The organism is Paenarthrobacter sp. (assembly GCF_031180005.1).
Lineage (GTDB): Bacteria > Actinomycetota > Actinomycetes > Actinomycetales > Micrococcaceae > Arthrobacter.
The window spans coordinates 1-50,740 of sequence record NZ_JAPSHI010000027.1; the positions used below are offsets into that span (position 1 = coordinate 1).

Genomic DNA, 50,740 nt, shown 5'->3' on the forward strand with positions numbered 1-50,740 from the left:
CGGCGGCTACGAGACGGGCTGCTGGAACACGTGCCGGCGGACCCAGGCGTGCATGGCGATGGCCGCCGCGGAGGCTGCATTCATGGAGCGAGTGGAGCCGAACTGCTCAATGGAAAGCGTTGCGACGGCGGCATCGTGAACCTCAGGCGTCAGGCCTGGTCCTTCCTGCCCGAACACCAGCACGCAGTTTTTGGGGAGGTCGTAGGTCTCCAAAGGCACAGAATCCGGGAAGATATCGATCCCGATCACCGCCAGCCCTTCCTCCTCAGCCCATTGGACGAAATCTTCAACGGTGGGGTGGTGGCGAACATGCTGGTAGCGGTCGGTGACCATGGCCCCGCGACGGTTCCACCGCCGTCGTCCAATGATGTGGACCTCTTTGGCGAGGAAGGCGTTGGCGGTCCGCACCACGGTTCCGATGTTGAGGTCGTGCTGCCAGTTCTCAATGGCGATGTGGAAGTCGTGCCGCTTTGAATCAAGGTCGGCCACGATCGCCTCGTGCTTCCAGTAGCGATACTGGTCCACCACGTTGCGGCGGTCACCATCCCTCAACAGGTCCGGATCCCAGTGCTCGCCAACCGGCAACTCACCCTCCCAAGGCCCGACGCCGACCTCGGGTTTCGCTTCCGCCTCGCCTTCCGCGGTGGCTACCCCGGGGGAATCGGCAGGAGTGGGCAGGGCTGCATTGGGGGGAAGGTCAGTCACCCCTCAACTTTAGCCCTGCGGCTTAGGGGCTGAGCGACCTTGAGCATGTCAACGTCATCGGGGGGTCGATGCCTGGAACGCTCAAGCATGGAGAGACTGCTAGCTTTCGGCAATGTGGTCCATGGAGCCGAGATGGACGCCCCAAACGGCCGTTTCTACAGCGGGCAGTTCAATGATCTCGAAGCCTTCGCGTGCGGGACCCGTGTAGGCATAGCCGGCGATGTTCTGCAGGCCACCTTCAACGGTCTCGTACTGCGCGACCGGCGTCGCCAGGGCCCCACACTCATCGCCGATGATCTCGGCAGCAGCGTCAAAGGAGGGACCCCCGCGTTTGCGACCGTCGCAGTGGCAGGAAACTCGGCACATGCGAGGTCGTGCACGTCGCAGAGCTCCGTCACCATGATTCTCAGCCTGCGATATGCTCCGGCGCGGTTCATTGAGGGAAACCCGATTCCACTAAATGGTCGATGGGATGCTCAAACAGGTTGACGTCGTACAGGATTTCGTCGGGAATGTTCCTGTCATCCGCGCGCTGTGCTGCATCGACACAGACTGGCCGCTGCTCGGCGGAGCGCTTTCCACCCGTGGCATTCATGAAGGCAGCGGGTAGTTGCTGGCCACTTCGGGCCACACGGCCTTTGAGGTGTTGCTAGTCAGAATTATTGAATTTGCAATTGAGCCTTCCGGGCCATCTGGCTCAGCACTGCCTCGACCTGACCCTTGTAAATCTCGAAAAGATTGATTGTCCGGAAATCCTCGCGCGCGGCCACGACGTAGGGGTAATCCTCCGGGTGTGCCGGGTAGTACTCCTGGTTCCACTCGACGTTACCGTTCGCCTCAGACTCCTGGCGTACGGCGACGCGCGCGGCGTGGGTTCCGCTGGTGGAAAGGACCAAATTACTGAACACGTGGTACTGGAACACGGCTTCGGTGCCCGTCCAGCCAGCACGGTGGATGGCCTCGAGGATGGCATTGACGGCACGCAATTCGTTCGGGCCACGGGTCACGCGGAAAAACGTTTGCGTCGCGGCCGCAGGGTGGGCAGCGAACGTGTGCCAAGCACGGTAAGCGAGGTCGCGCAGTGAGTCCATCCAAGACTCAGAGGGTTCGTAGCCATCGATCGACATGCCGATCAACTCGTCGGCGACTGCGAGGAGGATTTCGTCCCGGCTGGGGAAGTGTCGATACATCGCTGTGGGGGCGGCGCCAAGTTCTTTGCCAAGCCGGGCGAATGTCAGCCCGGGATTGCCGTGGTCATCGAGGATTCCGAGCGCGGCCGCCACGATGGTCTGCTTCGTGAGTGAACCGCGATGGAGCCGAGGTGATGCTGCGCCGGCCTGCGTAACAGACTCTCTCGTGGTGGTCATCCGTACCCTCCTATCTTGCACCCCGGCCCGGGACCCAGGGGTGCATGTCCAATACGGGATCGTAGTGTCTTTCAATCGTAACAGTAGTGAATGCCATTGACTAAGCTGCTCACTATCTCCATACTGAGTGTGTCACCGCTCACAGAAAGTTGGAGCGACTCTGTGGCCCCAAGCCAAGTCAAGGAGGAAAATGGACGCCTTAGGCACTCAGATCCGGCCCGGCGTCGCTGGCCCCGCCCCTGCCCTGCGGTACGCCTTCACCATTGTGGCCAAGGTGGCCCCGTACGTTCCGCTCATAGGCCGACCCGCCGAACAGATCGAATTGATTCCCATCACCGGTGGAGAGGTGAACGGTGAACTTGCTGGGGAGGTCATGCCTGGCGGCGCAGACTGGTGCACCGCTCGATCTGACGAGGCGTTTCAGGTCGAGGCTCGTTACGGCATCCGCACCCATGATGGACACTACGTCGACGTGGTCAACAGCGGCATCCTGCGCCACCTTGACGCTGAGACCGGCGATCCGGCGCAGATGCGCTACTTCATGACGTCACCCGTGTTCCGCACGGCTGCGCCGGAACTCCAATGGCTCACCCGTTCCGCATTCATTGGCCGAGCAGCCATCTTCGACGGCAACACAAGCATCGATGTCTACGAAATCACCGCCTGACCCCCATCACCCACCCGAGGAAGACCCCAATATGCGTACCAAGATCCTCTTGCCAATCGCGTGCCTTGCCACCGGTGCCCTAGCCCTCGCTGGATGCACCACCGGTTCGACTAGTAGCGATCCCGTCAAAAGCGGCGAGATGTCCACCGATACCATCCGCACCACACTCGAAGTGCCCACCTCGTTCGATCCGACCCAGACCCTCGGCCTGCCTGATTTCTGGATGACCCGTTTGGGCTTCGACACCCTTGTACGCCAAGACGACAACGGCCACTTCGCATCCGGCCTCGCCGAATCTTGGGACGTCAACCCGAACGGCGCCACCTTCACGCTTCGGGAGGGACTCACCTGCTCGGACGGGACTCCGATCACAGCCAGCGTCGTCAAAGACTCCCTCGAGTACCTGGCGAATCCGGCCACAGCCTCCCCGGTTATCGGTCAAGTCTTCGGTCCCGGCAACTCCGCCACCTTTGCGGCCGACGACGCCCGCACCGTCAAGGTCTCCCTCGGGGAGCCTTGGCCCGACTTGCTTTCCGGGCTGGCGATTTCCAGTGCGGGCGTCATCTGCCCCGCTGGCCTTAAAGATCCGAAGGCCCTCGCCGACGGCACCGCCAAGGGCGCACAATCCGGCCCTTACGTCCTCAGCGATCGTCAGCACGGCGTCTCCTACACTTTCACCCTCCGTGACGACTACCACGCGTGGCCCAAATACAGCTCTGAAGTGCCGGGAGTACCGGCCAAAACTCTAGTGTTCAATGTCGTGGGAGACCGCAACACCCAGGCCAACTTGTTGCTGAGTAAGCAACTCGACATCATCCAGATCGACGGCGCTCTCATGGAGAGGTTCAAGAACGAACCCGACTACACAGTCTCCACCCAGCCCTTTAGCGACTTCTACGTAATCTTCAACCAGCGCGAAGGCAGCCCCTTCCGCAATCCGGAAACCCGCAAGGCCGTCGCCCAGGTGCTGGACGCCAAAACTTTTGAGGGCATCACATCGAACGGACACGGACAAGCGAGCCGGTCCCTCGTGGCCGAAGGTACGACTTGCGCCGCACCCGACAAGGCGCCGGTGATTCAGAGCGATCCCGAGGCCGCCAAGAAGGTGCTCCAGGGCGTCGACATCCGGCTCGTCGGCCCCACCATCGCCGGCCCGCAGGGCTCAGGCAACGTGTACATCCAAGAACAGCTGCGCGCCGCCGGGGCCAACGTAACTCTCAAAAACTCCGACCTCGGCACCTGGGTTGGACAGGTCTACGGCGAGCCTAGCTCCTGGGATATGACCATGTTTGCCGATCTGAATTTCCCAGGCACCATGGCGAATCCGCTCACCGCCTTCATCGGACCCACCATCCAGGAGGGTGGCGGCAACGTCGGCGCCACGAATAACACCGAGACGGAGAAGGCCTTTGCGGCCTTCCGGGCATCGACCAACGCCGACGACACCTGCGCCGCACTGCAGGAGAGCATGCATAGTCTCATCGCCAACGCAGACGCCATCCCGCTGAGTAACAGCCCGCGCCTGACTGTCGCCGGGAAAGGCTTCGAAATCGCCCACCGGGGCAGCACGATTGACGACCCCATCCTGCGCATCACCCAATAGCCTGACCGACTCCCGGTCCGGCGCCCAAAGCTGGGGCGCCGGACCAGTAACCCAAGAAAAACATGGAGAACACCGTGGACCCTTTTAGTTCGGCCGTCGCTCTGGCCACCCAAATCAGGACTCGGCAGGTCAGTCCCTTGGAGGTCGCTAACCTTTACATGGACCGGATCGACGCATACAACCCGGAGATTAACGCCATTGTCTGGCGCAATGACGAAGAAGTGCGCCTCGTGGCAAAGCGCGCCGAACAGGCCGTGATGGATGGTGAAGACCTGCCGCCTTTCCATGGCGTCCCGCTGCCCATCAAGGACCTGACCAACGTTGCCGGGCATCCGAATACCCACTCCTCCTTGGCCATGTCGGACGCGCCCCAGGCGGAGAGCGACTTGAGCGCTGAGAAGTTGGCCGCAGGGGGCTTCCTGTTCATGGGCCGCACTAATAGCCCAGAGTTCGGGCCCCTCACGGTCACAGAAAACGCACGCCACGGCGCGACCCGCAATCCATGGAACCTGAGCCGCACTCCTGGCGGCTCCAGCGGCGGTGCCGCCGCCGCGGTGGCCGCCGGCTTCGCCCCCGCTGCTCATGCTTCTGACGGCGGGGGGTCGATCCGTGTGCCCTCATCTGCGTGCGGCTTGGTCGGGCTAAAACCCAGCCGCGGACGCGTACCCCAGCGCGTTTTCGGCTGGGAGCACTCGACCACGGAGGGAACGGTCGTCCGCCACATCGAGGACGCTGCCGCCATTCTTGACGTCATGGCCGGGCCAGATTCGCTGGCTTGGTACTCGGCGCCGGCCCCCGAGCGGCCCTTCGCCCGCGAGGTTGGGGCGGATGCCGGGAGGCTCCGCGTCGGGCTGCTGCTGGCCGCACCCACCGGAGTCTCCGTGGACCCGGAGTGCGAGGCCGCGGCAACCCGGCTCGCGTCGATCTTGGAGGGAATGGGCCACATAGTTTACCCTGTCTCGCCGACGTTTTTCTCTCGAGAGGCCATCGATGGGTTCCAGATGATCATCGGCGCCTCGCTCGCTGCAATGGACTACGATAACCGGACCCGCGTCGATCGGTACATCGCCCACCGCCTCGCCACCGCGGACGCGCACAGCGCCGGGGATTACGCAAGGGCATCGACCAGGCTCCAGCTGGAGTCACGGGTGATCACAGGCCAGTGGGGCCGCGAATTTGACGTCCTCGTTACACCGACCATGGCCTGTGAGACACCGCTCGTCGGGTCCGTATACGACGAGGCGAACAACGACCCCGCCGGACCCCGGTTGACCGAGCTGCAGATGATTTCTTTCACCTCGTTCTGCAATATCACGGGCCTGCCCGCAATCAGCCTGCCCATTCACACCTCCACAATGGGGATGCCCGTCGGAGCCCAGATCGTGGGAGGACCATATCAGGAGGCGACCTTGATCCGTCTAGGCAGCGCCGTCGAACGCCACGTCGGCTGGACCGGCGCGATTGCTCCGGTCTACGCCTGACCAGCCGCCCCAATAAGGAAGCACCAACATGGCCCTAACAATCAAGCCCCCCAGTACCGCGCCCGTCCGCGCAACCGGCAGCCCGCTGCGCCGCCGTCTTGCGTCCTCGCCGTGGCTGGACTTCGCCATGCGCCGGACCGGCGGGCTCCTGCTGTCCCTTTTCGTGCTGGTCGTCCTGACGTTCATGGTGGTCCCTCTCATCCCTGGCGACCCTGCCCTGGCCATCGCAGGACCTGACGCCAGCGCCGCCACCATTGAAAGATTGCGCCAGGAGCTCGGTTTGAACGACCCGCTGCTGGTCCGGTTCGCCGACTACGCGGGAGGGTTGCTTCAGCTTGATTTCGGCAATTCGTTCCGCTTTGGTGATCCGGTGTCCGGCATCATCCTCAGCAAGCTGCCCTACACGGCACAGCTCGCCGTCTCGGCAATTGTGATCGTACTGCTCGTCGCGGTGCCGGTCGGAATGACCGTCGGGGTCCTAACTCGCGGCGGCCGCCGACGGTGGCTGGACCTGGGCTTCAGCAACGTCGCCGGCTTCCTCGCCTCGCTACCCCCTTACGTCACCGCCACCCTTTTGATCATCCTTTTCGCCATCGTTTGGCGGGTCCTACCCGCTGGCGGAGCGAACAGCATGGAAGCGCTGATCCTCCCGATCGCTGCACTCGCCGTCGGTCCAACCTGCGCCGTCGCACGCGTCGTGCGGCAGGAGACCGCCGTGGTCTTGGAGCAGGACTTCATGAGGACAGCCCGGGGCCGCCGGCTGCCAGCGCTGCGCCTGTACCTTGTTCACGCGCTGCCCAATCTGCTGACGAGCACCCTGACCCTGACCGGCCTGATTCTGGCAAGTCTCTTAGGCGGCGCCATCATCATTGAGACCGTCTTCAATTACCCAGGCCTAGGCAACGAGATAATCCAAGCCATCATTTACCGCGACTATCCGCTGGTGCAGGGAATCATTATCGTCGTCGGCATCATCGCCACCCTACTTAACCTCTTGGTAGACATCATCCTCGGCATCATCGACCCGCGAACCCTAGGGGCGAAAACCCATGGCTAAGACCTTAAATACCAGCAATCGGCGACGCTCCCGTTTTAATCCGGCGCTAGTGGCTGGACTCGCGTTGATGGGGTCCATGGTGCTTGTCGCCGTGCTGGCACCACTGTTCCTCACACCCGCCGCCGAAAGCCTCACTGCAGACTCCCGACTCGGCCCCAGCACCGCGCATTGGTTTGGCACGGACGAGTTCGGCCGGGACATCCTGGCACGCTCGCTCGTGGCTACCAGGCTGACCCTGCTGATGTCGCTGGGCGCAACTGTTATCTCGGTGGTTGGCGGAATCGTCATCGGTTCCTCGGTGTGGCTGGCTCCTCGATGGATACGCGAGCCGGCGTTGCGGCTCATTGAGGCCGCCGTCGCCTACCCTTCGCTGATCTTTGCCCTGCTGGTAGCTGCCATCATGAGTCCCGGGAGTACGACGGCGGTCATCGCTATCGGCATCGCCGGCATCCCTTCGTTCGCTCGAATAACTGCAAACCTGGCCGCTTCGATCGCTCACAGGAACTACATCGCGACGGCCAGGCTACTCGGCGTCCCGGGCTACCGAATTGTCACGCGCCACCTGCTGCCGAACATGTCCGAGCCGCTGTTCGTCATGTCGGCGTCGGCGTTCGCACTGTCGTTGCTGGAGATTTCGAGCCTGTCCTTCGTCGGGCTCGGCGTCCAAAGCCCCCAATACGATTTCGGCCGGCTGCTAAACGAGGGGCTCATCGCGATCTTCGTTCAGCCTCTGCAAGTCGTTGCACCCTCAATCATGCTCGTGATAACCGGGCTCGCCGCGGTCCTCATCGGCGACGGGATGGCGTCCGCAGCCAACCCCCGGCGTGCTGCCCGCCGTCTGCTCCCGACCCGCCGCAACATGTCAACACCCGAGTCTGTCGCGCCCGCCTCACAGGCTCTACTCGAGGTGGACAACCTCAAGGTTCTTGGTCCGACAGGCGAGGAGATCGTCAAAGGCGTTTCATTCAACATGAAGCCCGGGGAGGTCCTGGGTCTTGTAGGCGAGTCCGGCTCCGGCAAGTCTCTGACCGCCATGTCCATAGCGGGACTACTCGCTGAGGGGCTTACGGCCACCGCGCACACTCTGCGGCTCGGAGACCTCGACCTGCTCACGACCCGAGACTCCCGTGCCATGGCACTGAACATCGGGCTGGTCTACCAAGACCCCGGATCAACGTTCAACCCCGCACTGCGGATGGGCCCGCAGCTGACGGAGGTCTCCAGGGTGCACTTAAACCAGTCGCGCCAGGAGGCCAACGCCACAATGATCGCCGCGCTTGACGAAATCAGCATCCAGCGGCCCGAGCTTCGGATGACCCAGCACCCGCACGAGCTCTCCGGCGGCATGCTTCAGCGCTCCATGATTGCAGCGTCCACAGTCACCGAACCGCGGCTGATCATCGCCGACGAGCCCACGACGGCACTGGATGTCACCGTCCAGGCCGATGTGCTGCGCAAGTTCCGCCGCTACAACCAAGAACACGGTACCGCCATCCTGTTCATCTCGCATGACATCGGCGTCGTACAGGAGCTCTGCGACACAGTCCTCGTCATGCACCGCGGCCGGATCCTGGAACGGCTCACGGGAGCGGAGCTAAAGGATGGCCGAGCTGAGCACCCCTACACCCGTGCGCTTCTGTCCGCGTCCCCCAGCATGACCGGCGAGAAGGGCAGGCTTCGCGCCGCCCAATGGAAGCCCGACGAGGAATTGGAGGTTACGCCATGACAACGAGAAGCCAGAGGGCCGACGAGGACAGCCCCACCGAACAGACAGGAACACCACCCATGCTCTCCATCGAGAAGCTCGCCGTCGGGGTGGGGATCGGGGCCCGCTACCTGCAGATCCTTGACAATGTGGATCTGGAGGTCCGTCAGGGCCAGACGGTAGGCCTTGTGGGCGAATCCGGCTCCGGCAAGTCCACGCTCGCCAAAACCTTAGTGGGCGAAATGCCCATTACTAGCGGACGAATCCGAATCGGCGGCACGGACGTCGGCTCCATGTCCCGCGCAGCGCGCGGCGGCATGCGCCGACGCGTCCAACTCATCCCGCAAGACCCCTACTCCTCGCTGAGCCCCCGCCGAACCATCGGGCAGACGCTGGCAGAGGCGATCGACCCACGGCGGGCCGATGCCCGGAGACACCGCGAGGACATCCACCATTGGCTTGGAAAGGTTTCCTTGGAGACCGACGCAGCCGAGCGGTACCCCCACGAGTTCTCCGGCGGGCAGCGGCAGCGCATCGCGATCGCCAGGGCGCTGGCAGTCAAGCCTGAGCTGGTCATCGCAGACGAGGTCACCTCAGCCCTGGACCTGACGACGCAGGCCGAGATCCTCAACCTCTTGGCCGACCTGCGCGAGGAGTTGGGGTTGACAATGCTGTTCATCTCACACAACCTCGCCGTAGTTCGCCACGTAAGCGACCAAGTCACCGTTCTATTCCGCGGCTCCGTTGTCGAGTCGGGTGACGTTGACCGCATCTACGACGCTCCAGGGCACCCCTATACCCAGCAATTGATTGCCTCCGTCCCGGGCGGGCCGGCATTCAACCTAGATGCGTAGGCGAAAGGCCCCCACGTCGACGACCGATTGTGTAGGCCTCAACACCGACCACCCCAACGATGCCGTGACTTTACCACCGGCTCGCCACCGAGGGACCGCTCAGCGCGAGAGCCATCCCTGGCCGGACATGCCGTCTGAAAGGAAAAATGAGCGATAGCGGAGCCCACATGACCAAGGGACGAGGGGCCTTCCTGGGGCGAATTTCGGAGCGTGCTTCGGACTCGATTCCCGCATGGCCTCACCGGCCCCGGCCCCGCGCCGGCGCGCCGAACATTGTCGTAGTTCTCGTGGATGATCTGGGTTTTAGCGACATCGCCCCTTTCGGCGCGGAGGTTGACACGCCTGCGCTCACGGAGCTCGCGGCCTCTGGGTACCGGCTGGCTAACTACCAGACGCCCCCGATGTGCGCGCCAGCGCGCGCGGCGCTCATGACCGGGATGAACCCGCACCGGGCCGGTTTCTCCTTCGTGCCGCATATCGACCCGGGGTACCCGCACGCCCGCATGGAGCTGCCGCACGACGCACCTACCTTGGCCGAGACGCTGCGGGCCGCGGGCTATGCCACTTTTATGGTCGGCAAGTGGCACCTCACGCCGGAGGCCCAAATGCACGACGGCGCGGACCGTTCGTCGTGGCCCTGCCAACGAGGTTTCGACCGGTTTTACGGGTGCCTTGACGGGTTCACGTCCCTGTTTCACCCGCACCGTCTTCTGCAGGACAACACACCGGTGGACCGTGATGAGTACCGCGCGGGGTACTACCTGACGGACGACCTGACCGACAAGGCGTTGAGCATGATCGGCGGGTTGCGCGCCAGCAACCCTGCAAAGCCGTTCCTGCTTTACTTCTCGCACGTCGCCGTCCACGCTCCGCTGCAGGCCAAGCCGGAGGATATTGAGAAATATCGGGGCATGTACGACAGAGGGTGGGATCACATACGCTCTGAGCGGTTTGCACGCCAGATAGGCGAGGGGCTGTTTTCCGAGCACACCCGCCCGGCCGGGCGAAACCATGAGACAGGCCTCGATGTCGTCCCTTGGGACTCGCTCGAGGACAGGCAGCGTGCCCTGTTCGCCCGGTACATGGAGGTTTACGCAGCGTCTGTCGATAACGTGGATCAAAGTGTGCGGCGTCTGGTTGACCAGCTCAAAGAGCTCGGCGAATACGAGAACACAATCATTTTGTTCACCTCTGACAACGGCGGAAGCGGGGAGGGCGGCGACGCCGGCACACGCAGCTATTTCAGTCGGTTTGTAACGGTCGGGCAACCCCTGCCTTCCGGTTGGCAGGAGGATGTCCCGCGTGATCCCAGCCTCATTGGCGGCCCGCGCTCCTTCGTGCATTACCCGCGCGGGTGGACTTACGCCTCCAATACACCGTTTCGCCTTTACAAGACCCATGCCTACGGCGGAGGGGTCCGGGTACCCATGGTCCTGTCGTGGCCTACCGGCTTGCCCCGAATGGCTGACGATACTGGTGTGCGCCACCAATTCGCTTACGCTACGGACATCGCGCCGACACTGCTTGACCTCGCGGGCGTGGAACCGCTCCGGCAGCTAGCGGGCGAACAAACCCAACCGCCAGACGGTCACTCCTTTGTTGCGTGGCTGCTCGACCGGACAGCACCTTCCGAACGCACGGGCCAGTACGTAGAGCTAAACGGGCGCCGGTCCTTCCAACAGGGCGATTGGAAGGCAATCGCCCCGATGGCCAACGGCCCGACGTGGTCGCCCGACGGATGGGAGCTTTATAACATCGAGGAGGATCCAGCCGAGACCCAGAACCTAGCAGCTGAGCACCCGGAGCGTGTCAGGGAGCTTGCGGACCTTTGGACGGCAAGCGCTTGGGAAAACGAGGTGTTTCCCCTCAATGACGACGGCTCGCACTTCCGGCGGCGCCCAGCAACTGAGCTCGTCCTCGAGCAACCGGTGACCATATACCCGGGTACCCCGACGCTGGAACGTTACCGCTCGGCAAAGCTCGTGGCGCTGCGCTCGATCGCAATCGACGTCTCGCTCGACTACCAACCGGGGGACGAAGGTGTCCTCGTCGCTCACGGCGACCAGGGCGGCGGCTACGTCCTTTTCGTCGAAGATGGTGTTCTTCACTGCGCGTACAACGAATACGGGTGCATGCGAAGAGTGTCGGCCGCCCTACCAACCGGAACCTCTCACATCACGCTGCGGTTGGACGTGCTACCTCAGCTACGTTGGCGCCTCGCACTCGACATCAACAGCCGGGAAGCAGCCTCCTTGGACGCAGTACTTCAGCTGGTCGGGCTGTGCCCCCTGACCGGTATTAGCGTCGGAGTGGACCGCGGCGGACCAGTCGATTGGGACCTAAACCAGCGTCACGGGGCATTCCGGTACCGAGGGCGCCTACACCACGTCCGATACACGCCCGGGCCCAAGGCCGACTATCACGACGAGGAGCTAGTCGACATCGAGCAACAGTCCGCCGTGAAGTTTGACTAGTACTGACATCTGCGTCGCGTATCACGTAGCCCGAAACGGTATACGTGGCTAATAAGGACTGGGTACCGTCCTGGCAGTAATGACCGCGGTGCTGCTAATTCCGATTCCGCCGATCTCTGTCCGTGTAAAGGCCGCATCAACACGGTCGCCCTACCGAGCTAATGTGGCCGCGATTTCCAAACCGTCTACCCTTCGCCCCATCGATCCGAAGGCTCGCCGTGAACACCCGCACCGTATATACAAATGTCATTATCTTCACCGCCGACGGCCCTGAAGCCGCAGCCTTTCTCGTGAAGGACGATCGCTTCGGATACGTGGGCAGCGAAGCTTAGGCCCTGCGGGCCGCAGGACCTGCCGCTGCCGTCGTTGATCTAGGCGGCGCATTTGCCCTGCCAAGCTTCATTGACGCCCACACTCATCTGCTGATGATGATGGGACAGGCCGTGCAAAAAGTTGCGCTGCGTGACGCATCAGACCTCCTTGAAATCCAGCGCCGCTTCCGGCAAGCCGCAGGTGATCAACCTGAAGCGCCACGCATTCTCGGTGCAGGCTGGCTCTATTCCGCACTGGGCGGCGCCGCCCTCATCCGTCAAATGCTCGGCGAGGCCGTCCCTGATCGTCCGGTCTACCTGGACGCGAACGACCTGCACTCTGTCTGGGTCAACAGCGCGGCCCGGGCCGAGCTGGGCATCGACCACACCACGTTCGACCCCGCCGGCGGCAGCATAAGCCGCGACCCGGCCACCGGCAAAGCGGACGGAATGCTGTACGAGACCGCCGCCCACCAAATCATCCGGCCCGCCCTGGCGAACACAGGCACCGATGAAGACCACGACTCGAGTCTCGAGGCCGCCTTTGAGTACTATCTCAGCTCCGGGTGACCAGCGCGGTGGACATGGCAGTCCAAGAAGACGACCTTGACGCTTTCAAGCGTGCCCTCCACCTCCACGGTGGCTCACTGACTTTTCCGAGCATTGGTCCTCACGCCCGGGGGTGAACACTGCGTCGTGCGTCCATCCCCGCCACGATTGCCTCCAACCCCAGTTCAAACGCTTGATCTGCGGCAGGCGCACAGCTATTTGTCCGACCCCGGGCCCGCAGCGCGGCGTTGAAAACCGGTACTTTGTCGGCGAAGTCGCCAGGTTCAAGCATGTCCGCGGGGGCTACCGCGTCGAGGGCGGAGCCGAGGATGAAGTTCTCCAGCGCCACAATATTGTTTACGACCAGTTGTTCCGGCCATCCGCCGTCCCGAAAGCCTGCGGCTACTGCCTCGTACATCGTAAGGGTGCGGTGCGCTCCAGCGACTGGGAGCGTCGCCAGCAATGCGATGGCATAGGGATGGGCGGCGAACGCTGCCCGGTAGGAGCGGGCCCAGCGGGAGACCGCTTCGGGCCAGGGCCGGGTGCCAAAAGCCGAAGTGTCGATCCGGTCCGAAATGACTTCCCGCATCCCCGCCAGGACTTCTTTCTTGCCACCGACGTGGTGGTACAGGGCCGGAGTCTTAACACCCAGGTCAGCGGCCAGCGCGGCCATGGTGAAGTCTTCCGGGCCCGTCCGTTCGAGGACATCGAGAGCGGCCGCCAGTATCAGTTCCCGGCTCAGGACGCTCTTGTTCGGCCTCCCGGCCTTGCGCTGCAGCGTGTTTGACATTTGCCCCTTACCCCTTGCAGGTTGCCTACATCACATCATAGTGTTGGATTCAGTTAATTTAATCACGTTAAATTTTTCGATGGAGTCTCTATGGTGCTGACCGTCTTCCATTCCGGAACTATTGCCATTTCCGATGCTTTTGAGCCACCTGGGGAGGCACGTCCGACGGCCCTCGCTGTGCGGGACGGTGTCATCGAGGCCATCGGCGACGCGGCCCTGGACCTGCTGGGAGAGGCCACCGAGACTGTGGATCTGGCAGGACTTCACCTGTCACCCTCATTCGCCGACGGCCATGCCCATCCGCTCTTCGGCGGCCTTGAGGACCTAGGTCCGCAGATCCGATCGTGCGTCTCCGTGGAGGAAATCGCGGACTCTGTCCGCGAATGGGCCAAGGCCAATCCGGGCAGTGGCTGGATTGTCGGCGCCAGCTACGATGCCACACTGGCTCCCGACGGAATCTTCGACGCCGAGTGGCTCGACGCCACGGTCGCTGACCGACCGGTACTGCTGAGGTCCTGGGATTATCACACGATCTGGGTCAATTCGGCCGCCCTACTGGCGGCCGGAATCGACAGGACCACACCGGACCCGGCGCGCGGCCGGATCGTGCGCCGCCCGGATGGATCGCCAGTGGGAACGCTCATGGAGGCCGGCGCTATCGAGCTGATCGCACGGGTGCTGCCGGAATACACCTTGGAGCAGCGCATGGCCGCACTTCAGGCAGCCACGGCTAAGTTCGCGGCTGCCGGCGTCACCTGGATCCAGGACGCCTGGGTCGAGCTCAAAGACCTACCCGCCTATGAATCCGCGGCGGTGTCCGGGCGCCTCGACGCCCGCATCAATCTTGCCTTCAAGGCCGAACCCGCGGACTGGAACGTCCAGACCGAGACCTTCATGGGGGCACGCGAACGCATCGAGGAGCTCGCCAGCCCCATGCTGACGGCCAACACGGTGAAGTTCTTCATCGACGGCATCATCGAAAGCCGGACCGCCTGCATGCTCGCCCCCTACGCCGATGCTCCAGCAGAAACGGGACTGCCAAACTGGGAGCGTGACCAACTCCACGACGCCATGGCAGCCTTCGACGCCCTGGGGTTCCAGTTACACCTCCACGCGATCGGTGACGCCGCAGTCCGGTTCGCCCTGGACGGGCTCGAGGACGTACAAAAACGCAATGGCCGGCGTGACCGGCGCCCGGTCATTGCCCATCTTCAGGTAGTGGATCCCACCGACATCGGGCGCTTCGCGGACCTCGGGGCCGTGGCCAATTTTGAACCACTTTGGGCCTGCGAGGACGAGGTCATGCGGTTGCTAACGATTCCCCGTCTGGGTTCCCCACGGGCGGACTCGCAGTATCCTATTGCCTCTCTGGCGCGGGCCGGCGTCCACATATCCTTTGGCAGCGACTGGCCTGTCACCGGACATCAGCCGGTGCCAGGGCTGGCCACGGCAGTAACGCGCCAAGGGGCCCACTATCTCCCCGACGGCGGCTGGATCCCGAACGAACGGGTCGACGTCGACACCGCGCTGACCGCATACACCTCCGGCGTTGCCCACCAAGCCTTCGCGGAGCGGAGTTGGGGTGCTCTGCGTCCCGGCATGAGTGCTGATCTCGTCCTGCTCTCGGAAGACCCGAGGCGCGTCCCTGACGATGGGCTAGCCGCCATCGCCGTCGTCGGCACCTGGCTCGCAGGCCGCCCCACCTACGCCACCAACCTCCCAAGATCCGGCTCGCTCACGCGAACGCAATCATGACAGCTGGAAGGACAGCCAAGTAGCAGAGCCGTACCCTCAACGATGCCGCCCCGCAGCGATACGCGGCCGGGCCGCGGTTAAGCTTCCCGATTTCCGGAGTGCTCCGGAACACCGCACCATAAACTTATCCGGAGGCCGCGATGGGAAAAGATTCCGCAGTTATTAACACCACACGGCCCACCGAAACAGCCGGATCCAGCCAGACCGCCCACGGCACTCCTCGCCTTGGACAACATCAGCCAATCAGTCTCCCCCGGCATCGTGTTGCTGGCCTGGGTGTGGAGAGGCCGGGGATTCCTATCATTGAGTAGGCTGTGGCCCCTCGACGGCGTCCGTCTTCAGATGCCGTCGGCCAGCAACGTCACCACCCTTCCGTGAGTACTTTGTCCAGCATTCGCAGGAAGAATCGGGCGCTCTCGGCGGTGAAGCACAATGGTGGTTTGATTTTGAGAATGTTCTGGCGGTCCCCGGTGGGCAGCACAATAATTCCAAGCTCGAGCATTCTGTCGCAGATCGCGCGTGTTTCTTCCGCGGCCGGTTCCAGCGTGACGCGGTTACGCACGAATTCAAGTCCTTGGTACAGGCCTTTGCCGTGGACAGTTCCAATGATGTCGTGCTTGGTCATGAGTTCGCTAAAACCGTCAGTGAGGATCTGCCCTACTGCAGCCGCGTTCGCCTGCAGATTGTCGGATTCGATAACGTCCAGGACGGTCAGACCGATACGGCTGCTCAGCGTGCTACCGCCGGATGAGGAGAAAAAGTCACCTTGGGCTGCCAGGGCATCGGCTATCTCGCGGCGAGTAATGACAGCCCCGAGAGGATGGCCATTGCCCATGGCTTTTGCCATCGTAATGATGTCCGGTTCAGCGCCGTGCTCTTCGAAACCCCAGAAATGGGAGCCCAGCCGCCCGTAACCAACCTGGACTTCATCAGCGATGCATACGCCGCCCTGGTTTCTGATAATGGCGTACATGGCGTCCAGATAACCTGGTGGCGTTCCGATGGCTCCGGCATTGCCATTTCGTGGCTCTGCGATGAAGGCGCCGATGGGTTTGCCGGATCGTTCAAGCTTGTGCAGTAGCCGTGCCGCATCCTCTGCATATCGTGCCCCTGCACCTTCACCGCGGTGAGTGCCTCGATAGTCGTTGGGGGCATCCACCACATGGACCCAAGTCGGCCGACTTTGCGCTGCCTGGGGGTTGTCCGAGGTCGAGGTGGAAACAGCATCGGCTGCAAGCGACCACCCATGGTAGGACTCTTCACAGCAAAGTACGTTCTCTCGATTGGTGAAAGCCTTGGACAGGCGAAGTGCCAGGTCCACGGCCTCTGTGCCGCTGTTGACCAGGAAGACGGTGTCAAGCGTCGTGGGAACCTTGGTCAACAATCTCTCTGAGAAATCGGCCACAGCGTTGTAATTGAACCGCGAATTAGTGTTCAGCCTGCTCCACTGTCGGTACGCCGTTGCAGCAATGACCGGGTTTCCGTGGCCCAGGACTGAGACATTGTTGACCATGTCCAGGTAGTGGCGACCGTTCGTGTCTATGAGATGTTCTTTCCATCCTCTCTCTATCCGAGGCGGCGCGTTGTAGTAGTAGCCCTGCAAAGGGTTGTAAGCACCTCGACGGCGCTCCAACACTGACTGGGCGTCACCCGTCTTCGACATTTCGGACGCCGCGATTACCGGAGCTCCGACGAGCAGCTGTACTGGATCCTTGTACAGGGCCGCGTAGCCGCAGAATTCTGAAGCCCTGACGAATCGGGGAGAGTGCAAGTTGGCGTGCTCCCGCCCGCCGTGAGTGCGCCAGACTGTTGTTCCTGCGGCACCAATGAGACCCAGCAAATCTCCTGCGTTTACCGTTGTTACCTTGCCTGGGGAATGAGCGACCTCTACAAGTCCTTGGAGGATGACTGTGTCCTGGGAGCCGCTAAGTGTCACGACTGCAGTTTGGGGGTCGACGGTTGCTGAACCCGCGAAGGGGGCGTAGATGCCCAGTCGGTTCCGTGCGTGGACCTCGACGGCAACAGCGACGTTGGCTGCTTCAAATTCGCTGTGGGAAGTTGCCCGAGTAAGCCGGGCTTCACCAAATCGGGTCAGTACAACTTCGGCGTCCAAGAGATGCCGGTCCAGGATGTACCGTTCCTGCCTTGGCCCATCCAACCAGGACCCTTCACTGAAGGAGTCGCTGTCCCACCCTAGATTTACTGTCACAGATTGAGTGCGCAGCATGGGTTGCGCACTTCGGGTCCCCAAGGGGGTTCCGGCTGAAGTTTTGGGTTTACCAACGGCTGCCCTGATACTGGCTTCGGCGACATCCCAGTCGAAGCTTGCCGGAACGTTAAAACACTCCCATTCGCGATCGATGGCTGAGGAAGCGTACCCGTTCTCTGGATCGACGGCGATTTGCTGTTCACCGCTGACCGCAAGCACCGCTCCGCGTAGAACGATCAGGGGCCACAAAGCTGTAATCTCAGCTTCGGTCAGAGGAAGTACTTCATTGAAAGCCTCGATGAGGGGAAGAATCGACAGCGGCTCCCCAGGGGCGTGGTGAAATACCGATGCGCAAGCAACCGCGAGCTCGCTGATTCGCCAGCTGTACATCGCGTCGCCGAAATCGATGATACCCACGATCCGCGTGAGGCCTTCTTCATCTATGCAGAAAACGACATTGTCGTCGGTAATGTCACCGTGGATTGCTTGAACAGGCAACTCGTCTCTGAGCGGCCGGAGTCCTTTCGTGAGACGGGACAAGGCACTCTCAAGCAAGTTGCGCTTGTGAGGATCCCGCACGAAGTGCAGCAAGTCGGCAACTACTTCTTCGCCTACTCTAAGGTCCCACTGGAGGGCCCGATCCAGCCCTGGGTGCTCCAACCCGGCCAGGACAATAGAGGTCTCTGCAAGTGTTCGTCCCAAAGCGCCCAAGACCGTGGGGGATAAGTACTGCCTGTCAATGAGCGGCGTCCCGTCAACGAAGGTGAGGAGTCGAACGCAGTGACCCCTGCCTGCAATTGAGGTCGTGTGTACTGGAAAACCTGCAGATGAGGACGTCGGGACCGGTGCATTGAGGCCAGCGGCGACCAACCTTTCCATCGCTGCGTTCTGGGCCGCAATTTCATCAGATGAAAACGCCGGATTGCTGACCTTCAACAACCATTGCTGACGGTCATCGGACACTAGGAAGTTGCGGTCCTGCTGACTACCCAACTCTCTGATGGACAATACATCCACACCGAAGAGGTCCCGCGCCAGGTCAGACGCTTCCTGCAGGGAAACATCAGGGCGGGGAAGGCCTTCTTGGTCATTAACGGAAATAGGCATAGTTACTCACTCTGGCATATGGATGACGGATAGTTACTGACAGCGTACTAAAAATCATTATTCGTCATTGTATATGCTTGCTCTATGGATGAACCAGCTATCCCTCAAGAATCGTTGCCCGATCCTGCTGCGGCCCAGAACCAAGGACTAGAGCATGTGGACGCTGTAGACCGGGTGCTGATCACTCACCTGCAGAAAGATGGCCGCGCGCCGTACTCGGATCTAGCATCCGCGACAGGATTGTCTGCAGGTGGGGCCCGCCTGAGAGTCAGGCGGCTCAAAGAACGTGGAATTTTGGACGTGGTAGGCGTGACCGACCCCCTCAAACTGGGGTACCGGAGCATGGCAATGCTCGGCATACGAGTTGGGGGTGACGTCGAAGAAGTCGCCGACGCCCTTGGGGACATGGAAGAGGTTATCTATGTGGTCCTCGCCGCGGGTTCCATCGACATTCTCGCCGAAGTCATCGCGCCCGATAACGAAGGCCTCTTCGACGTCATAAACCGACGGATCCGCTTCGTGCCCGGCATAGCCTCCGTCGAAACCTACACCTACTACCGGACACACACCCACAGATTCAGCTGGGGGGTTCACTAGCATTCCACGCTGTCCAGATGTTTAGCCAAAGCGCTTGTAGCGCAGACAGCCGGCGGCGTTGATATGGTGCGAATGACCGGGTTTCCGAGCGTGAAGCGTCAGCAGACTGACACTCTAGGGCCCTAGCCCATCTTCCACTTGTTGATGCGGTACGAGTTGCCCAATTGCTCGACGAGCCCCGGGCGTGCATCCCAATACGTTTTGTGGCCACTCACACCCAGCATCTGCGGGGTGCCCCACGGTGTGACGGAGAACAGGTTCACGGCTTGAATCTCTTCACCGCGGGCGTTGGTGCAGGTGAAGCCGATAACCACAGCCTCGCCTCTGCGGAATTCACGGATTTCCGGCATGGTGGTCTTGAAGTCGGCCGTGCACTTGTGGCCCACCAGGTTCTGGGGCAATTCGGTAGCAGTCATCCCCTTGTAGCGGGTTTCGATGTCCTCGATGGCCTTCTTGATCTCCGCCGGGTCCTTGCCGAACTTGCCTTCCTCAGACTCCGCAAAGAACGCGTAGGCGAGCGCAATTCCGTCTCCGTCGGCCTCCACAGTTCCTTGGGCCTTCTTCTGGATTTCTACACCGGTGGTGGGGTCCTTGGTGATGCCGAACGACTCGTCGTGGGTCCACTCGGCCAGGTACTGGAAGGAGGACTCACCCGAGACCCACTTGCTGAACAGCGGATCGCCATCAGCCGGTACGTTGCCGGGTCCGGCCAATTCGTCCCACCCTGCGGGCAGGGGAATGGCATCAGCGGGGATCTCGGAGGATGCCGAGGCGTCCCCGGAAGGTTCAGCCGACGGCTCGGCTGCGGCCTCTGATGCTTCTTCGGAGGACGTCACCGATGGCAGCGGAGTGTCAACTGCAGTCGGCTTGGTCATGGACGGGATCAGCCACGTGAACGTCACCACCAGCGCAATAATCACGACGACGGCCACACCACCCAGGATGAGGAACAGCGACTTCTTGTTGTGGTCGCCCGGGTTCTGGCCGGGTCCGCCCGGCTGGCCCGGCTGGCCCGGGTAACCGCCACCCGGCGGAGGAAAGCCGGGCTGCCCCTGCTGGGCCTGCGGGTAGCGGTGGACGGTTTCGGCGTACGCACCGTCGGGATGCCCTGGCTGGTTTCCTTGCTGCTGCGCAGGGAACGCCTGGGTCGGGTCGGGCTGTGATGGGAAAGCCTCAGTCTGGGCTTCCGGCTGATACATGGGCTGACTTTGCCCGGGCTGGTACTTGCTGTACTGGTCCTTGCCGGTGTCGTATCGCGGCTGCGGGACGCCATCCGGGTTGTAGGGAGGCTGAGGCACTCCGTTGTTGTTGCTCATGACAGGCCCTTTCACATGCGGTGGTCACCGGGATGTCTCTGGGGACACCTGGTGACGATCCGGAACGAGGGGACCTGCTAACAATGCGGCGGCACCTAAAAATTCACCATGTCGATCCCCCGACCCACGGTGGTGGCACGCCGGCGCCAACAAGCCCAGCGCCGCAACAAGCGTAGTCGAGCATGTCGCGCCCAACACAAGTCAAAGCAGCTATCCATATGGGCAGAACTATCCACATAAGGGGAACTCAGGATGTCCCGCCGCCCGAATGATGAAAGACTGGGTTGCAGTGCATGTACAACCCCAGCCGGAGGCAAATATGGCAGATGAAACCACGTCCACATCGGTTTACCGGAACGGCCACGAAATCGAATGCTGGCTCACGGACATGGACGGCGTCCTGGTTCACGAAAACCAGGCAATCCCTGGCGCGGCTGAGCTGATCCAGCGCTGGGTGGACACATCCAAGCGCTTCCTGGTCCTGACCAACAACTCCATCTTCACTCCCCGTGACCTCGCAGCCCGCCTGCGCGCGTCCGGCCTGGAAGTCCCGGAAGAGAACATCTGGACGTCCGCGCTGGCTACCGCCCAGTTCCTCAAGGACCAGGTCCAGTCCTCGGATTCGGGCAACCGTGCCTACACCATCGGCGAAGCGGGACTCACAACGGCCCTGCACGAGGCCGGGTTCATCCTCACCGACACCGACCCGGACTTTGTGGTGCTCGGCGAAACCCGCACCTACTCTTTCGAAGCGATCACCATGGCCGTCCGCCACATCCTGGCCGGCGCCCGCTTCATCGCCACCAACCCGGACGCCACCGGTCCCTCAAAGGATGGCCCTATGCCGGCAACCGGAGCCATCGCGGCCATGATCACCAAGGCCACGGGCCGGGAACCTTACATTGTTGGCAAGCCGAACCCCATGATGTTCCGCTCCGCCATGAACCAGATCGACGCCCACTCTGAGACCACGGCAATGATCGGCGACCGCATGGACACGGACATCGTGGCCGGCATGGAAGCAGGCCTCCACACAGTCCTGGTACTTAGCGGCATCACGCAGCGCGAAGAAATTGTGTCCTTCCCGTTCCGGCCCAACCAGATCCTGAACTCCGTGGCCGACCTCAAGAGCCAGATCTAAAGAGGACAAAACCGTGGCTGTGCTCAATCTGCGTCCCTTGGCCGGCGGCCGGATACTCAGGGGAAGCCAGCCGTTCGGTTTGGATGCCGCTGCAACATCGGGTTTCCTGGCGCAGCACGGCATCCAGGCAATTGTGGACCTGCGGAGTGAGCTTGAGCGCTCGTTGGTTCCGTGGCTGGTTCAGGACGACGGCGACGGCGGGCCTGCCGCCGTCGTCCCGTCCGCCGTCGAACTCATCCATAACCCGCTGGACCCGAACGCCATCGCCGGGTCGCTACAGGCCGTGGAAACGGCCGAAGACCTCGGGGATCTGTATCTGGGATGGATCCGGCTGCGGCCCGAATGGGTGGGCGATGCCCTGCGACCGGTCGCCCGCGGTAAACGTACGCTGGTTCACTGTTCGCTGGGCAAGGACCGGACAGGTGTGGTTTCGGCGATCGGGCTTCTGGCAGCAGGAGTGGCAGAGGACCAGGTGGTAGCAGACTATGCGGCCACCACAGCCAACCTGCCGGACGTCCTGGAAGTCATGGCAGAAACGTGGCGGCTGAGCGTCCCCTCAACACCGGCGGAGTATTTCAGCCCAGACCTCATGATCCTGCAGAGCCCCGAAGCTGCCATGCGGCATTTCCTGGCCCGCTTCGCACAGGAGTTCGGCGGCGTGCGAAACTTTCTGCGTGAGGCAGGCCTCACCGCCGTCGAGGTTGAATCGCTGCGGGAAGCTACCTGACAGGGCCTGGCTGGAGAACTCCTAGGCCGGCCGGATCACCCTGCCGTTCGGCTCCCGGTACGACGGTTCCTCAGGCTCAGGCGGGAGCGGCTGGAGCTCATCCTGGATACGTTCCAGCAGCGGCCGGTAGATGCTGCCGTTCCATTGCGGACTGGCGTGGGCGGGCCGCGCGCCTTCCGTACTGAGAGTGGGCATCGCCATGTTGGCCCCGAAGACTTTGCTCCACCCCGCACGCGCCGACACATAGTCCACAGTGGCGTCCTTGGCGTTGCCGATGAAAGCCATGTTGGCGCCACCGATCTTTCCAGCCAGGCGGAGGCCGTCAAAGTGGTAAATGTACGCCGACTCGGTCTGTATCAGCACGCTGGAAGGGGCGATCGGCGATAGTTGTTCCAAGGTTTGGTCGAGGATTTGCCGCCACGTGCGCTCGTCCTTATGTGCCACACGCTCCCCCAGCTCATAGCCGCCGCGCAGGACCGACGGGATGCGGAAGCCGTTCTCGTAGAGGAACACCACACCGTCGAACCAGCTCTTGTCCAGGACATCGGCACGGCTGAAGGGACTGGAGTCCAGGACGATCAATTGAGCTTCGACGCCGTGCAGCTCCAGCAGGCGGGCAGCGACTTGGGTGGCGAGCATTCCGCCGAAGCTGTGGCCGTAAAAATATAGCTTCTCCAGTTTTAGCTCACGGACGTGCAGGATGATTTCGCGGACTATTTCGTCCACGTCCAGGCCCAGGTTTGAATATCCGACGGCGGCAAGGCGGCCTCGCTGATGCAGGGCAGGACGCAGCGAGTTGAGGATCCACTGGGCCTCTTCCCAACTGGTTTTATAGCCGGGAAAGAGGATCCAACTGGCCTTGGGGAAGTACAGGTCCGAGTACGGATCGGGGACGCGGAGGATCTTGGTGGTCCGCCGCTCGGCCTGTACCCGCCGAGTGAAGATCATGTCCGCGGACAGCGCTGCCGAGGCTCCGGCGGTGATGAGGAAGTTACGGCGGGACGTCTTCTTCAGCCGGGCAGCGTAGGGCAGGATCCGGGCCCATGAGTCCGGATCCCCGGCCTTTTCCGGTTCCGGGGCCACCGGCTTGGGGAGGTTCTCGTTCACCTCCGGCGGTGCCGTGAGCTTCCCTACTTGAACGTCCACGCAGCAAGCATAAGCTTCCCGGGCGCTGCCTTACAGCCCCGCAGTTCCTAGTCGAGGCCCAGTTCGTCCTTGCCGAACGCGAAGAGGTACGGCACGCCGGTTTCGGCTTCGATCTTTTCTTTGGCGCCGGTGTTACGGTCCACGATCACAGCCACGGCCACAACGTTGCCGCCCGCCTTGCGGACACCTTCGACGGCGGTCAGTGCGGACCCGCCGGTGGTGGACGTGTCCTCCAGGACCACAACGTTGCGGCCCTCAACCGAGGGACCTTCCACTTGACGGCCCATGCCGTAGGACTTCTGGGCCTTGCGGACAACGAAGGCATCCACGGCACGGCCAGCGTCGGCTGCAGCGTGCATCACAGCGGTACCTACGGGGTCGGCACCCATGGTGAGTCCGCCCGCGCACTCAACTGACACGCCGACGTCGTCGATCATTGCCAACATGACCTGGCCAACCAGCTTGGAGGCCTCGTGGTGCAAAGTGATGCGGCGGAGGTCGATGTAATAGTCCGCTTCCTTGCCGCTGGAGAGGATCACCTTGCCGCGGACCACCGCGAGTTCTTTGATGAGTTCAAGAAGGCGGGCGCGGGCAGCAGCAGTATCAGGCGTGGAAGTCATGGCTCCTAGTTTAGTGGGGCCGCCGTGGTGGCGCGGATCACCAAGCGGGGATTGACGATCTGGTCGCCGATCCCACCGTCGCCATCCAGCTGCTGCAGCACCGCTTCCATGCAACGGCGGCCGAGTTCCTCGAAGTCCTGCTTGATGGTGGTCAGGGGTGGCATGAAGAATTCGGCCTCTGGTTGGTCGTCGTAACCCACCACGCTGATGTCGCCCGGCACGTGCAGGCCGGCTTCCTGGACGGCGCGTAATACGCCCACCGCCATCTGGTCGTTGGCGACGAATACGGCCGTAACAGTGTGTTGCTGGATGAGGTTCAGTCCGGCACGGTACCCCGATGCCGCGTCCCAGCCGCCTTGGAGCAGGACGTCCGCGTCCAATCCAGCATTAGCCAGCGATTCCTGCCATCCCTTGATGCGCTCGGCCGCGTCTATCCAGTGCGGCGGTCCGGAGATGTGTGCGATACGCCGGTGCCCCAAGCCGATCAGATGGTCAACTGCAAGGCGGGCGCCGAGCCGCTGGTTCAGGGAGGCGCCCGTCAGCTGGTTGCCCGCGCCTGCCCCGACAGCCACGATCGGAACTGGAAAGGAAACATCGCGCAGGGCCGCGAGGACGTCGGGGTGCGGAACCAGGATGACGATCCCGTCCACGGACTGGTTACGGAAGTGCGCAATGGCATCGTTGACGCTGTGGTCGGTCACTTCCCGGAGGTTCGCAATGCTGACGAAGTAGCCTGCTTCACGCCCCGCTTGCTCGACTCCCAGGAGGGTGTTCGCGGGGCCGAACTGACCTGTTTCGCAGGCGAGCACGCCGATGGTCCGGGAGCGCCGGGTCACCAAACTGCGGGCCGCAGTGTTGCGGCGGTACCCAAGCTGTGCGATGGCTGATTCCACGCGTTCCTTGGTCTTGCCACTGACGTTCGGATGGTTGTTCAGGACGCGGGAAACGGTTTGGTGCGAGACTCCCGCCATTCTTGCCACGTCACCCATGACAGGAGGCCTCGCTGCTCCCCCTCTGGACATCAGCCGCTATTTCGCGTCGACGACGACAGGCTCAGCCTTGGCGGGGGTGGATGTTTCGGTTGCCGGAGGCGTGGTCTTCCACTTGAAACGGCGGCCAATGGACGAGCCTCCACCGGATCCGGTGCGGTTCTTGTTGAAGATGTCGAACGCGACGGCGAGCAGCAGCACCAAGCCCTTGATGAGCTGCTGGTAGTCCGTGCCGAGGCCAAGGATGGACATGCCGTTGTTGAGGACGCCCATGATGAGGCCGCCGATCATGGCGCCGGCGACTGTTCCTATGCCGCCCTGGACTGCAGCGCCGCCGATGAACGCGGCAGCGATGGAGTCCAGTTCGAAGCCGGTACCGCCTGCGGGTTGTGCCGAGTTCAGGCGAGCTGTGAAGACCAGCCCGGCCAGGGCAGCGAGGACACCCATGTTAACGAAGAGACGGAAGGTGACCTTTTTGGTTTTGATGCCCGAAAGCTCTGCCGCGTGCAGATTGCCGCCGATCGCGTACGTGTGCCGGCCGAAGATGCTGTTGTTCATCAGGGCCGAGTAGACGATCACCAGGACAGCCAGGACGATCAGGACAATCGGGGTGCCACGGTAGCTGGCCAAGAGGAAGGTGATGATGAGCATCAGCACTGCGATGAACCCGTTCTTGACGGCAAACCACGCCCTCGGTTCATTCTCCAGGTTGAACTTGCGGCGCACCCGGCGTTCCTTGATGGCCTGGAACAGAATGGCAGCTGTACCGCCGACACCGAGGATGACCGTCAACCATTCAAGCACGGACGTGCCGCCGGAAATGTCTGGGAGGAAACCGCCACCGAGGGCGCGCAATTCGTTCGGGAACGGGGTGATCTGCTGGTTCTTGAGCGTAATAAGGGTCAGGCCACGGAAGATCAACATTCCTGCCAGGGTGACGATGAACGCCGGGATGCCCACATAGGCGATCCAGTAGCCTTGCCACGCACCCACCAGGGCGCCCACCAGGAGGCAGGCCGGGATGGCAATCCACCACGCCCAGCCCCAATGGACGATCATCACGCCTGCCACGGCGCCGATGAAGCCGGCAATGGACCCAACGGAGAGGTCGATGTGCCCGGCGATGATGACCATCACCATACCTATGGCGAGAATCAGGATGTAGCTGTTCTGGACCACCAGGTTGGTGACGTTCTGAGGCTGGAGCAGGATGCCATCTGTCAGGACCTGGAAGAGGATGACGATCAGGATCAAGGCGACGAAGATGCCAACCTGGCGAAGGCGGCTTGTGAGGAAGCCAAGGGATTCTCGTAGGGCGGACATGTTCGCTATTCCTTTTCTTGAGTCATGAAGTGCATGAGGGATTCCTGGGTGGCTTCGGCGATGGGGACTTCGCCGGTGATATGGCCCGCGGACAGCGTGTAGATCCTGTCGCAGATGCCCAGGAGCTCCGGAAGCTCAGAGGAGATCACAATGACGGCTTTCCCAGCCGCTGCGAGCTCCGCAATGATCGTGTAAATCTCAAACTTGGCGCCGACGTCGATCCCTCGGGTCGGCTCGTCCAGGATCAGGACGTCGGGGTCCGAAAACAACCATTTGCTCAGCACCACCTTTTGTTGGTTTCCACCCGAGAGCTTGCCGGTGATGGCAGCAACGGAAGGAGCCTTGATGTTCATGCTCTTCCGGTAGTGGTTGGCAACGGTGGTCTCCTTGTTGCCATCCACCCAGCCTCGCTTGGCCAGCTTGTTCAGTGCTGCCATGGAGATGTTCCGCTTGATGTCTTCAATCAGGTTCAGGCCGTAGTGCTTGCGGTCTTCGGTGGCGTACGCAATCCCGTGGTCGATTGCGTCGGAAACCGTGGAGGTGTCGATTTCCTTGCCGTACTTGTAGACCTTGCCCGATACCGCCCGTCCGTAGGTCCGGCCGAACACACTCATGGCCAGCTCGGTCCGGCCGGCACCCATGAGGCCGGCAAGGCCTACGACTTCGCCCTTGCGTACATTCAAACTGGCGTTGTTCACCACGGTCCGGGAATGATCCTGCGGATGCTGGACCGTCCAGTCTTCAATGCGGAGGACTTCCTCGCCGATGTTGGGGGTCCGGTCCGGATAGAGGCTTTCAAGGTCGCGTCCAACCATGCCCCGGATGATGCGTTCCTGGGTGATCTGGCCTTGGTCCAGGCGCAGGGTCTCAATGGACTTGCCATCGCGGATGATGGTGACGGCGTCGGCCACTTTGCGGATCTCGTTGAGCTTATGGCTGATGATGATGCTGGTAACGCCCTGGCCCTTGAGGTGCAGGATGAGGTCCAGCAAATGGTCCGAGTCTTCATCGTTCAACGCCGCCGTGGGCTCATCAAGGATGAGTAGCTTCACCTCTTTGGACAGCGCTTTGGCGATCTCCACCAACTGCTGCTTGCCAACACTGATGTGCTGAATGGGGGTGACCGGGTTCTCGCTGAGGCCTACGCGAGCCAGCAGCTTGGCGGCTTCCAGGTTGGTCTTCCGCCAGTCCACCCAGCCCTTATTGGCAAGTTCGTTGCCGAGGTAGATGTTCTCGGCGATTGACAGGTACGGGCTCAGGGCCAGTTCCTGGTGGATGATCACGATGCCACGTTTCTCGCTGTCCGTGATGCTCGAAAACTCGCAGGGTTCGTTCTCGAAGAGGATGTCGCCGTCGAAAGTGTTGTGCGCGTAGACGCCGGACAACACTTTCATGAGGGTGGACTTCCCTGCTCCGTTCTCGCCACAGATGGCGTGAACTTCACCTCGGTTGACGTCCAGGGTGACGTCCTGAAGGGCTTTTACCCCGGGGAAGGTCTTGGTGATTCCTCGCATTTGAAGAATGGGTACGTTCATCGTCAATTCCCGCTGACTGGTTGGAACTTGGCCAGGCCGAGGACTCGGAGGCTCTGAAGGAGGCTGTGGCCCCGCCGCACTGCGCACTGCAGCACAGAGGCGGGGGGCCACCGCCCGGGGACGTGATTACTTGACGTCGGCTTCGGTGTAGTAGCCGGAGTCGATCAGTTCCTTCTGGAAGTTGTCCTTGGTGATGATGACGGACTTCAGGAGGAAGGCCGGGACAACCTTGACCTTGTTGTCGTAGGTCTCGGTGTCGTTGGTTTCCGGCTCCGTTCCCTTCAGGACAGCGTCAACCATCTTCACTGCCTGCGATCCGAGCTGACGGGTGTCCTTGAAGATCGTGGAGTACTGTTCGCCGGCGATGATGGACTTCACGGAGCCCTTCTCGGCATCCTGACCGGTAACAACGGGCAGGTTGCCGGTGGAGTAACCGCCGGTGCTGCTCAGTGCGGAAATGATGCCGATGGACAGGCCGTCATACGGGGACAGCACGCCATCCAGCTTGGTTCCCGAGCTGTAGGCCGAGGTGAGGATGTCTTCCATGCGCTTCTGGGCTACGGGTGCCTGCCAGCGCAGGATGGCTGCCTGTTCGAAGTTGGTCTGGCCGCTGGGAACCTTCAGGGTGCCTGCATCCAGGTACGGCTTAAGGGTGTCCATGGCGCCGGTCCAGAAGAAGTTGGCGTTGTTATCGTCCGGGCTGCCCGCAAACAGCTCGACATTGAACGGGCCCTTGCCCTCAACCTTGTTGCCGCTCGCGTCCAGCAAACCCAAGCCGGTCAGCAAGGACGTGGCCTGCTGGACACCCACGGTGTAGTTGTCGAATGTGGTGTAGTAGTCGACGTTCGGAGTGCCGTTGATGAGGCGGTCGTAGGCGATGACCTTGACGTTCTGTTCCTTGGCCTTGGCCAGGACGTCCGTCAGGGTGGTGCCATCAATGGCTGCGATGATGAGCGCCTTGGCACCCTTCGTCAGCATGTTCTCAATCTGGGAAACCTGTGTGGGAATGTCATCGTTGGCGAACTGCAGGTCCGTCTTGTACCCAAGGTCCTTCAGGGACTTCTCAACGTTGGCGCCGTCAGCGATCCAACGCTCGGACGTCTGGGTCGGCATCGAGATGCCAACCAGTGAATCGCTGGGATTTGCACTGCTGGTGGACTCGGCAGTGCCCCCGCGACTACCGCAACCTGTGGCTCCGACGGTCAAGGTCAGGACGACCGCTACGGCGCCCAGGAGTTTCTTCAATCTCACGATGCTCTCCTTCCGCGGCAGCATTGCCGCGAACTCTGATGCAGCCGGAGCATCTGCGCGTCCGGCGGTGAAGCGTTTTGTGATCTGCGGCCAGCTGGGTGCCACATGCCACGAAAGGTGGTGCGAATGCCATTGTGAACGCTAACAATACCGTCGGTCAAGTGCCGCCGATCACAAAGTGATTGCAGCGTCGAACCGCCCCTAAACCCCTTGACTTGAAACGTTGTTAGCGTTCACAATTGGCTCGCTCATCCGTAAAAAGGCAGAAGAAAGCCCGGCACTGCTTTGTGGGCAGTACCGGGCTCCAGCGCTCCTCCGTGATGGCGAGGAGGAACTCTCCCTGCTGGGAACAGGGAATCAGAGGCGGGTGTCGAACGAATCGCAGAAGACGTTCTGGTTGAACGTCCCTTGGAATTCGGACTTCCCCTGGATCTTTTGAATGGTTGCGCGGATGGCTTCGCGCGTTGCTGCGTGTGCGTGGATGGCGGTCTTGACCATGGGCACATCAATCAAGTGGTTGGGCTGGTTCAGCGAGACGAAGACGGTGGGAACTTCCTTGGCGTACCAGGGAATCTCGGCTGCCATCGGGGACGACCACTTAATGCGGATGGCCGCCTCTTGGGCGAAACCCTTCACGTTGGCGAAGACGAACGCGGCGTCGTAGCGCTCCGAATAATCTCCGGTGGCTTCCTCAGACAAGACCCGCATAAAGTTCATGCCGGACTCCCCTGCTGCTTCGCGCTGCTCGGCGGTCTTGAACACCTCCACGTCGAAGCCAGCCGCTTCCAGTTCTTCCCGCACAATGTCCAAGTACGCCAGTGGGTCAGCCCGCGTGAAGTCGGCCCCACCCGAAATCCCGTAAAGGCGGATAGGCCTATGGGTTTCCGGCGTGATCGGCAGATGATGGGCCGTATCCTTCACCAGGGTGACCGTCTTGTCGGCGATATCAGCGGCAATGGCACGGTGCGCCTTACTCCCGATGACGGTCAAGGCATCGGCCGCCGGAACCAGGGATTCCCGCGAAGCAAGGTGCAACCCCAGGCTCGCCTTGAGGCCGAGAATCCGCCGCAGGGCATCCTGCAGGCGCCCCTCGGTGATGACGCCGGACTTGTAGCCGTCCAACATGTACCCGAAGTCCTCGTCGGGGTTTCGGAAGAACAGGAACATGTCGCAACCCGCTGCGATCGTCGCTGGCACTAGGTCGCGCCGCTTCATGGCCTGCGTCAGGCCAACCATGAGCGAAGCGTCAGTGAGGACCAAACCGTTGAAGCCCAGCTCACCCCGCAGCAGATCCTGCAACAGTTCCGGAGCCAGCGTCGCCGGCAGGATTTCAGCGTCGGACAAACCGGGCCTGAAGTGCCGCGACACCTCAGGGGCTCCTATGTGGCCCACCATGATCGATTGCACTCCGTGACCGATCATTTCGCGGTAGACGCGCCCGTAACTGGCGCCCCACTCGTCATACCCAAGGGTGTTGTAGGACGTGACCACATGCTGGTCGCGCTCATCAATGCCATCTCCGGGGAAGTGCTTCATGGCGCAAACAGTGGGTGATTCACTGATGCCGTCGAAGTACTCCTTGGCGCGTTCCACCACAATGTCCGGGCCATTTCCGAAGGCCCTTGTGGAGATGACAGTGTTCCGCCAGTTGTAGTGGATGTCTACGATCGGCGCGAAGGCCCAGTTGCAGCCCAGCGCTGCAGTTTCGACGCCGGCCACTTGGCCCATCTGCCGGGCGATGTTCTTGTCAGGATGAGAACCAGCCTGCAGATGGGTGGAGACGAACGTGCCGTCGTCGCAACTGCCTGCGCCACCCATCTCGGGGTTGGACGCAATGAGCAAGGGGATCCGCGTCTTGGACTGCGCGTAGCGGATGTGTTCCTGCACGGCCTTGGACGGTCCTGGCCTATAGCGCATGCCACCTACGTGGAAGTTCTCCAGCACGCCGTCGAGGTACTCCGGGGAGTAATCATTGTTGTGGTTGATGAACAGCTGGCCGATCTTCTCTTCCAGGGTCATGGAGCCGATGGTGCTCTCCACCCATTCCACCCCGGCGTCGTCAAGGTTGAACGGGGCCGCTTTCAGGTCCACCAGGAACGGCCCGGACGACGCCGCGGATTGGCCTTTCAGCGCAGCAAGTACGTCCTTCACGATCTCCTCAACGGGCAGTGCGATGTCCACAACGATTCCGGCTTCATCGTCCTGCAATGGCTCCAGCGCGGCCAGTTGCGAGTCCAGCAGCGAGGCCGGCATGAAGTGTCCGGGCCGGGACGTCATTCGCGCGTTCAGCAACTCGCGGGTGCCGTGCAGGTGCACGAACACCACGGACGAATCAGCGCTGCGGATGATGTCCCGATACGAGCGCTTGAGCGCGCTGCACGCGATGACAAGAGCAGAGTTCGACGCCGGGAATCGCCCGCCGATTTCGGCCAGCCACGGTGCGCGGTCGTCGTCGTTCAGCGGAGTACCCGAGGCCATCTTGTCGATGTTCGCCTGGGGGTGCAGCGAATCGCCGTCGAGAAATTCAGCGCCGAGACGCTCGGCCAAGGCGGCACCAATGGTGCTCTTTCCGCAGCCGGCCACGCCCATGACCACGATGTGGTGACGGCCGCCTGCCAGGGACAGAGTCTCACCAGTCATGAACTGTGCCGTCCACGAGGCGGTTGTACGGCAGGTAGGCCTGCTGGTACGGGAAGGCGGCAGCGGCTTCTTCGTTGAATTCGACGCCAATGCCGGGCTCATCGCCGGGATGCAGGTAGCCGTCCTTGAAGGTCATGGACTGCTGGAAGACCTCGTTGGTCTTGTTCGAGTGCTGCATGTACTCCTGGATGCCGTAATTGTGAATGGCCAGGCCAACGTGGAGCTGGGCGGCGAAGCCCACCGGGGAGATGTCCGTGGGGCCGTGGAAACCGGACTTGATCTGATACTGGGCCGCGAAGTCCATGACCTTCTTCAACGGTGAGATACCGCCGAAGTGGGTGGACGCTGCACGGACGTAGTCGATCAGCTGTTCCTTGATGAGCGTCTGGTAGTCCCACACGGTGTTGAAGATTTCGCCGATGGCCAGCGGGGTGGTGGTGTGTTGGCGGACCAGCCGCAGACCTTCCTGGTTTTCGGCGGGGGTGCAGTCTTCCAGCCAGAAGAGGTCGTACGGTTCCAGGGCCTTGCCGAGCTTTGCGGCCTGAATCGGGGTCATTCGGTGGTGACCGTCGTGCAGCAGCGGGATTTCCGGGCCGAACTCGTTGCGCACGGCCTCGAAAACTGTGGGCAGGTGGCGTAGGTAGGCGCGAGTGTCCCAGTCCTCTTCCAAGGGGAAGTTGCCACGGCCGGCGGGCTCGTAGTCATACCGCTCTCCCGAGGCTTGGGCCTGCGCGGCGACACCATAGACGGCCTTGATACCGGGGACGGCGGTCTGGATGCGGATGGACTTGTAGCCCAGCTCCAGATGCTCGCGAACGGAGTCGAACAGCGACGGAATGTCGGCACCGGATGCGTGGCCGTAGGCGCGCAGCCCGTTGCGGGAAGCACCACCGAGCAGCTGGTAGACCGGCATCCCGGCAACCTTGCCCTTGATGTCCCACAGCGCCATGTCGACGGCGGCAATCGCGGCCATGGTGACCGGACCGCGCCGCCAGTAGGAGCTGCGATACAGGAACTGCCAGGTGTCCTCAATGCGGTGCGGATCCTTCCCGATCAGCAGCTGCGCCACGTGCTCCTTGAGGTACGCAGCCACGGCGAGTTCACGGCCGTTGAGCGTCGCGTCACCGATGCCCGTCACACCATCCTCCGTGGTGATACGCAGGGTGACGAAGTTACGGGACGGGCTGGTCACAAAGACTTCAGCGGCAATGATTTTCACAGCTTTTCCTTTCGGGATGTGGCTGAATCGGATTAAGTACGATTTTAGGTCGGATTGCATCAAGTGGCAACCGGTTGCCGAATACTTTTAGGATATTTCTACCTGCCCGGTGAACTGCGCTACGGGGCCTGGCTGGCTGCAGCTTCTTCCGAAGCTCTCCCGAGGTTGCCGCTCGGGACCTCCGCAGAACGGCGGGCGCCAATCTCCCCCACAAGTTGTGCATGAAGAGCATCAGTGAGCTTGTATTTGGTCATCACCAGGATCGCCAGGATGGTCATGATGGCCGGCAGCGCCCCGGCGGCGAACTGAATTCCCTGGAGGGCTTCGGGGCTCTGCGTAACCCCTGACTTATATCCCCCAACCGCGAGGCAATAGGCGGCAAGGGCGCCACCCACGGCTTGGCCGGTCTTACGCGTGAAGGAGAACAGGGCATAAGTGATCCCCTCGGTCCGGACGCCGGTTTTCCACTCGCCATACTCCACAGTGTCGGCTTCCAGGGCCCACACCACGATATTCACGGCCATGACGCCCATAAGACTGACCACCAGCCCCGAGAACCCGGCCCAGACCAAGGTAGGAGGCGAGAAAAAGACAATGATTCCACCCAGCATCGAGAGCGCGCCGGCAGCGATGTATACGTTCTTCTTGCCCAAGCTGCGGACCAATCGCGGCATCAAGGGCGCAAGGGCCAACGTCATGACCAGCTGAACGATGGCCAGAACGGGGTATAGATCCAAGCGGCCCAGGACGTCGCGCAAGTAGTAGAGCTGCACGGAGGACAGAGCCATATAGCCGGTGAGAAAGAGGAAGGAGCTCAGGCACAGCATGAGCAGCGGACGATTGGTCTTCAGGGTGTCCATGCTCTGCTTGAAGGAAACGTTGGGCACCGAGCGATGTACACGTTCCTTGGCGGTGAGAACGGTGAAGAAGTAGAGCACCGCACCAATCGCAACAAAGACGAGCGTGATGGTGGTGAACGTGGACTGGAGGTCTGCACCCGGCTTTATCAGTGGAGCGACGAAGATGCCCAGGGCAGAGCCCACCAACAGTGCACCCACCGTGCGGGCGGAGCCCAGCTTGGCACGATCACCGGGGTCCTGCGTCATTGCCCCGGCCAACGAGCCATAAGGGATGTTGACCAAGGAATACGCCAACCCCAAAGCAGCATAGGTCACGTAGGCGTAGAGCAAGGTGCCCGTCTCGCCCAGTTGCGGCACGGAGAATGTGGCGACACTGAGGAGCAGCAGCGGAATGGAACCGAACATGATGAACGGACGGAACTTCCCAAAGCGCTTGCTGTAGGTGCGGTCAACCATGCGTCCGGCGAAGACATCGGCGAAGGCGTCGAAGATCCTCACCACCAGGAGCAAGGTGCCGGCCGCGGCTGCCGAGATTCCTGCGACGTCCGTGTAGTAGACCAGCAGGAACATGGTTGCGGTAGTGAAGGCCAGGTTATTGGCGGCGTCGCCGGCACCGTAACCGACGATGCTGAGTTTGCTGAGCTTTTTCAATGCGGGCTCCTTTACCCTTCGCGTCATTGCGGCCCGAGTCGACTCGACAGTATGTGGGAACCACTGGAATCGAAGATCGGTTGTGCAGCTGTTGTAATTCTAGTCACTTTGGCAAGCAATTGGCAATCGATTGCCAAATGTTTCCTTGAAAGTTCCACCAATTGCGGGCGTTGCGAGGCCCGCTCTGCGCCCTAAGATCACGCCAAAGCATGCAGAGCGGGCCTCACAACGTGTACGAGGGTGGCGTTAAAGCGGCAGCGGCCCAGGACGCCGAAGGAAATCGACAGCCTGGGCCGGTCAAAGAAATCGCGTGAATACCCTACGCCGCAGTGCCCGAAGCCGCCGCACGGGCAGGCACCTCTGCGCGTGGGAATCCCATACTGAGGTCCTCGATGAGTTTCACTATCGCGGGATCCCGGGCGAGTTCAGCATCCAGCAATGCCAAGAGAGCCGTTACCCGCTCACCGCCGACCAGCCGGTTGGCTTCCGCTACGGCATCCGACTGCGGATCTTGCAGACCCGGATTCGTCCCCACGAAAGAGGCCCACGCGGCGATCATGCGGGCTGCGCCTTGACCAGTTCGGCCCGCATCACGCTCAGCGCGAAGCACGGGGATGGCCCGCATCCTTAGCTTGGTGCTGGCGTCCGTCGCAATTTGTGCGAGGTGGTGGGCGATCCTCGAGTTGCCGAAGCGATCCAGCAAGGCCGCCCTGTATTCAGGGATGCGGAGCTCTTCGCCGGGAAGGTGGCGGGATGCTTCGTCCCAGAACTCCTCCACAGCTTGCAAGCACACCGAATCAGCCAAGGCTTCGGCAACAGTGGCGTGGCCGCGCAACTGACCGGCATAGGCAAGGATGGAGTGGGCGCCATTGAGGAGCCACAACTTCCGGTTTTCGTATGGCGCTATGTGGTCCACGAAGACTGCCCCGGCGTCCTCCCAGCGGGGGCGCCCGGCAGGGAAATCACCGCTGAGCACCCAGTTACGGAAAGGTTCAGCCACAACGGGTGCTTCATCCTGGTATCGGCACCGTTCGCTGATCAAGGCAACGTCTTCAGGTGTGGTGCGCGGCGTGATCCTGTCCACTGACGTGCTGACGAAGCTGACGTTGGCGTCGATCCAGTCCGCCAGACCGGCGTCGACTCCCCGGGCAAGGTCCACCACGGCATTACGTGCCACATTGCCGTTGTCCGAGAGGTTGTCGCAGGAAACAACAGCGAGGGATCCGGCGTCGGCGTCCCTGCGCGCGGCGAGGCCAAGAACCAAGCGGCCCAACGGCGTCGTGGGCTTGTGGCCTGAAACCAGCAGCGAAAGGTCGTCGGCGCTGGAGGCGTAGGCGGCTTCGGTGATGGTCAAGGTGACCACAGCGGTTTGGGATGCCCCCACCAGTTCCACGAAACGGTCCACGTTGGCGCCATCCACGGCTTCCACAATGCTGCCTACAACCTCGAACGTATCGCCGGAATCCGAGCGCTCCACTACTGTGAACAGTCCGTCCTGGGCGGCCAGGACCTCAGCGGCGTCCGGACGGCGACCCGTGAACGAGGCTATGCCCCACTCCCCTGCGTCGCCCGCGTGCTGCGTGAACCAGGCTTGATGTGAGCGGTGGAAGGCCCCCAGGCCCACATGCACGATGCGCACCGGAGCCTTGGGGTCGGGCACAATGTCGCGGCTGAGCCGCGGCAGTTCGGCTGTCATAGCTTGAACACCCTGCGAGGCGAGGAATCGACGACGTCGAGGATCAACTCGTGCGCGCGGTCTTCAGTGACGCGGTGCTCGGCCACAAGGCGCGCGAGGAAGGAGGCTTCAATCCTGCGGGAGGCGTCGTGCCGTGCAGGAATGGAGCAGAACGCACGGGTGTCATCAATGAAGCCTGAGGACCGCGAGAATCCGGCGGTTTCTGTTACTGCAGAGCGGAAGCGCAACATGGCATCCGGGGCATCGAGGAACCACCACGGTGCGCCGATGTAGACGGACGGGTAGAAGCCAGCCAGTGGGGCGAGTTCACGGGAGAAAACGGTCTCGTCCAGTGTGAAGAGCACCAAGTGGAAATCCTTGGCCGTGCCGAAGTCCTGCAACAGGGGGCGGATGGCCTCGGTGTAATTCACGGCGAACGGGATATCGTGACCGGTGTCCGCCCCGAAAGACTCGAACGTGGGGCCATGGTGGTTACGGTACGAGCCTGGATGGATGGTCATGACAAGCCCGTCGGCCACCGACATGCGCGCCATCTGGTACATCATGTGGGCCTCGAACGCGTCACGATCCTGCGCGGTAGCCTTGCCGGCGCGGGCACGTTCAAAGAGTGCTTCCGCTTGGGCAGAATCGAGTTTGAGCGTGGCAGGTGTGCGCACGCCGTGGTCCGCCGACACTGCGCCATGCTCCACAAAATAGCGACGGCGGTTTTCCAGGGCGGCGATGTAGCCGGCGTAGCCAGTCGCGCCGTCGCCCGCTGTTTCGATCAGCCTGTCAACATTGGCGCTCCAGCTGGGATGCGCCACGTTCAAATAGGCATCCGGCCGGAACGTGGGAAGCACGCGGCCGTTGAAGCTGGGGTCATTGGTGAGGGCCTTGTGGCTGGCAAGGTTGTCCAGGGGATCGTCCGTGGTTGCCAGGACCTCGATGTTGAAATCCTTGAAAAGCTGACGAGGACGGAAGTCCGGCTCCATCAGCTTTGCGGCGATCGCGTCGTAGCTCGCATCGGCCGGCAACTCACTGAGGTCTGTGCCAAGTTTGAACACATCGTTGAACTGGGTGCGCAGCCAGTACCCGGAGGCAGTGCCTTCAAAAAGGGGCCAAGCCTGGACGAATTGCCGCCATATTTCGCGTGACTGAGGGGCGGATTCCGCACCTGCCAGCAACTGATCCATCGGAACACCATTGGCGTGGATCAATCGGGTGACGTAGTGGTCCGGGCTGACCAGGAGTGCCGCTGGGTCCGGGAACGGCGTGTTTTGTTCGATGACAGCGGCGTCAACGTGGCCATGGGGAGAAATGATGGGCAGGTCCTGGACGCGCTCCAGCAAGGATCGCGCGATGCTTCGCGTCCCGGGATCTGCGGGCAGGAGCCTGTCAGGGTGTGCGGCAATGGACTGTGACATAGATCAATCTTGCGGGCAGGCCCGCTATTTTGTCAACCGGTTGCCAAAAATTGCCATTCCGTTGCAATTGACTAGGAGAGAAGCCGTCCGCTGGATCCTCGCACCACGAGTTCGGTCTCAACTGTTACAGCCTGCCTCGGCCCATCATGGCCTTGCAGCATGTCCAGGAGAATGGTGACAGCGCGATTACCGCATTCTCCCAAGGGCGAGCGCACTGTGGTCAACGCGGGGGTGGTGAAATCGGCGCCAAAGATGTCGTCGAAGCCCACAATGCTGATCTGGTCCGGGACCCGCATTCCCCCCGCCTGCAACTCCTGCATCAATCCGATGGCCAGGAGGTCGTTATAGGTGATCACCGCCGTCGCCCCGCTTTCCAGGACGTCGCGCGCAACTTGCCTGCCGCCGTCGACCGTTGGCTTTGAGGACTCCAACCTGACGGAACTCAGCTTGGACCATTCGCACGCTGACTTGACGCCGTCCCAACGACGCGATGTCATCCAAGACTGCTTCGGCCCTGCGACATAGGCGACTTTCGTGTGCCCGTGGCCAGCCAAACTCCTCACGGCCTCACTGATGCCCTTGTTCACATCCGGGACGACGCACGGGACGCCTTGGACCTCGCGGTTGATGACCGCAACGGGTTTGTCCGCTGCCAGAGCGCGAATATGGTCGTCATCCATGCGCGGGCTGGCCAGGATAAGGCCGTCCACCGTGCTCAAGAGCCGCCGGGCAGCTGTCATTTCGGTCTCCGGTGATTCGGCCGATTCGGCCAGGACCAACGTGTAATCGCGGGCGGATCCCGTGGTTTCAGCACCGCGGATGATGTCAAAGAATGTGGGGTTGGTGATGTCCGCGACGATCAGCCCAATGGTTTGGGTACGGCCGGTGGGGAGGGCGCGTGCGAATGGATTCACCTGATAGTTCAGCTCAGCCGCCGCATCTTCGATGATCTTCTGCGTCTTGGCGCTGACCCTGCCAGGCTTGCTTAAGGCGCGGGACACCGTAGACGGATTCACTCCTGCCAGCTTGGCGATGTCGTAAATGGTGGCAGAGGACTTCTCCCCCCGCCCACGTTTGGTGGTGGCAGTAGATGTTCCGGAGTTCGTCACGTCAGTCACCGCTCCATCGTAGACCGCTTGGCAACAAAAACAGGCCGGTTGCCAACAATTGTTTGTGGCAACCGGCCCACCCTGATGAGGAACGCCTTTAGGAACGCTCGGGGAACTTACCCTCTTCAGCGATGCGCTTGTTGAGCTCCTGGAGGAACTCGTCCTCGTCAAAGTCCAGCGAAACTTCCTTGCCGGACCAGCTGGAAAGGTGGATGGCGTTGGCCAGGCGGACGCCATTGATACCGTCCGAGCCTGGAGCAAGCAGAGGCGTGCCGTCCAGGATGTTGGCTGCAAAGTTCTCCAGAACGCCCGCGTGCTGGCCGCCCCAGGCAGACTCGAATTCGATGACCTCGCTGCTGTACAGCTCCTCGCGGTTCAGCTGGCCCATGAAGAGCTTGCGGACACCGTCCATGTCCATCGAATCACTGATTTCCCGCTCCGGCTTCACCAGGCGGGTGACAGTGGCCACCTTGCTGTCCTCCACCACGATCTTCCCCTGGTCACCCAGGATTTCGAACCTGTCGGTTCCAACGATGTCGTGGGTAGCCGTCACGAAAACGCCCGTGGCGCCGTCGCCGTAGTCCACTACCGCTGTTACTTCATCCTCGACGGCGATGTCACGGCGGAAGCCGTACGCCACCTTCGAGTACACGGACTGGGGGACGCCACAGATCCACTGCCACAGATCCAGCTGGTGAGGGGCCTGGTTGACTAAAACGCCACCGCCTTCACCACCCCAGGTAGCGCGCCATTCGCTCGAGTTGTAGTAGCCCTGCGGGCGCCACCAGTTGGTGATGATCCAGTTGGAGCGCCGGATTTTGCCGATCTCACCGTTATCGACGATTTCCTTGAGCTTCTTGTAAAGCGGGTTGTTGCGCTGGTTAAACATGATGCCGAAGGAGAGCTCCGGCTTGGAAGCGGCGAACTCGTTGAGTTCCTTGACCTGCTTGGTGTAGACGCCGGCAGGTTTCTCCACGAGCGCGTGGATGTTGCGCTTTAGTGTTTCGATGCCCATCTCCGGGTGCAGGAAGTGCGGCACACAGGTGACGATCGCGTCCACGGATCCACTCTCCAGCATCGAGATGTAGTCGTCGTAAAACGGGACATCCGGGTACTGGGATGCAGCAAGTTCCTTCTTGGCGGGATCGATGTCGCATATGGCGCCGATTTCCATGTTCGGGACCAAGCCGTCCGTGATGAACTTGGCGTAAGCGCCGCCTTGCTGGCCCAGGCCTATGATGCCTAGACGTACTTTCTTGCTCATGACTGCAATCTCCTGTGTTGAAATCTGAAATCTAGAAAAGGTCGGCGTGGCCCATGGCCATCAGGTTGTCGTATGAGGTCTGTAGTGCGTCCCAGACGGTCCGCCCATACAGTTCGTCCTGCTCCACCAGGAGGTACCGGGCACCAGCTTCCACCGCAGCGGGGATGATCGACGGGAAGTCCAGGTTGCCCTCGCCCACTTCGGCGAACTGCACCACATTCTTGAATTCCGCCATAAATCCCGGGAAATCGCCCTTTTCCAAGAGGCCGAAAGCAGAAGCCGGCATCTGACCAATCCTGTAGTCCTTGAGGTGCACCATGGCGGTCTTGCCGGCGTACTTTTCAAGGGTCCGCACGGGGTCCAAGCCGCCGCGCTGCACCCAGTGGACGTCGATCTCCATGCCCATGGCCGGGGAGTTTTCAGCAATGATGTCCAGCATGTATTTGCCATCGAACTTGGCGAACTCAATGTGGTGGTTGTGGTAGTAGAGACTGATGCCTTGTTCCTGCAGACGCTCGGCATAACCGTTGGCTTGCTTGGCAAATTCAACCACCGAATCCAACGACTTCATGGCCCCGAACGGAAGCATGCCGATCCGCAGCAGCGAGGTATCCAGTCGCTTGGCATCGTCCACGATCTTGTCGAAGTTGTCCGCCAGCGATTCCACCGGCATTCCCTTGCGGCCTTCTATATTGACGGACAGCGCGGCGATGTCCATGCCCAACTCCGCTCGGGAGCGGACCAGTTCGCCCACGTTCTCCGGGGTCATGGGAATTTGGGAAATTTCGACGGCGTTGTAGCCGATCGCACTGACCTTGCGGAGCGTTTCGAATGCTCCCACATCAGCAAAACTGTCCTTCAGCATCATGGCTTGGACGCCAATTGTGGCCACTTTTTCCTCCGGGGTTTTCCGGGCCCTTCCGGACCCTGGATGAGTGATGGGATGTCCGGCCGTTCAGGCCACGGCACCTTGCTGTTCGATTTGGCTGCGCTGGTTCGCGAGCAAGCGGTGGCGGTCCGCCCGGCGTTGTTCCTGCCGGTCAGGATCGGGCACTGGCGAGGCGAGCAGCAGCCGCTGGGTATAAGGGTGTTCGGGATCGCGAGTGACCACCTCTGCGGGGCCTTGCTCCACGATTTCGCCGTGGTACATGACAGCCACGCGGTGGCTGATGTGCCGCACCACATCGAGGTCGTGCGAGACGAACAAGTACGAGACCCCTGTGTCCTTCTGGATCTGGAGGAACAGGTCCAGCACGCGGGCTTGAGTGGAGAGGTCCAATGCACTCACGGGCTCATCGCAGACGATGAGTTTGGGTGACAGTGCCAGAGCCCGGGCGATCGCAACACGCTGGCGCTGGCCACCGCTGAACTCGCGCGGCAACCGGTGGATCGCGTCCGTCGGCAGGCCCACTTGGTCCAGCAGTTCTTTGACGCGTTTCTTGGCGGCTGCGGGCTCCATGCCTTGCACACCCAGGGGTTCAGCGAGGATGTCGCCGATTTCCAACGCCGGGTTCAGCGAGGTGTAGGGGTCCTGGAACACCACTTGGAGGTCACGGCTTAATGTGCGGCGTTCTTTGCGCGAAGCGTTGCTGATGTCATTGCCCTCGAAGATCACTTTTCCTGCAGTGACCGGTGCGAGGCCCAGGACGGCGCGGCCGAGAGTGGTTTTGCCTGAACCGGACTCCCCCACCAAGCCCAGGGTTTCACCCTGGCCGATGGTGATGTTGATGTCCGTCAACGCCCGGAAAGGCTTGGCCCGGAACCTTTTGCTGGGGTACTCCACTACCAGGTTCTCCACGGACAGGAGCGGTGCCCCCTGCGATGAGTCAAAAGGGATACTCATGCCACCGGCTCCTTCTCTGCGGCTGATCCAGGCTTGGACACAAGCATGGTCATGGGGGTCTTTCCTTCGAGCATGGACCCCAGCAGGGTCTGAGTGTAAGGCTCTTTCGGGTTGCGGAGGATCTCGCGGACGGTTCCTTCTTCCACGAGTCGACCGTTCTGCATGACGACCACGCGGTCGCAAAGATCGGCAACAACTCCGAAGTTGTGGGTCACCAGGATCACACCGATGTTGAGCCGCTGCTGCAGTTCACGCAGCAGGTCCAGCACGTCGGCCTGCACCGTGACGTCCAAGGCGGTGGTGGGTTCGTCAGCGATCACCAGGTCCGGTTCGCAACTGATGGCACCGGCGATCAGCACGCGCTGGGCCATGCCGCCGGAGACCTCGTGCGGGTAAGCGTTGAAAGTGCGTTCCGGGTTGGTGATGCCGACGTCGGTGAGCAGCTTGAGCGCACGCTGGCGGGCTTCTGCTTTGGAGATTCCCAGGACACGGACCATGGGGGTGACCAGCTGGTAGCCGATGGTGAAGGCCGGGTCCAGATTGCTCATGGGTTCCTGCGGAATGTAGGAGATCCGCTTGCCGCGCAGCTTGGACAACCGCTCCTGGCTGACGCGGTCCTCACCCGGAGCCACCGTGTAGTTGCCATCGAACTGGATGGAACCGCCCACAATCCGCGCGTTGTCCGGTAGCAGGCCGAGGATGGAGAACGCGGTCTGGGACTTACCCGAACCCGATTCGCCAACAATGCCCAGGATTTCGCCGCGGTCCACGTGGAAGGAAACGTCGTCCACTACTTTTTTGATGGAGCCGTCAGCCTGCGGATAGCCGACGCCGAGATTGGTCACCTTGACCAGATGGTGCTCGGTTCCGGTCTCGACGGCGGCCACGGACTTCCGTGACGGGCGCGCCTTGGCGGCGTCCGCCGTCGTGCTTTCAGCAGAGACAACCTTTTTGCGGTGCTTGATCTTCTCGCCGTCTTCCAAGGCGTCGCGGATGGCGTTGCCGAGGAGCACCAAGCCGCCGATGGTGAGCGCCATGGCCAACGCCGGCCAGAGCAGCAGCATCGGGGTGAGGTAGACGTTCTTGAAGCCCTCGGAGAGCATGACGCCCCAGGTTGCCTTGGTGGGATCGCCCAGGCCCAGGAATTCGAGTCCGGACTGGATGGCGATGGCGACACCGGCGATTGCTGCGGTTTGGATGATGATGGGTGCCCGGACCACGGAGAAGATATGGCGGGCGATGATGCTCAGATCGGATAGGCCTGAAACCCTGGCAGCATCCACGTAGAGCTCGTTCCGGACCGACTGTACTGCGGTGCGGGTGAGCCGGAAGTAGGACGGACTGATCAGGATGCCGAAGGCGATCATGGAGATCCATACTGAAGGGCCGAACGCTGCGCGGATGGTGAGCAGGACGATCAGGCCTGGCAGGCTCATGAGGATGCTGACAACCCAGTTGGAGACGGCTTCGAATTTGCCGGCGTAGTACCCGGCGATCAGGCCGGCCGGGAGGCCGATGGCGATGGCCACACCAGCGCACAGCAACGCGGACAACAAGGTCAGCTGGGCGCCGAAGAGCAAACGGCTCCAGGTATCGCGTCCTGCGCTGTCCGTGCCCATGATGTTGACCGAATCCGGAGCGGCCAGGGTCTTGGAGATGTTGGCGAAGTTCTCTTCGAAGGGCGCGATCACAGGCGCAAGGATAGCCAGCGCAGCAATCGTCAGCAGGATCGCCAAGGAGGCGATACCCATGGGGTTTTTCAGCAGGCGGCGCATCACGGTGGAGCGGACCACAGTGCCGCTCTGGCCTGCTGGGACGGGGGCGGCTATGGCCGCTGTTTCTACGGAGTCGCTCATGACACACGAACTTTCGGGTTGAGCCAGCCATTGAGGATGTCCACCAGGAGGTTCACGACGATGACCACCACCACGGTGTACATCACCACTCCCATGACGACGGGAAGATCGGTTTGGGTAGTAGCGGTGACCGCCAGCGGACCCATGCCTGGCAGGGCGAAGATCTGCTCGATGATCACCACGCCGCCCAGCATGCCGATCAGTTGCAGGCTTAACACCGTTAGGCCTGCAGGCGCCGCACTGCGGAGCACGTGCTTGAAGAGAATTTCGCGCTCCCCGATCCCACGGCTGCGCAGCGTCCGCACGTAGTCCCGCTCAAGCTGCTTGATCACGGCGCTGCGGATCTGCTGGGCGCCACCGGTCACGCCGTTGATCAGGAGGGCGATCACCGGAAGTGTCATGGAATAGACCCAAGCCTCCGGACCCACTCCCGGAGAGATGGTGCTGGTGGCGGGGAAGAAGCCGAGCTGGATGGCCAGGATAGTTACCAGGAACACGCCGATCACATATCCGGGGATGGAGTCCCCAATGATCGCGCCAATCTGGACCACCCTGTCCACCCAGCCGCGCTTCACGGCTGCGACAACACCGATCAGTGCTGCGCAGATGGCGATCAGGATCATTGCGGTGAAGACCATGGTCATGGTCACCGGGATGCGGGTGGCCAAGGCGTTGGCCACCGGCTCCGACGTGAACCAGGAGGCTCCAAGGTTCCCTGTCAGGGCATCGCCCAACCAGGCGAAGTAGCGGACAAAGAGCGGCTGGTCGAGTCCCAGTTCCTCTTCCTTCAAGGCAACCTGTTCAGGTGTTGCCTGGTCCCCCAGGATGTTCTGGGCGATACTTCCGCTGGAGGTGTACAGCAGGGTGAAGGTGAGGACCGAGACGACGAACAACACCACCAGACCACTGCCCAGTCTTTTCGCAATGAACTTGATCATGGGGTCCTACTTGGCGGGCGAGTAGTTGTAGATGGACGGAACGGCCTGCTGAACCTGCGGCGTGACGTTTACTTTGTCGTTGTGGTAGTACATCTGGTTCACGCGGAACAGCGGAGCGAACCAGGCTTGTTCCACCACGTACTTGTTGACTTCCTGGGCCAGCTTGCCCGCATCTCCGCCACCGGTGCGAACGGCCGCGATCTTGGCCTCCAGCTCTGGAGTGGTGTTCTTGAACGGGTTGTAGAGGGCCTTCGTGGAGACGATCTGGTCGATTGCCACCGTGGGCTCACCCTGGAACAGGTTGAAGAAGAGCGCGGGGTACTTCTGGGCAGCAACGTCAGAGGTGAAGGTGTTGGTGATTGCCGCGCCCGGGTTCAGGGTGATTCCCACATCGGCAAGCTGCTGCTTGAGCACGGAAATCAGGGTTTCAGCACCGGGAAGGGTGGGAACGTCGATGCTGACCTTGCCCTCGAAGCCGGAGTCCTTCAGAAGCTGCTTGGCTTTCCCGGGATCGTAGCTGTAGTAGTTCTCCAGCTCCTCGGTCCAAGCCCCACTGTCCTTGCCGAACGGCTGAGTGGTAGGAGTGCCTTGGCCCAGCATGACCTGGTCCAGGATGGTCTTCCGATCAAAAGCGTGGTTGATGGCCTGACGGACCTTGACGTTGGCCAAGGCCGGGTTCTTGGTTCCATCGCGATCAAGGAGCAGCAAGCCGGACCAGTCCACCTGGTTGGTTTCAAGCTTCATTCTGGCGCCCTCGGCCTGCTTGCCATTCTTGGGATCCAGCAGCGTGGCGTCGATCTGGCCGGACACCAACGCGTTGGTGCGGGCAGTCGGATCGGTGAGGATCTTTAGCGTCAGTTTGTTGAACTTCTGGAGGTCCTTGTTCCAGTAGCCTTCCCGGGCGGTGAAGACAGTCTGCGAATCCTTCACGGAAGCTGCCTTGTCCATGACGTAGGGGCCCGAGCCTACGGGAACGGTCTTGATGGCATCGGTGCCCAGTGCTGCAGGGCTTCCCATGAGGCCGGCAGCCTGGCTCAGGAAGTACTCCAGGGCCGGCTCTGCCGCGCTGAGGTTGATGTCGATGGTGTCCTGGTCCACTACGGCGATATCCGAGACCGAACCGAGCTGGGCCATCTGGGGACCGTTGGCCTTCTTGAAGTGGTCCAGGTTGGCCTTGGCAGCAGTGGCGTCGAACTTGGCACCGTCGCTGAAGGTGACGTCCGTCCGGAGGTCAACAGTGAGCTTGGTGTTGGTGTCGTTGTACTTCCATGCCGTTGCGAGCATCGGGCTGAGTTTGCCGTCCGGTTCGCGAAGGATCAGGGAGTCGTACGCTGCCTGATAGGGCTGGAGAGCGTGTCCCACGTGGGCCTGTGCCGGATCCCAGGAAGTGATGTCCCGAAGGGTTCCCAGCGTCAGGGCCGTGACGGTGCTAGTGCCGGCGGTCGAACCAGTTCCGGCTCCGGCACCCCCGCCGCCACATGCGGTGAGCGCCAGGGAGGCGCTAAGTACGATGGCGGCTGCTGCCGCCTTGGGACCTAACTTCATTGTCGGCTCCTACTGAGTCTTTGCCTGATGCGAGTCAGAGCTTTGGGTGTGGCCTGCACCACATTTTTCTGGGTGTGGGATTTACAGTACGGACTTTATTGAATGTTGGCAACCGATTGTCAAAAGTTTCTTAGATTGTTGCCAAGAAGTGACGAGAGGGTTCTCCCGCGCCATGGGCTCACCGGACTTGAGCAGTCATCTCCGGGTAACTTTGGGCGTAAATATCTTTGATAATGGCCAGGGACTTACCAGCCTCAGCCGGGCCGATCCAGAACGGCGCGGCATCCTGCAGTTTGTTGTAGAAATCTGCAATCAGCAGTTCGTGGGAAACCCCCCAATAGGATCTTCCCCCCGTTTCCGCCACCCTCTCGGGGACGACGTCCACCGTGCCGTCGGCATAAGTCACCGTGAGATCTCCGCGCAGACTGAGTGTTGCCTTCTCTGTCACAATGTCCAGGGTGACCGGCGCATTCACCGCGTTGGCCAGCGTTGCGTAAAAGACACTCCGCGCGCCGTTCACATGCTCGGCAACGAACTCGGCGGTGTCTTCCACCTCGATCACGCCACCCAGCGAACGGGTGGACGCGTGGCCCTCCACCTTGGCAACATCACCCACCAGCCACTGCAGCAGGTCAACCGTGTGGATGGCCTGGTTCATCATGAGGCCGCCGCCGCCCTCCGCCCATGTGCCACGCCATGGGCGGCTGCGGTAGTAGCTGCCTTCCCGGTGCCACATGACGGTTGCAGAAGCGCCCATCACCTGGCCCAACCCGCCGCCGTCGAGCAGTTCATGCATGGCTTGCGACGTCGCGTTGTACCGGTTCTGGAAGCAGACGGCGATTTTCGCGCGGCTTCGCTCCGCAACCTCAATCAGTCGCCGTCCCTCCGCCAATGTGTGGGCCAACGGCTTCTCCAGGATGACATTCGCACCGCGCTCCAGGCAGTCAGCGGCAACTGAAGCATGAAGATGGTGCGGCGTACAGATATGTACGACGTCGGGGCGCACCTTCTGGAGCATGTCCAGGTAATCCGCGTACCCCGGCACACCGTGCTCGGCTGAGGCAGCTTCCAGCCTTCCAGGATCGGTATCGCAGACCGCTACCAACTCGGCGTTGTCCATGGTGGCCAAAGCCGAAAAGTGAATAGTCGAGATGTCGCCGCAACCAATAACTGCCGCTGTAGGCATACCTGCTCCTTTGAAGGTTAATGCTGATGAAGGTTAGTGCCGGTGAACGTTAGCGCCGGGTCCTTGAGCGCTGGCCGTCAGGCCAGGGAAACGCCACTCTTGGCAGCGAGGGCTGCAAAGGCACGCGCCGCGATTCCGAAGGCAACCGGCCCCGAGTACCCGCCCAGCTCATGGGCACTGGCCAGGTGCGGCTCAAGCGAGGCGAAGCCGGTATAACCGTCCGCGACAAGGGCGCTGATGGTCGCGTCCAGTTCGCCGTCGCCCTCACCGGAAGGAACCACTTCACCCGTGGTGGCAATCGCGTCCTTGACCTGCAGGTATTCAAGGTAGGGACGCAGCATGGCATATCCCTCGGTGTAGGGCTTGACGCCTACTTGGACGAAATTGGCGTTGTCCCACGCCACCCGAAGCGCCGGAGAGTCCACCGTCTGCATGATGTCCAGGACGCGCTCGGGAGTGTCCCCATAAATGCCCTTTTCATTTTCATGGAGCAGGACGACGCCGTGCACTGCAGCCTCTGCGGCCAGTGCCGACATGCGCTCCATGACGGCCTCACGGATGTCCTCCTGGCTCTGGCCTTCTCCACGATAGAAGGAGAAGATGCGGACGTATTTTGTTTCCAGGGTTTTTGCAACGGAGATGATCTGACTAAGACGCGTCACCTCATGCTCCACAGGAAGGCTGATGTCCACCTTGCCAATGGGGCTCGCAACAGCTGAAACCTGGAGGCCCTTCTCATCCAGGATCGCCTTGAGCCGCTGGACGGCGTCCTGCTCGAGCTCCGAAACGTTGGTCCCCCATGCGCTGCGGACTTCAATGTGGCTCGCGCCGAGGGCCAACAGCACGGCGGCTTGCACGGTGGGATCGGGGTCTACTTCGTCGCCGAAACCGGACAGGCTCCACACGGCACTGGGTTGAGTCACGAAAGTCTCCTAGGTAGTCCTGCAGCGACACACGGAGGCGCGGTGACGCAGTTCACAGGCGGTCTTATCCCTCGAGTTTAGCCATCTTGGCACGCTCTTGACAACCGATTGCCATGCGCTGCCATGCTGTGGCATTCTTGTTCAACGGTGTGGCAGTAGCCACAGCCGGATGATTTTGACGTTCAGAGAGGAACGCCCATGGCGACGCAACCCATGGCAACAGGCAGGCCTGCCACCATCCATGACATCGCTGCGCTGTGTGGCGTCGCAGCGTCCACCGTTTCGAGGGCACTGGCCAATCCGGAGCGCGTCAATATCCGCACCCGCGAACGGATCCAGGCTGCCGCCGTCGAGCTGAATTACACTCCCAATTCCCAAGCGAAAGCGCTCAGCTCCGGCCGGACAGGCGCCGTGGGTGTTCTGGTTCCGGATATCACCAACCCGTTCTACTTTGACCTCATCAGGGGAACGCAGCTTCAGCTGAAGGCTGCCGGCTATACGCAGTTGCTGGTTGATACGGAGGAATCGGACGAGGTGGAGGCCAGCACGCTGGAGCAGTTGCGGAAAAGTGCCGACGGCGTGATTGTCGCAGCGTCCCGCCTCAACGACGAAGCACTTGCCGCTGCCGCCGCACGGATGCCGATGGTCACCGTTAACCGCGACGTCGACGGCGTCCCCGCAGTCATCATCGACACCCCCTCAGCCATGCCCCAGGCTTTGGACCACCTGATTTCGTTGGGCCACACATCTGTCGCCTACGTTTCCGGCCCTGCCGTTTCCCAGTCCAGCGCCCGGCGCTGGATTGCCCTGTCAGAAGCCGCTGAGGAACGCAGGGTTGCGGTCCGAAGCATCGGGCCCTTCGCTCCCAAGACCCAGTCCGGAGCTGCTGCTGCGGACGCCGCCGTGCACAGCGGGGTCACTGCATGCATCGTCTTCAATGACCTCATCGCCATCGGCATGCTGCAGCGGCTCCGCGAACGTGGACTTCGGGTGCCGGAGGACATGAGCATCGTGGGCTGCGACGACATCTTTGGGGCAGACTTCTGCAATCCGCCCCTGACCACCATGAGCTCGCCCATTGAACAGGCGGGGCGTGTGGCAGTGTCCATGTTGCTCGCCCAGCTGAATCCACTCGCCGGCGGCGGAAACCGCAGCCGTTCCGTCATGCCCACGCACCTCACGGTCCGCGGTTCCACGGGTCCAGTCCCAACCAATTAGCTGACATTTGGTCTGGACGCGCGCAATATGGTTGAGCGTCCATAACCATGCTGACTAGTGTTGGACCATGCGCGAACTCCAGGCCAAGATCATTGAAGAAATGGGCGTCCAGCCCCGGATCGATCCTTCGGAGGAGATCCGTAAACGGGTCGCCTTCCTGAAGGACTACGTGAAGGCGACGGGCACCAAGGGCTTCGTCCTGGGCATCTCCGGGGGTCTGGATTCCACCCTTGCGGGACGACTTGCCCAGCTGGCGGTCGAGGAGCTCGAAGCAGAGGGCGTTGAGGCGAACTTCGTGGCAGTCCGGCTCCCCTACGGCATCCAGCACGACGAAGACGACGCCCAGGCAGCCCTGGACTTCATCAAAGCCAAGACCGAGTGGACCTTCAACATCTCCCGCGCGGTTGATGGTTTCGAGGAAGAGTTCGAGAAGACCACCGGCGCGGAAATTTCCGACTTCCACAAGGGCAACACCAAGGCCCGCGCACGCATGATCGCGCAGTACGCCTTGGCCGGCGAACACAATTACCTGGTGGTGGGGACCGACCACGGCGCCGAGTCCGTCACGGGCTTCTTCACGAAGTTTGGCGACGGCGGCGCGGACGTCCTTCCCCTGTTCGGGCTCAACAAGCGCCAGAACCGCGCAGTCCTGGCTGAACTCGGAGCTCCCGCCCGCCTTTGGCAGAAGGTTCCCACGGCAGACCTCCTGGACGACAAGCCCGGACGCACCGATGAGGACGAACTGGGCATCACCTACGACCAGATCGACGACTACCTCGAGGGTCGCGAGGTGGCCGAAGGCGCAGCAGAACTCATCGAGCAGAAGTACCTCCGCACGCGCCACAAGCGAACCGTCCCGGTCACCATCTTCGATACCTGGTGGAAATAGTTACGCCCCCTTAGACCAACCACCACCGCTGGACCAAGCACGACGGCGGGTGCCGGCTTCCTCACGGAAGTCCGCGCCCGCCGTCGTGCTTTAACCGACGCTCGTTACCTTTTTCGTAGCCTGTTTCCTGGTGCAGGATATGGGTGTGCTGGCCTGCTGATCCCGGCATGATTGCGTCGCTCTGTCGATCCGATGATCTTGAGAGTGTTGTCACCGGGGTT

General features: G+C 61.7%; 41 protein-coding genes. 14 read left to right on the forward strand and 27 right to left on the reverse strand.

Annotation, left to right across the window (positions count from 1 at the left end; all coding sequences use genetic code 11):
• Positions 1 to 6: 6 nt before the first annotated feature.
• From RIF72_RS16530 to RIF72_RS16545, 4 genes are all read right to left on the reverse strand, one after another.
• Positions 7 to 678, reverse strand: a complete 672-nt coding sequence (locus RIF72_RS16530) for a TrmH family RNA methyltransferase (protein ID WP_375164242.1) — start codon at positions 676 to 678, stop codon at positions 7 to 9.
• A 126-nt stretch (positions 679 to 804) separates the two neighbouring features.
• Positions 805 to 1,071: a hypothetical protein gene (locus RIF72_RS16535; protein ID WP_309075930.1), complete on the reverse strand. Its 267-nt coding sequence runs from the start codon at positions 1,069 to 1,071 to the stop codon at positions 805 to 807.
• Between the two features lie 67 nt (positions 1,072 to 1,138).
• Positions 1,139 to 1,336 carry a hypothetical protein gene (locus RIF72_RS16540; RefSeq protein ID WP_309075931.1) on the reverse strand — a complete coding sequence of 66 codons (198 nt, stop codon included), beginning with the start codon at positions 1,334 to 1,336 and terminating at the stop codon, positions 1,139 to 1,141.
• 28 nt (positions 1,337 to 1,364) lie between these two features.
• On the reverse strand, positions 1,365 to 2,072 hold the full coding sequence (locus tag RIF72_RS16545) for a TetR/AcrR family transcriptional regulator (RefSeq protein WP_309075932.1): 708 nt from the start codon (positions 2,070 to 2,072) through the stop codon (positions 1,365 to 1,367).
• A gap of 190 nt (positions 2,073 to 2,262) precedes the next feature.
• Between RIF72_RS16545 and RIF72_RS16550 the strand changes: the two genes are divergently transcribed.
• From RIF72_RS16550 to RIF72_RS16585, 8 genes are all read left to right on the forward strand, one after another.
• Positions 2,263 to 2,739 (forward strand): DUF3237 domain-containing protein, encoded by a 477-nt coding sequence (locus tag RIF72_RS16550; RefSeq protein ID WP_309075933.1) that lies wholly within the window; start codon positions 2,263 to 2,265, stop codon positions 2,737 to 2,739.
• Positions 2,717 to 4,342 carry an ABC transporter substrate-binding protein gene (locus tag RIF72_RS16555; protein ID WP_309075934.1) on the forward strand — a complete coding sequence of 542 codons (1,626 nt, stop codon included), beginning with the start codon at positions 2,717 to 2,719 and terminating at the stop codon, positions 4,340 to 4,342. Before RIF72_RS16550 ends, RIF72_RS16555 begins: the two co-directional genes overlap by 23 nt.
• Positions 4,343 to 4,416: 74 nt before the next feature.
• Positions 4,417 to 5,823 (forward strand): amidase, encoded by a 1,407-nt coding sequence (locus RIF72_RS16560; protein WP_309075935.1) that lies wholly within the window; start codon positions 4,417 to 4,419, stop codon positions 5,821 to 5,823.
• 28 nt (positions 5,824 to 5,851) lie between these two features.
• Positions 5,852 to 6,880 carry an ABC transporter permease gene (locus tag RIF72_RS16565; protein WP_309075936.1) on the forward strand — a complete coding sequence of 343 codons (1,029 nt, stop codon included), beginning with the start codon at positions 5,852 to 5,854 and terminating at the stop codon, positions 6,878 to 6,880.
• Positions 6,873 to 8,606, forward strand: coding sequence for a dipeptide/oligopeptide/nickel ABC transporter permease/ATP-binding protein (locus RIF72_RS16570; RefSeq protein WP_309075937.1), 1,734 nt, complete (start codon positions 6,873 to 6,875; stop codon positions 8,604 to 8,606). The genes RIF72_RS16565 and RIF72_RS16570 overlap by 8 nt, the downstream gene beginning before the upstream one ends.
• Positions 8,603 to 9,439, forward strand: coding sequence for an ATP-binding cassette domain-containing protein (locus RIF72_RS16575; RefSeq protein WP_309075938.1), 837 nt, complete (start codon positions 8,603 to 8,605; stop codon positions 9,437 to 9,439). Before RIF72_RS16570 ends, RIF72_RS16575 begins: the two co-directional genes overlap by 4 nt.
• Positions 9,440 to 9,585: 146 nt before the next feature.
• Positions 9,586 to 11,913 (forward strand): arylsulfatase, encoded by a 2,328-nt coding sequence (locus tag RIF72_RS16580; RefSeq protein ID WP_309075939.1) that lies wholly within the window; start codon positions 9,586 to 9,588, stop codon positions 11,911 to 11,913.
• Between the two features lie 422 nt (positions 11,914 to 12,335).
• Positions 12,336 to 12,794 (forward strand): amidohydrolase family protein, encoded by a 459-nt coding sequence (locus RIF72_RS16585; protein ID WP_309075967.1) that lies wholly within the window; start codon positions 12,336 to 12,338, stop codon positions 12,792 to 12,794.
• Positions 12,795 to 12,894: 100 nt separating this feature from the next.
• Here the strand turns inward: RIF72_RS16585 and RIF72_RS16590 are convergent, their stop codons facing one another.
• Positions 12,895 to 13,563, reverse strand: a complete 669-nt coding sequence (locus RIF72_RS16590; RefSeq protein ID WP_309075940.1) for a TetR/AcrR family transcriptional regulator — start codon at positions 13,561 to 13,563, stop codon at positions 12,895 to 12,897.
• A 90-nt stretch (positions 13,564 to 13,653) separates the two neighbouring features.
• On the opposite strand from RIF72_RS16590, the gene RIF72_RS16595 reads away from it, so the two are divergent.
• Positions 13,654 to 15,318: an amidohydrolase gene (locus RIF72_RS16595; protein WP_309075941.1), complete on the forward strand. Its 1,665-nt coding sequence runs from the start codon at positions 13,654 to 13,656 to the stop codon at positions 15,316 to 15,318.
• A 361-nt stretch (positions 15,319 to 15,679) separates the two neighbouring features.
• Here the strand turns inward: RIF72_RS16595 and RIF72_RS16600 are convergent, their stop codons facing one another.
• The gene (locus RIF72_RS16600; protein ID WP_309075942.1) at positions 15,680 to 18,634 is read right to left on the reverse strand and encodes an aminotransferase; all 2,955 of its coding nucleotides are present in this window, start codon (positions 18,632 to 18,634) and stop codon (positions 15,680 to 15,682) included.
• 84 nt (positions 18,635 to 18,718) lie between these two features.
• On the opposite strand from RIF72_RS16600, the gene RIF72_RS16605 reads away from it, so the two are divergent.
• Positions 18,719 to 19,231: an Lrp/AsnC family transcriptional regulator gene (locus RIF72_RS16605; protein ID WP_309075943.1), complete on the forward strand. Its 513-nt coding sequence runs from the start codon at positions 18,719 to 18,721 to the stop codon at positions 19,229 to 19,231.
• 122 nt (positions 19,232 to 19,353) lie between these two features.
• On the opposite strand, the gene RIF72_RS16610 is transcribed toward RIF72_RS16605, so the two are convergent.
• A complete protein-coding gene (locus RIF72_RS16610; protein ID WP_309075944.1) occupies positions 19,354 to 20,547 on the reverse strand; it encodes a hypothetical protein in 1,194 nt (397 codons plus the stop codon).
• 319 nt (positions 20,548 to 20,866) lie between these two features.
• On the opposite strand from RIF72_RS16610, the gene RIF72_RS16615 reads away from it, so the two are divergent.
• The gene (locus tag RIF72_RS16615) at positions 20,867 to 21,688 is read left to right on the forward strand and encodes an HAD-IIA family hydrolase (RefSeq protein WP_209755182.1); all 822 of its coding nucleotides are present in this window, start codon (positions 20,867 to 20,869) and stop codon (positions 21,686 to 21,688) included.
• Between the two features lie 13 nt (positions 21,689 to 21,701).
• The gene (locus RIF72_RS16620) at positions 21,702 to 22,415 is read left to right on the forward strand and encodes a tyrosine-protein phosphatase (protein ID WP_309075945.1); all 714 of its coding nucleotides are present in this window, start codon (positions 21,702 to 21,704) and stop codon (positions 22,413 to 22,415) included.
• Between the two features lie 21 nt (positions 22,416 to 22,436).
• On the opposite strand, the gene RIF72_RS16625 is transcribed toward RIF72_RS16620, so the two are convergent.
• The 20 genes from RIF72_RS16625 to RIF72_RS16720 all read right to left on the reverse strand — a co-directional run bounded on the left by RIF72_RS16625 (position 22,437) and on the right by RIF72_RS16720 (position 48,412).
• Positions 22,437 to 23,561: an alpha/beta hydrolase gene (locus RIF72_RS16625; protein WP_309075946.1), complete on the reverse strand. Its 1,125-nt coding sequence runs from the start codon at positions 23,559 to 23,561 to the stop codon at positions 22,437 to 22,439.
• A gap of 47 nt (positions 23,562 to 23,608) precedes the next feature.
• Entirely contained in the window at positions 23,609 to 24,181 is a 573-nt protein-coding gene (gene pyrE / locus RIF72_RS16630; RefSeq protein ID WP_309075947.1) for an orotate phosphoribosyltransferase, read from the reverse strand.
• Positions 24,182 to 24,186: 5 nt separating this feature from the next.
• A complete protein-coding gene (locus tag RIF72_RS16635; RefSeq protein WP_309075948.1) occupies positions 24,187 to 25,170 on the reverse strand; it encodes a LacI family DNA-binding transcriptional regulator in 984 nt (327 codons plus the stop codon).
• Between the two features lie 39 nt (positions 25,171 to 25,209).
• Positions 25,210 to 26,493 carry a multiple monosaccharide ABC transporter permease gene (gene mmsB, locus RIF72_RS16640; RefSeq protein ID WP_309075949.1) on the reverse strand — a complete coding sequence of 428 codons (1,284 nt, stop codon included), beginning with the start codon at positions 26,491 to 26,493 and terminating at the stop codon, positions 25,210 to 25,212.
• 5 nt (positions 26,494 to 26,498) lie between these two features.
• Complete coding sequence (gene mmsA, locus RIF72_RS16645) at positions 26,499 to 28,028, reverse strand: multiple monosaccharide ABC transporter ATP-binding protein (RefSeq protein WP_309075950.1); 1,530 nt, start codon at positions 28,026 to 28,028, stop codon at positions 26,499 to 26,501.
• A 126-nt stretch (positions 28,029 to 28,154) separates the two neighbouring features.
• Entirely contained in the window at positions 28,155 to 29,303 is a 1,149-nt protein-coding gene (gene chvE / locus RIF72_RS16650) for a multiple monosaccharide ABC transporter substrate-binding protein (RefSeq protein WP_309075968.1), read from the reverse strand.
• 333 nt (positions 29,304 to 29,636) lie between these two features.
• Positions 29,637 to 31,919 (reverse strand): gluconokinase, GntK/IdnK-type, encoded by a 2,283-nt coding sequence (locus tag RIF72_RS16655; RefSeq protein ID WP_309075951.1) that lies wholly within the window; start codon positions 31,917 to 31,919, stop codon positions 29,637 to 29,639.
• The gene (gene manD, locus RIF72_RS16660) at positions 31,909 to 33,138 is read right to left on the reverse strand and encodes a D-mannonate dehydratase ManD (RefSeq protein WP_309075952.1); all 1,230 of its coding nucleotides are present in this window, start codon (positions 33,136 to 33,138) and stop codon (positions 31,909 to 31,911) included. The genes RIF72_RS16655 and manD overlap by 11 nt, the downstream gene beginning before the upstream one ends.
• Before the next feature lie 119 nt (positions 33,139 to 33,257).
• Positions 33,258 to 34,649, reverse strand: coding sequence for a glucuronide transporter (gene uidB, locus RIF72_RS16665; RefSeq protein WP_309075953.1), 1,392 nt, complete (start codon positions 34,647 to 34,649; stop codon positions 33,258 to 33,260).
• A 319-nt stretch (positions 34,650 to 34,968) separates the two neighbouring features.
• Positions 34,969 to 36,345: a mannitol dehydrogenase family protein gene (locus RIF72_RS16670; protein ID WP_309075954.1), complete on the reverse strand. Its 1,377-nt coding sequence runs from the start codon at positions 36,343 to 36,345 to the stop codon at positions 34,969 to 34,971.
• A complete protein-coding gene (gene uxaC, locus RIF72_RS16675) occupies positions 36,342 to 37,748 on the reverse strand; it encodes a glucuronate isomerase (protein WP_309075955.1) in 1,407 nt (468 codons plus the stop codon). The genes RIF72_RS16670 and uxaC overlap by 4 nt, the downstream gene beginning before the upstream one ends.
• Before the next feature lie 71 nt (positions 37,749 to 37,819).
• Complete coding sequence (locus tag RIF72_RS16680; protein ID WP_309075956.1) at positions 37,820 to 38,866, reverse strand: LacI family DNA-binding transcriptional regulator; 1,047 nt, start codon at positions 38,864 to 38,866, stop codon at positions 37,820 to 37,822.
• A gap of 88 nt (positions 38,867 to 38,954) precedes the next feature.
• Positions 38,955 to 40,121, reverse strand: coding sequence for a Gfo/Idh/MocA family oxidoreductase (locus RIF72_RS16685; RefSeq protein WP_309075957.1), 1,167 nt, complete (start codon positions 40,119 to 40,121; stop codon positions 38,955 to 38,957).
• 31 nt (positions 40,122 to 40,152) lie between these two features.
• Positions 40,153 to 41,013, reverse strand: coding sequence for a sugar phosphate isomerase/epimerase (locus RIF72_RS16690; protein WP_309075958.1), 861 nt, complete (start codon positions 41,011 to 41,013; stop codon positions 40,153 to 40,155).
• Between the two features lie 63 nt (positions 41,014 to 41,076).
• Positions 41,077 to 41,964: an ATP-binding cassette domain-containing protein gene (locus RIF72_RS16695; protein ID WP_309075959.1), complete on the reverse strand. Its 888-nt coding sequence runs from the start codon at positions 41,962 to 41,964 to the stop codon at positions 41,077 to 41,079.
• Positions 41,961 to 43,820, reverse strand: coding sequence for a dipeptide/oligopeptide/nickel ABC transporter permease/ATP-binding protein (locus RIF72_RS16700; protein ID WP_309075960.1), 1,860 nt, complete (start codon positions 43,818 to 43,820; stop codon positions 41,961 to 41,963). Before RIF72_RS16700 ends, RIF72_RS16695 begins: the two co-directional genes overlap by 4 nt.
• Positions 43,817 to 44,758 carry an ABC transporter permease gene (locus RIF72_RS16705; protein WP_309075961.1) on the reverse strand — a complete coding sequence of 314 codons (942 nt, stop codon included), beginning with the start codon at positions 44,756 to 44,758 and terminating at the stop codon, positions 43,817 to 43,819. The genes RIF72_RS16700 and RIF72_RS16705 overlap by 4 nt, the downstream gene beginning before the upstream one ends.
• Positions 44,759 to 44,764: 6 nt before the next feature.
• Positions 44,765 to 46,303 (reverse strand): ABC transporter substrate-binding protein, encoded by a 1,539-nt coding sequence (locus RIF72_RS16710; protein WP_309075962.1) that lies wholly within the window; start codon positions 46,301 to 46,303, stop codon positions 44,765 to 44,767.
• 178 nt (positions 46,304 to 46,481) lie between these two features.
• Entirely contained in the window at positions 46,482 to 47,489 is a 1,008-nt protein-coding gene (locus RIF72_RS16715; protein WP_309075963.1) for a Gfo/Idh/MocA family oxidoreductase, read from the reverse strand.
• A 77-nt stretch (positions 47,490 to 47,566) separates the two neighbouring features.
• The gene (locus RIF72_RS16720) at positions 47,567 to 48,412 is read right to left on the reverse strand and encodes a sugar phosphate isomerase/epimerase family protein (protein WP_309075964.1); all 846 of its coding nucleotides are present in this window, start codon (positions 48,410 to 48,412) and stop codon (positions 47,567 to 47,569) included.
• A 198-nt stretch (positions 48,413 to 48,610) separates the two neighbouring features.
• Between RIF72_RS16720 and RIF72_RS16725 the strand changes: the two genes are divergently transcribed.
• Together RIF72_RS16725 and nadE are read left to right on the forward strand one after the other, a co-directional pair.
• Positions 48,611 to 49,630 carry a LacI family DNA-binding transcriptional regulator gene (locus tag RIF72_RS16725; protein ID WP_309075965.1) on the forward strand — a complete coding sequence of 340 codons (1,020 nt, stop codon included), beginning with the start codon at positions 48,611 to 48,613 and terminating at the stop codon, positions 49,628 to 49,630.
• A 67-nt stretch (positions 49,631 to 49,697) separates the two neighbouring features.
• A complete protein-coding gene (nadE, locus tag RIF72_RS16730) occupies positions 49,698 to 50,519 on the forward strand; it encodes an ammonia-dependent NAD(+) synthetase (protein WP_309075966.1) in 822 nt (273 codons plus the stop codon).
• Positions 50,520 to 50,740: the final 221 nt, after the last annotated feature.

Coding starts and splice junctions, on each gene's coding strand:
- pyrE (WP_309075947.1), bottom strand. CDS start 24,181: ATGACTTCCACGCCTGATACTGCTGCTGCCCGCGCCCGCCTTCTTGAA.
- mmsA (WP_309075950.1), bottom strand. CDS start 28,028: ATGAACGTACCCATTCTTCAAATGCGAGGAATCACCAAGACCTTCCCC.
- nadE (WP_309075966.1), top strand. CDS start 49,698: ATGCGCGAACTCCAGGCCAAGATCATTGAAGAAATGGGCGTCCAGCCC.
- RIF72_RS16545 (WP_309075932.1), bottom strand. CDS start 2,072: ATGACCACCACGAGAGAGTCTGTTACGCAGGCCGGCGCAGCATCACCT.
- RIF72_RS16590 (WP_309075940.1), bottom strand. CDS start 13,563: ATGTCAAACACGCTGCAGCGCAAGGCCGGGAGGCCGAACAAGAGCGTC.
- RIF72_RS16635 (WP_309075948.1), bottom strand. CDS start 25,170: ATGGGTGACGTGGCAAGAATGGCGGGAGTCTCGCACCAAACCGTTTCC.
- uxaC (WP_309075955.1), bottom strand. CDS start 37,748: ATGTCACAGTCCATTGCCGCACACCCTGACAGGCTCCTGCCCGCAGAT.
- RIF72_RS16535 (WP_309075930.1), bottom strand. CDS start 1,071: ATGTGCCGAGTTTCCTGCCACTGCGACGGTCGCAAACGCGGGGGTCCC.
- chvE (WP_309075968.1), bottom strand. CDS start 29,303: ATGCTGCCGCGGAAGGAGAGCATCGTGAGATTGAAGAAACTCCTGGGC.
- RIF72_RS16580 (WP_309075939.1), top strand. CDS start 9,586: ATGAGCGATAGCGGAGCCCACATGACCAAGGGACGAGGGGCCTTCCTG.
- RIF72_RS16565 (WP_309075936.1), top strand. CDS start 5,852: ATGGCCCTAACAATCAAGCCCCCCAGTACCGCGCCCGTCCGCGCAACC.
- RIF72_RS16555 (WP_309075934.1), top strand. CDS start 2,717: ATGTCTACGAAATCACCGCCTGACCCCCATCACCCACCCGAGGAAGAC.
- RIF72_RS16695 (WP_309075959.1), bottom strand. CDS start 41,964: ATGAGTATCCCTTTTGACTCATCGCAGGGGGCACCGCTCCTGTCCGTG.
- RIF72_RS16575 (WP_309075938.1), top strand. CDS start 8,603: ATGACAACGAGAAGCCAGAGGGCCGACGAGGACAGCCCCACCGAACAG.
- RIF72_RS16725 (WP_309075965.1), top strand. CDS start 48,611: ATGGCGACGCAACCCATGGCAACAGGCAGGCCTGCCACCATCCATGAC.
- RIF72_RS16705 (WP_309075961.1), bottom strand. CDS start 44,758: ATGATCAAGTTCATTGCGAAAAGACTGGGCAGTGGTCTGGTGGTGTTG.
- RIF72_RS16615 (WP_209755182.1), top strand. CDS start 20,867: ATGGCAGATGAAACCACGTCCACATCGGTTTACCGGAACGGCCACGAA.
- RIF72_RS16700 (WP_309075960.1), bottom strand. CDS start 43,820: ATGAGCGACTCCGTAGAAACAGCGGCCATAGCCGCCCCCGTCCCAGCA.
- RIF72_RS16655 (WP_309075951.1), bottom strand. CDS start 31,919: ATGACTGGTGAGACTCTGTCCCTGGCAGGCGGCCGTCACCACATCGTG.
- RIF72_RS16605 (WP_309075943.1), top strand. CDS start 18,719: ATGGATGAACCAGCTATCCCTCAAGAATCGTTGCCCGATCCTGCTGCG.
- RIF72_RS16570 (WP_309075937.1), top strand. CDS start 6,873: ATGGCTAAGACCTTAAATACCAGCAATCGGCGACGCTCCCGTTTTAAT.
- RIF72_RS16710 (WP_309075962.1), bottom strand. CDS start 46,303: ATGAAGTTAGGTCCCAAGGCGGCAGCAGCCGCCATCGTACTTAGCGCC.
- RIF72_RS16595 (WP_309075941.1), top strand. CDS start 13,654: ATGGTGCTGACCGTCTTCCATTCCGGAACTATTGCCATTTCCGATGCT.
- RIF72_RS16610 (WP_309075944.1), bottom strand. CDS start 20,547: ATGAGCAACAACAACGGAGTGCCTCAGCCTCCCTACAACCCGGATGGC.
- RIF72_RS16600 (WP_309075942.1), bottom strand. CDS start 18,634: ATGCCTATTTCCGTTAATGACCAAGAAGGCCTTCCCCGCCCTGATGTT.
- mmsB (WP_309075949.1), bottom strand. CDS start 26,493: ATGTCCGCCCTACGAGAATCCCTTGGCTTCCTCACAAGCCGCCTTCGC.
- RIF72_RS16685 (WP_309075957.1), bottom strand. CDS start 40,121: ATGAGCAAGAAAGTACGTCTAGGCATCATAGGCCTGGGCCAGCAAGGC.
- RIF72_RS16670 (WP_309075954.1), bottom strand. CDS start 36,345: ATGACAGCCGAACTGCCGCGGCTCAGCCGCGACATTGTGCCCGACCCC.
- RIF72_RS16550 (WP_309075933.1), top strand. CDS start 2,263: ATGGACGCCTTAGGCACTCAGATCCGGCCCGGCGTCGCTGGCCCCGCC.
- RIF72_RS16715 (WP_309075963.1), bottom strand. CDS start 47,489: ATGCCTACAGCGGCAGTTATTGGTTGCGGCGACATCTCGACTATTCAC.